General features: G+C 40.3%; 49 protein-coding genes, 1 tRNA gene, 1 other RNA gene, 2 pseudogenes and 1 riboswitch (2 of these 54 running past the window's edge). Of the genes and pseudogenes, 11 read left to right on the top strand and 42 right to left on the bottom strand.

Annotated elements, in window-relative coordinates; genetic code table 11:
• The 3 genes in view from DVB69_RS17040 to DVB69_RS17030 are tightly spaced (at most 36 nt apart) and all read right to left on the bottom strand, a layout consistent with a single transcriptional unit that may run on beyond the window.
• Window positions 1-1,706, bottom strand: the 5' portion of a protein-coding gene (locus DVB69_RS17040; RefSeq protein ID WP_116020302.1) for an acyl-CoA dehydrogenase family protein. The gene continues 82 nt to the left of window position 1, outside the view; only the first 1,706 of its 1,788 coding nucleotides appear in the window; the start codon lies at window positions 1,704-1,706; its stop codon lies off the left edge, out of view.
• A 36-nt stretch (window positions 1,707-1,742) separates the two neighbouring features.
• A complete protein-coding gene (locus DVB69_RS17035; RefSeq protein ID WP_116020301.1) occupies window positions 1,743-2,918 on the bottom strand; it encodes an acetyl-CoA C-acetyltransferase in 1,176 nt (391 codons plus the stop codon).
• Window positions 2,919-2,948: 30 nt separating this feature from the next.
• Window positions 2,949-5,333: a 3-hydroxyacyl-CoA dehydrogenase/enoyl-CoA hydratase family protein gene (locus DVB69_RS17030; protein WP_116020300.1), complete on the bottom strand. Its 2,385-nt coding sequence runs from the start codon at window positions 5,331-5,333 to the stop codon at window positions 2,949-2,951.
• Between the two features lie 212 nt (window positions 5,334-5,545).
• Here DVB69_RS17030 and DVB69_RS17025 point away from each other — a divergent pair, with 212 nt between their 5' ends.
• From DVB69_RS17025 to DVB69_RS17015, 3 genes are all read left to right on the top strand, one after another.
• Complete coding sequence (locus DVB69_RS17025; RefSeq protein WP_116020299.1) at window positions 5,546-5,866, top strand: thioredoxin family protein; 321 nt, start codon at window positions 5,546-5,548, stop codon at window positions 5,864-5,866.
• Between the two features lie 108 nt (window positions 5,867-5,974).
• Entirely contained in the window at window positions 5,975-6,433 is a 459-nt protein-coding gene (locus tag DVB69_RS17020; RefSeq protein WP_116020298.1) for an STAS domain-containing protein, read from the top strand.
• Between the two features lie 20 nt (window positions 6,434-6,453).
• Window positions 6,454-6,981 carry a C39 family peptidase gene (locus tag DVB69_RS17015; protein WP_233505449.1) on the top strand — a complete coding sequence of 176 codons (528 nt, stop codon included), beginning with the start codon at window positions 6,454-6,456 and terminating at the stop codon, window positions 6,979-6,981.
• A 20-nt stretch (window positions 6,982-7,001) separates the two neighbouring features.
• Here the strand turns inward: DVB69_RS17015 and DVB69_RS17010 are convergent, their stop codons facing one another.
• Together DVB69_RS17010 and DVB69_RS17005 are read right to left on the bottom strand one after the other, a co-directional pair.
• A complete protein-coding gene (locus DVB69_RS17010) occupies window positions 7,002-7,817 on the bottom strand; it encodes an STAS domain-containing protein (protein WP_116020297.1) in 816 nt (271 codons plus the stop codon).
• Window position 7,818: 1 nt separating this feature from the next.
• Window positions 7,819-8,724 (bottom strand): 5'-3' exonuclease, encoded by a 906-nt coding sequence (locus DVB69_RS17005; protein ID WP_116020296.1) that lies wholly within the window; start codon window positions 8,722-8,724, stop codon window positions 7,819-7,821.
• Between the two features lie 184 nt (window positions 8,725-8,908).
• On the opposite strand from DVB69_RS17005, the gene DVB69_RS17000 reads away from it, so the two are divergent.
• Complete coding sequence (locus tag DVB69_RS17000) at window positions 8,909-9,535, top strand: hypothetical protein (RefSeq protein ID WP_233505448.1); 627 nt, start codon at window positions 8,909-8,911, stop codon at window positions 9,533-9,535.
• Window positions 9,536-10,161: 626 nt separating this feature from the next.
• On the opposite strand, the gene DVB69_RS16995 is transcribed toward DVB69_RS17000, so the two are convergent.
• The gene (locus DVB69_RS16995; RefSeq protein ID WP_116020295.1) at window positions 10,162-15,999 is read right to left on the bottom strand and encodes an NPCBM/NEW2 domain-containing protein; all 5,838 of its coding nucleotides are present in this window, start codon (window positions 15,997-15,999) and stop codon (window positions 10,162-10,164) included.
• A gap of 138 nt (window positions 16,000-16,137) precedes the next feature.
• Window positions 16,138-16,221, bottom strand: a riboswitch (cyclic di-GMP riboswitch).
• 135 nt (window positions 16,222-16,356) lie between these two features.
• Between DVB69_RS16995 and DVB69_RS16990 the strand changes: the two genes are divergently transcribed.
• Complete coding sequence (locus DVB69_RS16990; RefSeq protein ID WP_116020294.1) at window positions 16,357-16,794, top strand: YflT domain-containing protein; 438 nt, start codon at window positions 16,357-16,359, stop codon at window positions 16,792-16,794.
• 409 nt (window positions 16,795-17,203) lie between these two features.
• Complete coding sequence (locus tag DVB69_RS16985) at window positions 17,204-17,977, top strand: SDR family NAD(P)-dependent oxidoreductase (protein ID WP_116020293.1); 774 nt, start codon at window positions 17,204-17,206, stop codon at window positions 17,975-17,977.
• A gap of 163 nt (window positions 17,978-18,140) precedes the next feature.
• Here the strand turns inward: DVB69_RS16985 and DVB69_RS16980 are convergent, their stop codons facing one another.
• The 10 genes from DVB69_RS16980 to DVB69_RS16935 all read right to left on the bottom strand — a co-directional run bounded on the left by DVB69_RS16980 (window position 18,141) and on the right by DVB69_RS16935 (window position 28,521).
• Entirely contained in the window at window positions 18,141-18,332 is a 192-nt protein-coding gene (locus DVB69_RS16980) for a gamma-type small acid-soluble spore protein (protein WP_199562893.1), read from the bottom strand.
• 123 nt (window positions 18,333-18,455) lie between these two features.
• Window positions 18,456-19,034: a hypothetical protein gene (locus tag DVB69_RS16975; RefSeq protein ID WP_116020291.1), complete on the bottom strand. Its 579-nt coding sequence runs from the start codon at window positions 19,032-19,034 to the stop codon at window positions 18,456-18,458.
• 573 nt (window positions 19,035-19,607) lie between these two features.
• The gene (ltaS, locus tag DVB69_RS16970) at window positions 19,608-21,560 is read right to left on the bottom strand and encodes a lipoteichoic acid synthase (RefSeq protein WP_116020290.1); all 1,953 of its coding nucleotides are present in this window, start codon (window positions 21,558-21,560) and stop codon (window positions 19,608-19,610) included.
• Between the two features lie 747 nt (window positions 21,561-22,307).
• On the bottom strand, window positions 22,308-24,392 hold the full coding sequence (locus DVB69_RS16965) for a methyl-accepting chemotaxis protein (RefSeq protein WP_116020289.1): 2,085 nt from the start codon (window positions 24,390-24,392) through the stop codon (window positions 22,308-22,310).
• Window positions 24,393-24,608: 216 nt separating this feature from the next.
• Window positions 24,609-25,115: a DUF2165 family protein gene (locus DVB69_RS16960; RefSeq protein ID WP_116020288.1), complete on the bottom strand. Its 507-nt coding sequence runs from the start codon at window positions 25,113-25,115 to the stop codon at window positions 24,609-24,611.
• Entirely contained in the window at window positions 25,112-25,321 is a 210-nt protein-coding gene (locus DVB69_RS16955; protein WP_147300786.1) for a DUF4177 domain-containing protein, read from the bottom strand. Before DVB69_RS16955 ends, DVB69_RS16960 begins: the two co-directional genes overlap by 4 nt.
• 399 nt (window positions 25,322-25,720) lie before the next feature.
• On the bottom strand, window positions 25,721-26,164 hold the full coding sequence (locus DVB69_RS16950; RefSeq protein WP_116020286.1) for a disulfide oxidoreductase: 444 nt from the start codon (window positions 26,162-26,164) through the stop codon (window positions 25,721-25,723).
• A complete protein-coding gene (locus tag DVB69_RS16945; protein WP_116020285.1) occupies window positions 26,164-26,838 on the bottom strand; it encodes a DsbA family protein in 675 nt (224 codons plus the stop codon). Before DVB69_RS16945 ends, DVB69_RS16950 begins: the two co-directional genes overlap by 1 nt.
• A gap of 33 nt (window positions 26,839-26,871) precedes the next feature.
• The gene (locus DVB69_RS16940; protein WP_116020284.1) at window positions 26,872-27,966 is read right to left on the bottom strand and encodes a copper resistance D family protein; all 1,095 of its coding nucleotides are present in this window, start codon (window positions 27,964-27,966) and stop codon (window positions 26,872-26,874) included.
• Window positions 27,967-28,521 (bottom strand): copper resistance CopC family protein, encoded by a 555-nt coding sequence (locus DVB69_RS16935; protein ID WP_116020283.1) that lies wholly within the window; start codon window positions 28,519-28,521, stop codon window positions 27,967-27,969.
• Between the two features lie 211 nt (window positions 28,522-28,732).
• On the opposite strand from DVB69_RS16935, the gene DVB69_RS16930 reads away from it, so the two are divergent.
• Together DVB69_RS16930 and DVB69_RS16925 are read left to right on the top strand one after the other, a co-directional pair.
• Window positions 28,733-29,053, top strand: a complete 321-nt coding sequence (locus DVB69_RS16930; RefSeq protein ID WP_116020282.1) for an ArsR/SmtB family transcription factor — start codon at window positions 28,733-28,735, stop codon at window positions 29,051-29,053.
• Window positions 29,054-29,066: 13 nt separating this feature from the next.
• A complete protein-coding gene (locus DVB69_RS16925; RefSeq protein ID WP_116020281.1) occupies window positions 29,067-31,688 on the top strand; it encodes a heavy metal translocating P-type ATPase in 2,622 nt (873 codons plus the stop codon).
• A 99-nt stretch (window positions 31,689-31,787) separates the two neighbouring features.
• Here DVB69_RS16925 and DVB69_RS16920 read toward each other — a convergent pair whose 3' ends face one another.
• Both DVB69_RS16920 and DVB69_RS16915 read right to left on the bottom strand, forming a co-directional pair.
• Window positions 31,788-32,111 (bottom strand): DUF4956 domain-containing protein, encoded by a 324-nt coding sequence (locus tag DVB69_RS16920; RefSeq protein ID WP_233505447.1) that lies wholly within the window; start codon window positions 32,109-32,111, stop codon window positions 31,788-31,790.
• A gap of 316 nt (window positions 32,112-32,427) precedes the next feature.
• Complete coding sequence (locus tag DVB69_RS16915) at window positions 32,428-33,351, bottom strand: S66 peptidase family protein (RefSeq protein ID WP_116020280.1); 924 nt, start codon at window positions 33,349-33,351, stop codon at window positions 32,428-32,430.
• Between the two features lie 347 nt (window positions 33,352-33,698).
• Between DVB69_RS16915 and DVB69_RS16910 the strand changes: the two are divergent.
• Window positions 33,699-34,052: pseudogene (locus DVB69_RS16910) on the top strand (IS5/IS1182 family transposase); the annotation flags it as partial.
• Between the two features lie 89 nt (window positions 34,053-34,141).
• Here the strand turns inward: DVB69_RS16910 and DVB69_RS16905 are convergent.
• Together DVB69_RS16905 and DVB69_RS16900 are read right to left on the bottom strand one after the other, a co-directional pair.
• Entirely contained in the window at window positions 34,142-35,212 is a 1,071-nt protein-coding gene (locus DVB69_RS16905) for a HigA family addiction module antitoxin (protein WP_116020279.1), read from the bottom strand.
• 15 nt (window positions 35,213-35,227) lie between these two features.
• On the bottom strand, window positions 35,228-35,542 hold the full coding sequence (locus tag DVB69_RS16900; protein ID WP_116020278.1) for a type II toxin-antitoxin system RelE/ParE family toxin: 315 nt from the start codon (window positions 35,540-35,542) through the stop codon (window positions 35,228-35,230).
• 121 nt (window positions 35,543-35,663) lie between these two features.
• Between DVB69_RS16900 and DVB69_RS16895 the strand changes: the two genes are divergently transcribed.
• Complete coding sequence (locus DVB69_RS16895) at window positions 35,664-36,470, top strand: sce7726 family protein (protein ID WP_116020277.1); 807 nt, start codon at window positions 35,664-35,666, stop codon at window positions 36,468-36,470.
• Window positions 36,471-36,477: 7 nt separating this feature from the next.
• On the opposite strand, the gene DVB69_RS16890 is transcribed toward DVB69_RS16895, so the two are convergent.
• The 20 genes and pseudogenes from DVB69_RS16890 to DVB69_RS16790 form a co-directional block, all read right to left on the bottom strand.
• Window positions 36,478-37,572 (bottom strand): hypothetical protein, encoded by a 1,095-nt coding sequence (locus DVB69_RS16890; protein ID WP_116020276.1) that lies wholly within the window; start codon window positions 37,570-37,572, stop codon window positions 36,478-36,480.
• Between the two features lie 387 nt (window positions 37,573-37,959).
• Window positions 37,960-39,237: an IS110 family RNA-guided transposase gene (locus DVB69_RS16885; protein ID WP_116020275.1), complete on the bottom strand. Its 1,278-nt coding sequence runs from the start codon at window positions 39,235-39,237 to the stop codon at window positions 37,960-37,962.
• 328 nt (window positions 39,238-39,565) lie between these two features.
• On the bottom strand, window positions 39,566-39,916 hold the full coding sequence (locus tag DVB69_RS16880; RefSeq protein ID WP_116020274.1) for a hypothetical protein: 351 nt from the start codon (window positions 39,914-39,916) through the stop codon (window positions 39,566-39,568).
• A gap of 796 nt (window positions 39,917-40,712) precedes the next feature.
• Window positions 40,713-41,798: pseudogene (locus DVB69_RS17865) on the bottom strand (DUF2075 domain-containing protein).
• A 282-nt stretch (window positions 41,799-42,080) separates the two neighbouring features.
• Window positions 42,081-42,356 (bottom strand): GIY-YIG nuclease family protein, encoded by a 276-nt coding sequence (locus DVB69_RS16865; protein ID WP_116020271.1) that lies wholly within the window; start codon window positions 42,354-42,356, stop codon window positions 42,081-42,083.
• 388 nt (window positions 42,357-42,744) lie between these two features.
• Window positions 42,745-43,103, bottom strand: a transfer-messenger RNA (tmRNA) gene (ssrA, locus tag DVB69_RS16860).
• A gap of 109 nt (window positions 43,104-43,212) precedes the next feature.
• Window positions 43,213-43,680, bottom strand: a complete 468-nt coding sequence (smpB, locus tag DVB69_RS16855; RefSeq protein ID WP_039042535.1) for an SsrA-binding protein SmpB — start codon at window positions 43,678-43,680, stop codon at window positions 43,213-43,215.
• A gap of 47 nt (window positions 43,681-43,727) precedes the next feature.
• A complete protein-coding gene (rnr, locus tag DVB69_RS16850) occupies window positions 43,728-46,085 on the bottom strand; it encodes a ribonuclease R (protein WP_116020270.1) in 2,358 nt (785 codons plus the stop codon).
• 46 nt (window positions 46,086-46,131) lie between these two features.
• Window positions 46,132-46,878, bottom strand: coding sequence for an alpha/beta hydrolase (locus DVB69_RS16845; RefSeq protein WP_116020269.1), 747 nt, complete (start codon window positions 46,876-46,878; stop codon window positions 46,132-46,134).
• Window positions 46,879-46,962: 84 nt separating this feature from the next.
• On the bottom strand, window positions 46,963-47,190 hold the full coding sequence (gene secG, locus DVB69_RS16840) for a preprotein translocase subunit SecG (protein ID WP_116020268.1): 228 nt from the start codon (window positions 47,188-47,190) through the stop codon (window positions 46,963-46,965).
• Window positions 47,191-47,297: 107 nt separating this feature from the next.
• Window positions 47,298-48,590, bottom strand: a complete 1,293-nt coding sequence (eno, locus tag DVB69_RS16835) for a phosphopyruvate hydratase (protein WP_116020267.1) — start codon at window positions 48,588-48,590, stop codon at window positions 47,298-47,300.
• Window positions 48,591-48,608: 18 nt separating this feature from the next.
• On the bottom strand, window positions 48,609-50,129 hold the full coding sequence (gpmI, locus tag DVB69_RS16830) for a 2,3-bisphosphoglycerate-independent phosphoglycerate mutase (protein WP_116020266.1): 1,521 nt from the start codon (window positions 50,127-50,129) through the stop codon (window positions 48,609-48,611).
• Window positions 50,122-50,883, bottom strand: a complete 762-nt coding sequence (tpiA, locus tag DVB69_RS16825; protein WP_116020265.1) for a triose-phosphate isomerase — start codon at window positions 50,881-50,883, stop codon at window positions 50,122-50,124. Before tpiA ends, gpmI begins: the two co-directional genes overlap by 8 nt.
• Before the next feature lie 14 nt (window positions 50,884-50,897).
• Window positions 50,898-52,085: a phosphoglycerate kinase gene (locus DVB69_RS16820; RefSeq protein WP_116020264.1), complete on the bottom strand. Its 1,188-nt coding sequence runs from the start codon at window positions 52,083-52,085 to the stop codon at window positions 50,898-50,900.
• Window positions 52,086-52,232: 147 nt separating this feature from the next.
• Window positions 52,233-53,240, bottom strand: a complete 1,008-nt coding sequence (gap, locus tag DVB69_RS16815) for a type I glyceraldehyde-3-phosphate dehydrogenase (RefSeq protein WP_116020263.1) — start codon at window positions 53,238-53,240, stop codon at window positions 52,233-52,235.
• An 85-nt stretch (window positions 53,241-53,325) separates the two neighbouring features.
• Entirely contained in the window at window positions 53,326-54,381 is a 1,056-nt protein-coding gene (locus DVB69_RS16810; protein WP_116020262.1) for a sugar-binding transcriptional regulator, read from the bottom strand.
• Between the two features lie 106 nt (window positions 54,382-54,487).
• The gene (locus tag DVB69_RS16805) at window positions 54,488-54,727 is read right to left on the bottom strand and encodes a glutaredoxin family protein (RefSeq protein WP_116020261.1); all 240 of its coding nucleotides are present in this window, start codon (window positions 54,725-54,727) and stop codon (window positions 54,488-54,490) included.
• Between the two features lie 80 nt (window positions 54,728-54,807).
• A complete protein-coding gene (locus DVB69_RS16800) occupies window positions 54,808-55,620 on the bottom strand; it encodes a TPM domain-containing protein (RefSeq protein WP_116020260.1) in 813 nt (270 codons plus the stop codon).
• Window positions 55,620-56,195: a LemA family protein gene (locus tag DVB69_RS16795; RefSeq protein WP_116020259.1), complete on the bottom strand. Its 576-nt coding sequence runs from the start codon at window positions 56,193-56,195 to the stop codon at window positions 55,620-55,622. Before DVB69_RS16795 ends, DVB69_RS16800 begins: the two co-directional genes overlap by 1 nt.
• A 189-nt stretch (window positions 56,196-56,384) precedes the next feature.
• Window positions 56,385-56,456 (bottom strand) — tRNA-Arg (locus DVB69_RS16790).
• Window positions 56,457-56,642: 186 nt separating this feature from the next.
• Between DVB69_RS16790 and clpP the strand changes: the two genes are divergently transcribed.
• Complete coding sequence (gene clpP / locus DVB69_RS16785) at window positions 56,643-57,248, top strand: ATP-dependent Clp endopeptidase proteolytic subunit ClpP (RefSeq protein WP_116020258.1); 606 nt, start codon at window positions 56,643-56,645, stop codon at window positions 57,246-57,248.
• A 48-nt stretch (window positions 57,249-57,296) separates the two neighbouring features.
• On the opposite strand, the gene DVB69_RS16780 is transcribed toward clpP, so the two are convergent.
• Together DVB69_RS16780 and whiA are read right to left on the bottom strand one after the other, a co-directional pair.
• Window positions 57,297-57,554, bottom strand: coding sequence for an HPr family phosphocarrier protein (locus DVB69_RS16780; RefSeq protein ID WP_116020257.1), 258 nt, complete (start codon window positions 57,552-57,554; stop codon window positions 57,297-57,299).
• Window positions 57,555-57,570: 16 nt separating this feature from the next.
• Window positions 57,571-57,671, bottom strand: the end of a protein-coding gene (whiA, locus tag DVB69_RS16775) for a DNA-binding protein WhiA (protein WP_116020256.1). It continues 844 nt past the right edge of the window; the window shows 101 of its 945 coding nt (coding positions 845-945); the start codon falls outside the window, past its right edge; its stop codon occupies window positions 57,571-57,573.

Here is a 57,671-nt window from a genome sequence, read left to right as displayed (position 1 = left end):
GTCAATTTACGCAATGCAGAAACCATCATACGCTGGTTGTCTCCATCCACTGCTGCGTAAAGTGTTTCTTTCGCATCACGTTCGATTGCAGCAAATGCTTCTTGACAGAAGATTTCTGTGTAAAGAATCTTTTGTTGCTCTTTTTCCGCTCCGTTTTTCGCCACTGCTTTTTCAGTACGAAGAAGCGCAGACTCCATTGCAAAGATATTGTTCGCAATGTCCGCAATGTTGACAAGAACTTCTTGCTCCTGTTCAAGTTTCGTACCATAGCGTTGTGCAGCTAATCCAGCAGCGAGCAAACCGATTTTCTTCGCGTTTTTCACGATAACTTTTTCTTGGTCAAGTGGTGCGTCCCCAATTTCTTCAGGCATCATCATAAGTAATTCTTCTTGAAGAGCTTGAGCTTGTTGCAACAACGGCAACTCGCCTTTCAATGCTTTCTTCATGAATGTACCTGGTACGATCAAGCGGTTGATTTCGTTTGTTCCTTCGAAGATTCGGTTGATACGAGAATCGCGGTATGCGCGCTCTACTTCGTATTCAGCCATGAAGCCATATCCACCGTGCAATTGAACTGCTTCGTCAACGATATAGTCCAACGTCTCAGAACCGACAACTTTGTTGATAGAACATTCAATTGCGTATTCGGCAATTGCTGCTGCAATCGCTTTTCCGTCTTTTTGCTGTTCAGCAGTCATCTGGCTTTGACGTTGCTCGAAGTACCCGACAGTGCGGTAAATCAAGCTTTCCGTCGCATATAGCTGCGATGCCATCGTTGCAATCTTTTCTTTCGTCAAGTTGAACGAAGAAATCGGTGTATTGAACTGCTTACGCTCGTTTGAATACGAGATTGCAAGTTCAAGCGCACGTTTCGATCCACCTACTGTACCGACTCCAAGCTTGTATCGACCAATGTTTAAAATGTTGAAAGCGATAATGTGACCACGGCCAACTTCACCAAGCAAGTTCTCTACTGGAACTTCAGCGTCAGACAAGATCAGTGTACGTGTAGACGAAGACTTGATCCCCATCTTTTTCTCTTCCGCTCCAACAGAAACGCCAGGGAATTCGCGTTCTACGATGAATGCAGAGAACTTATCGCCATCGATTTTTGCATAAACAACGAATACATCAGCAAATCCAGCGTTCGTGATCCACTGCTTTTCGCCATTCAATACGTAGTGAGTGCCCGCTGCATTCATTTTAGCTGTCGTTTTCGCTCCAAGAGCATCTGAACCTGAACCCGGCTCAGTTAACGCGTATGCAGAAATTTTGTCACCTGCTACAGAGTTCGGTAGGTACTTCTTCTTTTGCTCCTCGTTACCGAACAAAACGATTGGAAGTGTACCGATTCCAACGTGCGCACCGTGCGTGATGGAGAATCCACCTGCAACTGCAAGTTTTTCTGAAATCAATGCAGATGAGATTTTATCCAACCCAAGTCCGTCATATTCTTCAGGAACGTCCGCACCTAGAAGTCCGAGGTCCCCAGCAGATTTCAGAAGGCGTACAGAGTGCTCGAACTCGTGGTTCTCCAACTTATCCACAACTGGAAGGACTTCGTTTTTCACGTAGTCTTCCGCAGTTTTCGCGATCATCTTTTGCTCGTCAGAAAAGTCTTCGGGAGTGAACACGCGGTCCGGTGTAATGTCTTCAGTTAGAAACGCTCCACCTTTAATTAGCTCATTTGTCGTTGTCTCAGTCATTTCTAGTTCCTCCTTTAGGTTACGTTCATAGTTTGCTTACAGTAATTCAAACACGCCAGCTGCGCCCATTCCGCCGCCGATACACATCGTAACGACTCCGAATTGCTTGCCTTGACGCTTCAGTTCACTCATCATACGAACGGTCAAAATCGTACCGGTAGCACCAAGCGGGTGACCGAGTGCAATAGCCCCGCCATTGACGTTCACTTTGCTTGTGTCCAGTTTCAATTCACGGATGACTTGTAGGGATTGCGATGCGAATGCTTCGTTCAATTCCCATACGTCAATATCGTCAATCGATAGTCCGGCGATTTTCAACGCTTTCGGAATGGCAGCGATTGGTCCGATACCCATGATTTCAGGTGGCACGCCTGCTACTGCAAACGAACGGAACTTCGCGATTGGCGTTAGCCCTTCCGCTACAGCTTTTTCGCGATCCATGACCAGTACAGATGCTGCTCCGTCAGACGTTTGTGAAGCGTTACCCGCAGTAACTGTACCTGTAACAGAAAATGCAGGACGTAATTTCGCTAGGATTTCAGTAGTCGTACCACGACGTACGCCTTCATCCATTGAAAACGTCTCTTTTTTCTCTGCGAATTTCCCATTGCTGTCGACATATCCTTTTGTAAATTCGACTGGGACAATTTCGTCATCGAACTTTCCAGCGTCAATCGCTGCTGCTGCACGACGATGTGATTCAACCGCAAACGCATCTTGGTCTTCACGGCTGATTCCATATTTTACGGCAACTTGCTCTGCAGTATGCCCCATTCCCATATAATAAGCAGGTGCTTCTTCAGCAAGCTTTGCATTCGGGCGAACGGTATTTCCCATCATTGGAACCATACTCATAGATTCAGCACCACCTGCTAGGATGGCTTCTGAAGCCCCGAGCATAATGCGTTCAGCTGCATAGGCAATGGACTGAAGTCCTGATGAACAAAAACGATTGATCGTAATCGCTGGTGTCGTATCCGGTAATCCTGCTAGCGCACCGATATTACGCGCCATATTCATGCCTTGTTCAGCTTCCGGCATTGCGCAGCCGATGATCAGGTCTTCAATCGGACCGTCATAACCACCTGCGCGTTTTAACGTTTCTTTTATAGTAAGGGCTCCTAAATCATCTGGTCGGACGGTCGCAAGCGATCCTCTGCCTGCTTTAGCGACCGGTGTGCGGGAACCCGCTACGATTACTGCTTCACGCATTGTATTTCCTCCTCTAAAAGTTCTGATTCATCAGTTACGCAATGGTTTGCCTTTGACAAGCATGTGCTGCATACGAGCCTGTGACTTCGGCTCTGCTACAAGGCTTAAGAACGCTTCCCGCTCTAAGTCCAGCAAGTACTGCTCATCAACGAGTGTGCCGTATGGCAGTTTGCCTCCAGCCAATACGTATGCGAGTTTCTTCGCAATCTTCATATCATGATCGCTGATGAACCCTGACAAACGCATGCCTTCTGCACCGAGTAATAACGTTGCATAGCCAGTTTCACCAACCACTGGGAATCTCTCATGCTTCGGTGCTTGATAGCCATTGTCATAAAGTGATAGTGCTGCTTGTTTTGCATCATATAATAGATGATCCGCGTTGACGCTAATACCGTCTGCGAAATCGAGGAAGTTGTTTTCACGCGCCTCATCAGCGGAAGTAGACACTTTTGCCATCGCAATCGATTCGAATACGTTGTTTGCGATGTTTTGGTAGTCCACTTGTACCCCATTCGGTAATCCTTTTAAGTGTTTCAAGTACAGACCGACGTTTCCGCCGCCACCAGGAATCAGTCCTACACCCGCTTCAACAAGGCCGATATACGTTTCCATGGAAGCTTGGATATGAGCCGCTGGCAAGCAGACTTCTGCTCCGCCGCCCAGCGTCATTTGGAATGGTGCAGCAACGACTGGCTTCGTGGAATACTTGATTTTCATCATTGCATTCTGGAACGTACGCACAACAAAATCGAGCTCGAAGATGTTATCATCTTGCGCTTCCATCAAAATCATTCCGAGGTTTGCACCGACACAGAAGTTCTTTCCTTGGTTACCGATGACGAGACCTTTGTAGTTCTTCTCGACTTCATCTACCGCAAAGTTAATCATCTGCATAATGTCGAGGCCAATCGCATTAGACTGTGAATGGAACTCAAGAAGTGCAATTCCGTCACCCATGTCGATCAAACTTGCGCCAGAGTTTTTCTTAATAACGCCATGCTTTTTCTTATAGCGTTTCAAGTCGATAACTTTCTCATTTACCGGAACTTTTGAATACCCTTCCCCATCAAAGTAGAAGAGCTCGTTTTCTTCCTCTTTATAGAACGTATCGAATCCTTTATCGAGCAAAGATTGAGCAAATTCAGGAATCGTTTCTCCTTGTTCCTTCATCCGTTCCACTGATTTGCTCACACCGATTGCATCCCATACTTCAAACGGCCCCTGTTGCCATCCGAAGCCCCACTTCATAGCATTATCGATGGATACGATTGTATCTGCGATTTTTCCATGCATGTCAGCTGAGTAAAGAAGTGTCGGTGCTAAGATGCTCCAGAGAAGCTCACCTGTGCGATCATCACTGTACACCAATGACTTCACACGATTCCCAAGTCCTTTTTGTTGCTTCGCGATTTCAATTGAAGGCGTTTTCATTTTCTTGACGGGGCTGTATTCAAGCGTTGACGAATCGATCTCGAAGATATCTTTGCCTTTTTTAACAAAGAATCCTTGCTTCGCTTTTGCACCAATCCAGCCGTTGTCGATCATTTTCTTCATGAATTCAGGAAGTTCGAATACCGCCTGTTCTTCCCCTTCAGTCTTGTCGTAGACGTTTTTCGCAACGTGCATGAATGTATCGAGACCGACAACATCCAGCGTACGGAATGTCGCAGATTTCGGACGGCCAATCAGTGTTCCTGTAACAGAATCCACTTCACCGACTGTGTAGCCGCGTTTTTCCATTTCACGAAGTGTTACAAGAAGACCGTAAGTTCCGATTCGATTGGCGATGAAGTTCGGTGTGTCTTTAGCTAGTACGACACCTTTACCAAGACGATCTTCACCGAATGACGTCATGAACTCGATAACTCCTGATGAAGTCGTTTTTGCTGGAATTACTTCAAGCAATTTCAAGTACCGCGGCGGATTGAAGAAATGCGTCCCAAGGAAATGTTTTTGGAAGTCTTCAGAACGTCCTTCCGCCATTGCATCGATACTAATTCCTGATGTATTTGAAGTGACGATTGTTCCTGGTTTACGAACAGCGTCGATTTTTTCATATAATCCCTTTTTAACATCCAAGTTTTCAACGATAACTTCGATGATCCAGTCTACGTCTTTCAACTTTTCCAAGTCGTCTTCCAAATTCCCCGCTTCAATTAAAGCTAGGTTTTTCTTAGAAGTTAGTGGTGCTGGTTTTTGTTTTAATAGTTTCTGAATGGATCCGGATACAACTCGATTGCGAACTGCCTGATGCTCCAGTGTAAGTCCTTTTTTCTCTTCGTCTTCTGTCAATTTGTTCGGAACAATGTCCAGAAGAAGAACAGGAATCCCAATATTGGCGAGGTGTGCAGCGATTCCAGACCCCATCACGCCCGATCCGATTACAGCTGCTTTCTTAATTTGATAAGCCACGTGAAAATCCTCCCTTTGCTTTCGAATGAATGATCATTCATTTTTTGGGTAAAAAAAATAGAAACCTTTTCTATGAATCTAAGTGTAGACCATTCCCATTGTTTTCGCAATATTTAAATCTAAAAATCTCCAGTTTTCTACGGTCTAAACAAGTTGTTATGCTGATATCGTATTTCATTGTACACTGATGGTATGAAAGGAGTCGAAAACTCATGCAATCAATCACAACCGCAAAACAATTCGATGACATTATTAACGAACCATCACGCTCAGTTATTAAATTTCAAGCAGGCTGGTGCCCGGACTGTCGGGCGATGGACATGTTCATCGAACCTATTACTGAAGATTACGACCAGTACGAGTGGTATGATGTGGACCGCGACGTACTTCCTGAAATCGCAGAAAAATATGAGGTAATGGGAATTCCGAGCTTACTCATTTTTGAGAATGGCGAGAAAAAAGCGCACCTTCATAGTGCCAACGCAAAATCTCCCGATCAAGTGACAAGCTTCCTTGAAGGCCTTACCATCTAAACGTACCTTGCATTTTTTCCGACTGCCTATGCAGTCGGTTATTTTTATGCATTTTTTAGAAATTCAGTTATACTTATGGGAGAGTATAGAAAAAATAAGAGGTGTAGAATGAATCAAATAAAGGAAATTGAACAGTTGAAAGCTACTATTGCCAAGTATGAAGAAATAATCAGCGAGACCTCCGTTCCAATTATCACCTCAATTATTGATAATACAATCCTACTCCCTATTGTCGGATATATAGATAAAGAAAGAATGGAACGTATTCGCACGAAAGTTCTTGAGTACGCGGGAGAACATAGAAATACGGAAGCAGCAGTGTTCGACTTTTCGAGTATCCGCTTGTCTGATGAGGAAGGGTTGGAAATGCTCACTCTTGAATTACAGCTCATGCAATCCGAATTGCAGTTGATGGGCATTCGTCCGATTATGGTCGGCTTCACTCCTCCTTTTGTTCGTCAAATGGTAAGTAGCGGAGTTTCTTCCGAAGTGGAATCGTATGCGAACTTCAAAGCAGCACTGCAGACACTTATGGGAGAAAAAGGACTTTCCTTTTCAAAGGACTAAGCAAGGAGGGCTGAGAAGTCGTGCTGTTCTTAAAACAACTTCAGGGTAAATCTCAATATGATGCTTCCATAGAAGCAAAGCTAAGACCTTCCGCCTGTGGACCCGTAACAGCTGCCGTGATTTTACACTATTTGAATGCCCCGATTTCCAGGGTTCCTGTCAATAAGCTCTACAAGCTATTAGGATCGACTCGGATCGGATTATTTACATGGCGATTTGTTCATAGGCTCAAGAAGCTGCTAGGTGACGAATGGGAAATTCGGAAGTGTTCATTATCCGAGGCGTTACAGGAACTAGAGAACGGCCGTCCCGTTGCAGCAAAGTTTGATAAATGGTTTTCTTTCAAGTGGAATGGACAGTATGAGTTCGACTACCACTGGGTACCTGTTATTGGATATGACAAAAATGCGAGTGATGTGATTCTTGCAATTCATGACAACGGTAGCCCATCTTCTGATAGCCACGTGCGTCTAGTCTCTTACCGAAAGAACCAAGAGATTTTATCATTTGTTAAAATTGCTCCTGTTTCCAAACAAAAAGGACACTGATTGGCTCAGTGTCCTTTTTGTTATGCTACATATTCGATCGCTTGTTTTAGCATTGCAAAGCTCTTGATGGAGCCGAAGTCCAGTCCAAGTCCTACCAACGTTTGTGCAATAGCAGGTGTAACCCCACTAACCACTGGCACAGTGCCTACCAAAGAAAGCGATTCAAAGAGAATGAATAATTGTTGTGCGACAAATGTATCCGTTGTCAGAAGTCCTGATAAATCGATGATCAAATGCTCAAGGTTAAGACGGACTGCTTCTTTAAGCACCTTTTCCTGCAACACGGATCCTCTATTGAAATCCATAATACCGATTAATGGAAGAATAGCCGTCGTGTCGTTAATGGAAGCGATCGGTACGGATAGTTCAGCAATCGCAGCTTGTGAAATCTTTAGCATTTCTTTTTCGTGATACACAAAAGGAAGGCTGAAGTAGTAGACGACATCATTCACAATCGTATCGAGAGCAGTCGTCAGTTCATACATGTCTTCTGAACTGATGGCGCTTTTTATCCCTTCATGCTTTAAAACGGTACCAATATACGAACGGTATTCCGGAACCTCACGCAGCATCATGTCTAAAGAGATACTTTCTTTCTTCGCAAAGTGAGTCCCCGCTTCTTGTCCCCATTTACGCAAATGCTCAATTCGTTCTGTCTCCTCCAACTTCAAGGCATTCGCGTATAATTTTACTAATTCAACGCGAGCTGGATAGAGTTCATATTCTAAACGCTTCATAATCGGATAGCGTTCGTTCTGTTGTGTGGTAATTAACATCGCAAGTTGCTCTGCGTTCCCAATAACTTTATCACTTAAACGGGTCAATAACTCTTTCATCTCAATTCCCCCTTTTTTCAGCTACTAGTTGTGCTGTTGCCATTTGTTTAAGGACTGCATTCAAACCATGATTCCTTAGATGATTTACTGTTCGGTCATCATAATCCGGAATTTCAAGTGACTCTAGTGTGTTGCCTAAATCTACTTCACAATGGATGGTTGCCAGTTCTTTTGATAGATGTAACATCGCCAAGTTATCTTGAATTTTGTTTTTCTCCGAGCCCGTCAGCTTGTCCAACGAATTGACGACTTCTTCAGCAGTCCCATATGTTTGAATGAGTTTCAATGCTGTCTTCGGTCCAATGCCTTTGACTCCTGGATAGCCATCACTCGTGTCACCAATGAACGCTTTATAGTCAATGAATTGAGTTGGGGTCATCCCGTAATCTTCTATAAAACGAGCCTCTGTATATTCGTCATATATTGAATGCCCTTTTTTCGTCAAGGCAATTTTGACTGAAGGTGCTAATAACTGAAGTAAATCCTTATCTCCGGAAACAATCGTTAAATCCGCGTCTTCTTTCCACGTTTTGACGAGAGAACCGATCAGGTCATCCGCTTCCATTCCTTCAACTCCGTAGTTTCTCCATCCCATAGCTTCGGAAGCCTGACGTGCCATATCAAATTGAGGAAGAAGTTCTGGTGCTGGCGCAGGTCGATTGGCTTTATAGCCTTCGTATAAGTCGTTCCGGAACGTGACGGCTCCCATGTCCCAGCAAACAGCAAGATGGGTCGGTTGAAAAAGAGTTGCTGCAGTAAGCGTGTGTCTTAGAAATCCTTGAACTCCGTTCGTAGGGATTCCATCTTCATTATATTGGAACTGTTTCCGTACAGCTGTTGCAAAAAACGAGCGGAATAACAAAGCCATTCCATCAATAATCAGTATGTGTGGACGTTCAGTACTCACTTGCTCACTCTCCTAAGTAGGTCTTAAGCTTATGTACAAATTTCTTATCTTCATCATACCATGTCTTGTAAGTTTAGCACGTTCATTTGAGTAATGAAGCCACTCATATGGGCACTCGTCTAATGCAATCTGAGCGTTTGACATAGGATGAGGAGCAGAGTGAAATTCTGAAAGGGGTAAGATTATGAATCCAAACGAAAACGTCGAGGAACAATGGTTCCCTGAGCTTCCAGAAGGATATGTTCAGCAACCTAGCAGTCAGGATGATTGGAATGCGACCGCAATGAATGTAAATCCTCAACAAACGGCAGTGAACAACTGGAACCAACCGCCTCAGCAAGGTTGGAACCAGTGGCAAAATCCATCACATCAGCACCAACAGCATCAACAGCAAGGATGGCCGGGATGGCAGAATCAGCCACAACAACCAGGGTGGCCAGGTTTTCCACAACAACCTAATGCGCCATGGCAAGGTGGATGGAATCCAAATCAGCCCGCGTATCCAGGTTCTGGTGGAAACAATATAGGTGGCGGAGGTGGCGGAAATCAGCAAGGTGCACCTACATCTGCACCACCTTCACAAGCTCCCGCGTATCCTGATCAGCAAATGTTGCGAGTGGATCCAGGTGGAATTCGTGGATGTATGTTCCGCTATACGTACGTCTGGACATCTCGAACTAGAGGATTCTGGTTCTATCCAACTTTCGTTGGCAGAACATCGGTTGCAGGCTTTCAATGGAATAGTCAGTGGCGACGCTGGGTCTATACTGGAATTGACTTAGATCGGATCGATGCATTTACTTGCATTTAATGGGATGAATTGAATGGAAGATTGAGGGAAGATCAGCTGCGGCTGATCTTTTTTTTCTGGAAGGTGCATTTCGGGAAATTGAGGTTGGGGTTGTTGATTATATTTTGTGTGTTATGAGCGGTTTTGCTGGGTTATGATCACTTTTCGCGATTTATGAGCGCTTTCCTTGGGTTATGATCACTTCTTGCGATTTATGAGCGGTTTTCCTGGGTTATGATCACTTTCTGCGATTTATGAGCGCTTTTGGTGGCTTATGATCACTTTCTCCGATTTATGAGCGCTTTCCATGGCTTATGATCACTTTCTCCGATTTATGAGCGCTTTCCTTGGGTTATGATCACTTTCTCAGATTTATGAGCGCTTTCCATGGCTTATGATCACTTTCTCAGATTTATGAGCGCTTTTCCTGGCTTATGATCACTTTCTAAGATTTATGAGTGCTTTCCATGGCTTATGATCACTTTCTCCGATTTATGAGCGCTTTCCATGGCTTATGATCACTTTCTCAGATTTATGAGCGCTTTCCATGGCTTATGATCACCTTTTGCGATTTATGAGTCAACAAACGCAAAAGGCTATCCCGGAAAGTCAGTTTTATGACCTTCCGGGATAGCCCTTATTTGTTATTAGTGATGATCCACGTAATACGTTAGTTGAATAATTGTATCTTCATTTAACTTATACGCCAAAACTAACGCATACCATCCCTTATCTTCTTTTGAAAGATCTATTGTAAACTGTTCTGCATGAGACTCAAATTGATCCACACCTACTTGAATTTCATGATTAGTTTGTGTATGTCTTAGCCCAACTTGATAAGGATTTAGATATTGACCCTTTAAGCCTTTCACAACATTTTCAAAAGTTACTTTTGATCCTTTTAAGCTCGTCACATCAACCAATTGAGGATGTGCCATTATCGTCTTTAATTTCGAAAGATTTTTCAGTGGTGAAAAATCATTAATTTCATTTCCTGATACATCTAGCGAAACTAAGTTTCTTGCGTACTGCAAACCTTCCAGACTTTTGATTCTCGCATTGTGGGCAGTTAGACTTGTGAGTGCATGCAGATCACCTAGTGTGAGATCCCCCGTAATGCCTAGCTTTTTCTGAATCTGATTTCTGAGGAATTTATCAGGTACTGCAATGACTTGAGTTAAGTCTAGTTCCACTAATTCAGATTTCGCTTGTAAGAGCTCCTGAAGAGCATGATCGATTTCTAATTGGGTCACTTGAGTCTTGGCAAGAACCTCTTCTGCTTTTGCAATACTCTTCTGGAGTGCACTCATGCTCTCAGTTGAAAACTTATCCGCATTAATGGATTTCGCCTCTTCAACTGCGGCTACTAAATCTTGTGAGTACACTCTTTCAGAGTTCGCGAAATGGAGTTTAGCGTCTCCCCATGTCGCATGATCTGAACCGTTTCCATTTCCACCATCAGTTACTACTAATTTAAGTTCTTTTGCCCCTGCTATTTTTACTTCAATGAACTTCTGAGCATCTGTAGAATGCATCATTCCGCTGTCGAATTGTTTTTCTCCATCTACAAAAACTTGGAATGTGACTGATCCGATTGAGCCGTGCATTTGTCGGTCAACTCCAACATATGAAGTGAAATAATCAGCACCTTTATCCGTTAAGTCATAAATGATTGTGGAATTGGAATGTGCACCAATCCCCTTTTCATAGGTTTTCACACTTCCATCCTCACCAGTTAATCGCAACGTATGGTTACTAATAGATAGATCTTTTAACGGCGCTGCATAGCTGTTTTGCGTCGACTTCCATTCGAAATCAGAAAGGTAGTTGAAGTCTTCCATGTTGACGACAGATATGATCCGTTTTTTCGTCAACTCATTACCATCACTATCTGTAACAGAATACACAATTTCATAGTTACCCGCTCTATTAAAGTTCACCTGGTCTAACCCAGTCACCTTTACATGCGCCGTTAAATCACCGTCTTCAGCATCGATTGCGGAATAATCTTCACGAATGTCTATCGGTGTGCCTACTTTTGTTGCTGCTGAATTAGGAATTGTGAGCTGCGGCAGACCATTCGAAATATAAAATTTTGCATCTGCAAAGTTTGCGTGATCAGATGCATTTCCATTACTAGAATCATTGGCAATGAGCGTTAATTCCTTCACACCCTTTAACGGAACCCTCACTAATTTTGCTTCTGTGTTATATTTCATAACCCCGCTATTATAGACTTCTTGACCATCTGCCAGGACTTTGAACGTAACACTCGAGTTGCTATTTTCGACGATGTTTCGATCAATGCCAACGAATGTCTCAAAGTAATCATAGTTTTCCCCTGCTAGATCATACACAATTGTTGAATTTGCATGCGTACCAATTCCTTTAGTAAATTCCTTCGTTGCACCATTCACAACTACTTTAATCGGACCGCCGGAAGAGGCATGATCCTTATTCACTGTACTCCATGCAGTTTGAGCAGATTTCCAATTGGTATCACTTACGAAAGCAAAATCACTATATACATACACTTCTCTCGTTTTCGTAACCGTGTTCCCATCACTATCTGTAACTGCATAGTCCACATGGTACGTACCAGTTTTAGAAACTGTGAAGTTGTTCGCCGTTACCTTGATTTGATTGGTCAAGTTTCCATCTTCTTTATCAATCGCCTCTACACCATCTAAAATGTTGAAATCCTTGCTGTTTAATTTAATGAATGTGAGGTCTTCAGATACTTTTAATGTCGGTTCACTAGAGTCTTTCGTAAACTTTGCATCCGCCCAAACGGTATGGTCTGAGGAAATCCCATTGTCTTTCGCATCTGTTGTAATGAGCTTTACCTCTTTTGCCCCCGTAACTGGAACCTTCACAAATTCATGCTCTGTATTTGCTTTGAATACACGACTATCCAATTTCTTTTCGCCATCTACCCACACTTCAAACGTTGCGGAAGAACCTTGGCCTCGGACAGCTTGGTCTATTCCAATATAACTTTCAAAGAAGTTGAACCCTTTATCTGCAATATCATACACAACTTCAGAATTGGCATGAATGGCAATTCCTTTAGAATACGTCGCATCACTACCTTGTCTTCGCAACGTGATAAGCCCTCCAGAAATGGCCTTATCTTTTTGCAATGAACTCCAATCCGTCTTCGCGGTTTTAGCATTCATGTCAGAAATATAAGCATAGTCACTTGTTACAGCAACTTTTGTCGTCTTATTTTCAGTTAAATTTGCATTCTTCACTTCGTAAACAATTTCATAAGATCCTTTTTTTGTTACATCTACCGTATTTGATTTGATCACTACATCTTTTGTAATGGTTTGACCAGAAAACGAGGTTGCTTTTACATAATCCATTGGATCATAGGCTTGATGTAGTTTTAACGTCACGTGTTCTTCAACAGATAAGTTCGGTTGCTGAGAGTGAACCTCCGCAGGTTTTAAGGGAGTTAACTTTCTGTCGTAAGCAACAAGTTCATACCTATATGGAACACTCGTATCCACGTTTTTATCAATGAATGAAGTGCTTGTTGTATATCCTACTACCTTGCCATTTCGAAGGATTTCGTACCCCATTGCAGCAACCTTATTGGCTGCATCGATATCATAGGACAAGTTAATTTCTTTTTTATCGGGATTGGCAGTTATCGATTGAATCGCGACTTTCGCCTCTTTTGAGAACCCAGTACCTTCGTAATTTCGTCCTAAACTATGCATGTACTCTAACTTTACATCGGGTTTTGATAAGTGTGCAACTTTCTCTTTCATCTTAGGTGTAGCTGTTACGTATCCCCATTCCTCAAAGAAATCGGTTAGATCGGTTTCAGTTGCTAGAGATAATCCAACAACTAAACGTTGCAAATTACTTCCTAATCCATTCATGACACCGTCTGGGTTTGTCCGAGCAATTCGAGACGCCTTTCCATAACTGTCTTCACCATAGCAATATTGAACTTGTTCAAGAACCCCTAAATATGTCCAGAAACCATGCTGAACCGTTTCATCTGAAAATCTCTTGTACAATGAATTCCAATCTACACGATCTTCCGTGCTATTATTAAATTTCTCTCTCATAATTACCGAGTAAAGATTATTCGTTACCTCGACATGCTCCATCGTGGAGTTATTGATGTTGTGACCCCATTCATGGAAATAGGCCCACCCGTCATTACCTGGAACACTGAATGGTTTCACAATTTGTTTAAAGAATCCATCGTCTCTTCTTGGCGAATTCCCGCCGTTAAATCCTGTATAACCCCAATCCGACCAACCATAAGGTCCTTTTGTGAATACTCTTGACGTAAACTTTGCATTAAAGAATTGGTTTCTTGGATCTGGATCATCCGCCACAGCACCACTAATTCTTTGATACTCCAACCACATCTGTTCCCACTCGTTCATGGTATCCGATACAGTCTTCCCTGTTCCTTTTAATTCTTTGATTCCCTTTAGTGCACCCGCTGCACTAGTAGAGATTGTATTGTTTTCGGAGACTAATTCTGAAACATTATAGACAACGTCTTCTGGTTTTCCATTTGCAAAGTCGTTATCGTTCACACTGATCTTAGATACGTATTTTTCTAACTCTTTTTCATACGCTGCGGGATCTGTTTTTCCGTGAACGTAAACGGGGAAGGCTGTTCCTCCGACTAGTCTCACTTTAGGAGCGAATGCTTGCTCAGTTGGCAGCGCATTGTTTTCCACATACGCAACCGCAGGATTCATGGTATCGAACGCAGGTGCAGTAATCGTATTTAGCCCTCGTTTCAACGCAAACTTTCGAACCCAGCCGTTTTTGTCATCAGCGATCTGACCTAGAACTAAGGTTGGCATAACGCCTTTTTCATCCGCTTCAACTGTTACTTGAATCGTTTCACCTGGAACGACATATCTACCCAATGTATCTAATGAAAATGAGGTTCTGGCAATCTGATGCTTACTTGCTTCTGTATTTGCGTTTCCACGCTGGGAAGCAATGACGATCGATTCGTTAGACGCATTCACGTTATTAAGTACGTCTTTCGCCATAGTTACATATGGTTGTAACTGTTCTTTTAATGGATGCTTCGCAACTTCATTCTCCAACTGCTGAATTGCATTCATTGACGCAAACTCAGGTTTTAATTTGTTCATTAATCCATCTGTGAATAGGTTGTCGACTTGCTCTTCTATTCGGTCTTCACTGTAGAAAGCTAGTTCCGATAACGTAGCCCAGTTTTGGTTGGATTTCTTAAATTTAAATTTAATACGTTTAAATTCGGTTGGCGCAAATTTAACTTCAACTAATCCGGCGACCACATTGTGCTGTCCTGTAGCTACAAGCTGATACGTTTCCCCTTTAGAAGTTTGTGAAGCATAGATTTCGACTTCCTCAGCGAACCCTTTCCGATCAGAAGGTCTTGCGCCGTACATTAGTCGATTTATCGTTTCGATTTCTTTAAATTCGACTTCAACTTCGTTTGAAAAGTCATTTGTGTTACTTCTATTCGTTTCCCGGTATGTGTTGAGGTTGCCGTCAATTGCGTTTTCTATAACGGCACTTCCATAATGACCTCCGTTGTTACGAATACTTTTGATGTTACGAGAATCTAACTTAAATAACTTGGAATAAGCGTCATTCGCATAATGAGGAAATGGTTTTGTTGCCGCTGTTGTCGCATCAATTCCCACTTTATTTATGAGGATCTTTGCATTTTCAATATCTTCTTTAAATTGTGGATAAAATGGGTGATCTTTCGCCTCAGCGTCCAATCGAGTTAGGGCATCCAGTGTATTAAACTGTTTACTTACCGAACTTAGCGAGGCATCTGTAAAGAGATTCTCCATTTTCTCAGATACCCGATCTTCTTTATAAAATTGAAATTCTGATGCGCTTGCCCAGTCCTGATTGGCTTTTGTAAATACAAATTTTACTCGCTTAAATTCTGTGGGAGCAAACTGAATTTCGACAATGTCTCCTGTTGAGCCGTTGTAGCTTCCTGAAGATACACGTGAGAAGTCCTCACCTTCAGATGTTTGGGAACCATAGATTTCAAACTCTTGTGCAAAGCCTTTCCCTTTTACAGTAGATTGGCGCGCAGCATAGACAATTCTATTGAGTGTAGTCGGTTCGTTAAAGTTCACGACAACTTCATTGGTAAAAGATGAACTATTAGGTTTCCCTGTTTCCCAGTGTGTGTTCATATTTCCATCAATCGCTTGTTTAATAGGAGAGCCTGAATAATTTCCCCCATTGTTTGTAATCGATTTAATATTCGTATTCGGCATTTTGAATATGTCATCGTATGCAGGCAAATTCGCATTCCCATACAGGTCAAATTTACGTACCACTGCTACACCGGAATTTTGGTTACTTTCTACCGTATTAGTCACGACAAGTCCTACTTTCGGGTTTTCATTTGCTAAGACAGAAATTGGACTGCAGACTACGTTAAGAGCCAATACAGTTGCTGTTGCGACCGTGATGATCTTCATATGTATTTCCTCCCCATGAATATATTTCCTACCGAGCGCACAAAAAAGCTACTCAAAAAGAGTAGCTTCGGATTAAATAAAGTCAAAAAAACAAGTAGCAGTTCGTCAACTTTACTAAACAAAAAGTAGTGTGTACTCTTCGGCAACTGGCAGACATAGTGATACACCTTAGTCCCTATAGCTTTGCGTCCCTAAATTTCTTTAGGTTTGCCTATTCAGTTATTTTATAATTTAAATACTATCATACCTTTGGTTCTTCACCATGAACAGATAGCACTAGATTCAATTTTCTTGTTTTTAGTTGAAGGCGGAACGGGTATAGAATGCATGGTTAAAGCAAACTGGAGGTAATTTTCAATGAAAAATCATGTGATTGACGTATATGAGAACGAACAACAAGTAGTTGAAATTATTGAGCGATTAAAAGAGCAAGGCTACACGACCGATGAAATTTCAGTGATTGCTAAAAAGACAAAAAATCTGCCTGAGATCACACAAACAGTAACACCTTCTACTAAGGACGGAGCGATTGCTGGTGCTGTAACTGGTGGAACAATTGGTATAGCGGGCGTGATCGCAGGGATATCCGCAGTAGTAGTTCCTGGTCTCGGTGCCTTGTTAGCTGCAGGTCCTATTCTTTCAACAATTGGAGGAGCCGTAGTAGGGGCCAGATCTGGTGCTGGTGGATTGAAGCATGCGCTGATGGAAAACGGACTCCCTGATAAGGAAGCCGAACGCTATTCTGAAGACGTTCAAGAAGGTAAAATTCTTGTGTTTGTTCATCCTAAAAAGTGAGAATGGATTCAATTTCTTGTCTATCTACCGCTTTTAAAAAGAAGGCAGCCATATTTAACCATTGGCTCCCTTTTCAACTTCTCAATTGATTGTTTCTGAAGTAACTTGATGATGATCCGTGAGTGACACAGCGACCTTTCAGATTATTCATTTTCGCCCTCTAGGTTCTCATGTGTTCGGATATAGGTAATCGAAATAATTGCAATAACCGTAACGGGCAGTGGATGAAAGTTATGGTGTTTCGACTTTTCGTTATTGAAATTATGATGTGCAATAAGTTCGTTATTTAGGACACGTATAAACAAATAATACTGATGATTTTTTTATTTCATGAGTGAGTTAGTTTAATTGTGAAATACTAATTTAAGTGTAAACTAATAAGTGTATCTACAAAAAAGGAGTGGTTTTTATGGTAGGAATTATGGAAGGTAAAGCAGGTTTAGTCACAGCATCGGGGTCAGGTATCGGTAGAGCATCAGCAGTTGCATTAGCAAAAGCAGGCGCAAAGGTAATGGTTTCTGACGTAAATGTAGAAGCGGGACAAGAAACTGTCCAAATCATCAAAGACAACGGCGGCGAAGCAGTATTTTTAAAATGTGATGTAAGTGATGAAGAACAAGTAATCGCACTTGTTAATAAAACCGTTGAAACGTTTGGCAAGCTTGACTTTGCGCATAACAACGCAGGTATTAACAAAGGTCTTGTGCCAATTGGAGAATTGGATTCTACGGATTGGGATATCACACTAAAAGTAAATCTTTATGGTACTTTTTATTGCATTAAGCACCAAATCAACGCAATGCTGAAAACTGGCGGCGGTGCGATTGTCAATACGGCATCAAGTGCTGGTATTGAAGGTTCACCAAACATGGCTCCATATACAGCATCTAAACACGCAATTGCTGGTATAACCAAATCAGTTGCGCTTGAATATGGTCAAAAAGGCATTACCATTAATTCTATTGCACCAGGGGCTACCATTACACCTGCAATTGAATATTGGTCAAAAACATCACCAGAACAGTACCAAGGTGTACTCAATTCTCTTCCAGCTGGTAAAATGACAACAGCCGAAGATCAAGCAAATGCTGTTGTATTCCTATGCTCAGACCTTGCTAGCTCAATTAGCGGTGTAACACTTGCAGTTGATGGCGGGTATACTGCTGGTAAAATGCAACAGTAATTCCGCAAAATTCAATACGCTTATATAAAAAATGGATCAGGCATCATGCCTGATCCATTTTTATTTCATTTGGTGTGGTGCATATGCATCATTCAAAGGTGAAAGTTACTCGTATGCGAACGAAACCTGTCTGTTAAAAAATCGGGAAAGGTTCTTACACCTTCTACTCCACTCCTCCCTGAATCTCTTTTTTTACTTGCACAGGATCTGTGTCGCTATACTGTGCCGATCCCTTACCGCCCGTTTTGGCAATCAGCGCGTTAAGTTCATTGTACGTGAGTCCAGAATTGGCGTTCTGTCGCTTCACTTCGTCAATATCGGTACCAGCTACCGTGTACTTTTTATCGGTTTGCAAATTATTTCGCCTCCTCTCAAACAGTATTTACTTATTTTCTGTTTTTATGAAAAGAGTTTTATACCTATGAGAGGAATTAAAATTTGATGCACTTGCGCCCCGAACCCCACCCAGATGTAAGTTTTACACTTCTTCCTTCCATTGGTTCAGCTTGTCCATTACTAGATCATACGTTTTTTGTGAAATTTCCGGTAGCTTACCTCCAAGTGCTTTCTTCGCTTCATTAAATCCTTCTTCAATTGCATTCTTTAGCAGGTCGAATTTACTTTTGTCTCCTCCAGAAATGGCGTTAGCAAACTCCACAATGCGGTCACTTACCTTTTCAGCGCTTAAATCTCCGCCTTCTCCAATTGCCGCTTGAGCTTCCAAACGTACTTGCTCATCTACAACGACTTCTTTTTTCCCACTTACTGCATCTTCCATACTAATCCCTTGTTTTTGCAGGAGCTGTCGAACTAAGTTCATCAGGTTTTCATGAGCCTTCTCACTTTCTGCTTTTAGGCGCTCAATCGTGGGTATATCCGCTTTGGTCGTTGGCTTCTCATATGCAACACTTTTTTCCTGTTGCGACGGTATATACTGATCGACTTGTTTGTTTGCATTTGAGTCACTTTTCTTCACAGTATCCTCTTTTTCTTTGTCAGGCTTTTGCATTTGCGTTTGATGATTTTTAAAAGCAGCTGGATTCGGTGTGATTTTCATTTAACTTCCTCCTCTTTTTGTATCGAACTATTCAAATATTACATCGGTCAATAACAGTTATTTTGCAATGGATAATGAACAAATTCAATTTGATCCAAAGATTCGTTTCTTGTCTCTAAAATGTTTTTGCGTAAGCAATCAGCTGCAATGTATTACTATGGAAACTCCGACGATTGAGTGAGAGGCAATTGATATGCAGCTTTCAGCAAGTCCCTTATTCAATAACTATTCATGCATTTTACTCATTCAAAGTAGAGACATACACAAGTTTTAAAAAATCTTTTAAGGTTTCTCAACTAGTTCATGAAAAGCGACCCTGACTGATTAACTTTCTTTTACAGTAATTAATGTATACCCTTTTTCTCCGTCAAAACTCATAAAAACCCTATAATTAAATAAACGGTATTGCGCAAGAGTCTCCTCTTGTACAATACCGTTTAACTTCTTGCTATAGAAAGGCCGAATCCAAGTTCTAAAACTCTACTACTTAACCTTCCACATTGTGTTTTTAAATAATTGACCGAATTGCTGGTCGTTGTTTCTGACACAGGTAAACCAAAATAACTTCAACCATTACTTAGCTTTTCCATCCTCATCTTTCGTGTAATTGTACTGAGTAGGATCCACTGGAGTAAAACCTTTTGGTGTATAGAATCTTAATAAGTCACCATTCACGACTTTATCCGAAAGCTGCAATTTAAGGTTCACTTCTTTTTTAATCTTCTTCGCGTCCTCTAATTGACTATCATCGAGTGGTAAACCTGTTTTATTATCATAATATTTTTCATTAATTGAATCGATGTCAGGGCTAACAAAATCACCATTTCTAAATGGAACAATTTCATTATGTTCATCTGATAACAAATCTGAACCGAATTGAACATATTCCTTGGTATCAATTCCTAATAGATGCAACAAGGTCGGAAGAAGGTCTGTTTGGCCACCATAAGTATGGCTGACTCCCCCCTTCATCCCTGGAACATGAATGAATAAAGGAACGCGTTGTAAATTGGCACCTTCATATGGTGTGATTTCTTCTCCCATAACTTTTGCCATCGCTTTATTATGATTATGCGAAATACCATAATGGTCACCATAAAGAACAATCATCGAATTATCATATAAGCCTTGTTCTTTTAATTGATCGAAAGCCTGTTTGATGGCTTCATCTGTATAACGCGCTGTTTGGAAATAGTCGTCAACACTTGAATCTCCAGTTTCAGCTTTATTAATGGTAACTAGATCTTGATTCATCGCATATGGAAAGTGGTTTCCGACTGTAATAAATTTCGTATAAAAAGGTTGTGGTAACGAGCTCAAGAGACTTTTAGATTGGTCATAGAATGGTTTATCTAACAAACCGTATTCAGCCATGTCTTCTGGAGAACTCGTGTCATAATAACTCGCATCATAGAAATGATCGAATCCAAATGATTTGTAAACTTCATTTCGATTCCAGAAGCTACCTTTATTACCGTGGAAGACAGCTGATGAATATCCATAATCTTTCAAAATGCTTGGAGCTGCTTGGTACGTATTTTGCGCTTTTGTAATAAATGCAGATCCTTGTGGTAATCCAAAAATAGAATTTTCCAGCATAAATTCCGCATCAGATGTTTTACCTTGCCCTGTTTGATGGAAGAAGTTATCAAAGTATGCTGTATTCTTATCTTTTGTTAATGAATTTAAAAATGGTGTAACTTCTTCACCGTTTAATTTGTAGTCAATCAGGAAGTTTTGGAATGATTCTAAATGTAAATAGATGACATTCATTCCTTTTGCTTTACCAAAGTATTTTGCATTTGGTTCCGCGTAGTTAGATTGAGTATAGTTAAGAACTTCTGAAATATCACTACTATCTGCTAAAGCTCTTTGTGAGGATGCCTTCATCGATTCTACTGAGTCATAAATCGAATAGTTATACATTCCAAGATATTTCACAATGTAGTTTCTGTCAAAACCACGTGTTAATAGTTGCGGACGACTCGCTTCAGCAAGCCCTAAATTTATGATTGACACGACTAATGCAACAGCAATAATTGCTATTGGTTTTTTATATCCAATACGATTTGTTTGTTTTTGTACTTTTCTTGAGAATCGTAAGTAAAACATTACAAATACATCCACAAAGAACAAAATATCAAAAGGCTTTAGTAACGTAAGGATACTTCCACCTAAATCTCCGAAGTTCTGAGTTTGGTAAATAGTAGGTAATGTAATGAAATCACTAAAGAATCGGTAGTACACAACGTTGGCATATAAAAGAATAGACATAAGCGTGTACACTACGAGTAGTGATGTGTATTTTTTCTTTCCTCTAAATAAAAACGAAATTCCTAGAAATAGTAATGCTGAACCTAGTGGATTGAGTAGTAAAAGGAATTGTTGTAGAGGTCCTTCTGCCCCTAATTCAAATTGTGATGTTTGAGTGATATATGTTTTAATCCATAACATTAAAACCGCTACTAAATATATCCCTAAAAAGCTGTTCAAAAGATTCCCTTTTTTATTGATCAGACTTTTCATTTTCGCACCAACCTTTCAACTATTTTAATGTGAATCTATAAGAGCTCTGAATATTAGGTTTAAAATCAGAAAAATGTTAATTTTTAATAGCCTTTTTTGTGGCTGCTAATGAATTTTACTCCCGATTGACACAGCTGTCAATCTTTATACTCTAATACAACTGGTGGATCCTAAGACACCAAAAGCGTGTTGTATCAATGTTTTAACGTTTAATTTTAGGTGCTTGTGATTATGAATGCACTGCTATTAGGCAATCGTCTTTCCTTTTCTGATCTATACTCATTTTAAATGTATTTTCGTAGTGAATTAACTGAATAATAGTACATGCAGGTATTTGACATTCTTGACGTAAACGAAAAATGAAACAAAAGTAATTGAAGTCCTGGAACGCTTAAAACAGCAACGCTATACGACTTAGGAACTTTTGTGAGTGCTAAAAACAAAACATATTCATTAACCCACAGGATGTAACATCTTCTATTAGAGTTGTAACTATTGCTGGAGCCCTAATTGATGGATTAAATTATGCTCTTATGGAAATTGGAATCCCAGATGAGGTAGCGGAAGCTATTTGTAATATTTTCTGGCGGGTAAGATTGTGGTATCTCTTCATCCAGAAGAGTGAGGATATGCGCAACATCTTGCTTAAACAACAATTTTAAAAAGAAGGCAGCCAACTGAATGATTGGCTGCCTTCTTAACATTTCAATTGAAAGTTTCTAAAATAACTTGATAGGTACCAACAAGTTACACCGTGAACTTTCCGATTTCACCTTTTAAATCTTCCGCTATGTCGGATAGGTTCTTGGCAGCGGCAGCGACTTCTTCAACTGTAGCAGTTTGTTCTTCTGTCGTTGCTGCAATTTCTCCAGAATGGCTAGCCAATTTTTCGTACAGCGCTGAAATCTGCTCAATCGATTTCAGCAAATTCACCATTACGTTTTCAACTTCTGTTGAAATCGTTGTCGCTTCAGTCGTCTGTTCAGAGACAGACTGGACTGCTAGTAAAATACTTCTGAATGCTTCTCCTGCTTCATTCACTAGAGCAGAACCATTTTTTACAGCTTCATAACCATCTGTCATGCTGTCAACAGTTTGTGAAATATCCTGTTTGATTTCACTGATGAGTTGACGGATGTGGTTTGCAGCACTACTCGATTCTACCGCAAGTTTCCGGACTTCATCGGCAACGACTGCAAATCCTTTTCCTGCTTCTCCTGCACGTGCAGATTCAATCGCCGCATTCAATGCCAAGAGATTGGTTTGAGCAGCAATGGATGTTATGAAGTCTGAGAAATTTTCAATCTTCGAAGACTTTTCGTGAAGTTCAATGACGGTTTCTTTCGACTGTCTTGTATAGGAATTAATTTGCTCCATACTTTTTTCAGTTTCTTGCACACGAGCATTCCCGGTTGTTGAGATGGACACGGTATGTTGTACAAGTTCGTTCACATTACTAATTTTCTCAGAAAGTCGATCTACTTCTTGAGTAATGGTTCCAATATCCGAAACAGCGTGCTGTACCGTTTGTGTTTGGTTCTCCGTTTCGTACGCCATTTCTTGGACAGACTCCGAAATTTGAACAGACGCAATTTTCGTTTCATCTGCACTGGCTGTAAACTCACTTGACATAGCTAGGAGCTGATCTGATGAGTCAATGACTTTTTCAAAAGCACCCCGAACCGATACGAGCATTTCTTCATATTGTTCAGCTAATACGCCAAAGTCATCTTTCCGCGTAAGCAAATTATCTACATGCTCATTTTTAGTGAAATTCAATTTGGCTGTCTGATCAATCACTTGACTGAACTCATGGATTGGTCTGGACACGCGCCGTCCAATGACGATGGATAATAAGACAGAAACGATGATTGAACCAATCACCATCACGATTGAAGTAATGTTATTGGCTTGCAATCTCTTGTTGTAATAATTTCCATCATACGATAATACGAGCAATCGGGATTGTCGATATGTGTTGTCCTCATTCGAATCTAAATCGATTTGAGGAATTAACTTATATACCGTTCCTGACTCACCCTTACTATCTTTAACTATGCCTACTTTATTCTCTTGAATTGCTTTTTTTCCTTTACTCATCAATGAATCCGGTAGAAGTGCTGCCTCCCCTTTGTCATCCTTTTTATTCATAGAATAAGAGGGTACACCATCGATATCGATCGTATAGATTCCGATGTCTTTCACATACTTATGCTTTTCTTTTAAATCAGTCGTTACATTCTCCAAATCCATCGATTGAATCAATTCTGAAAACTGATCCGCCGTAGCTCCAATCTGAATCATGTATTTCTTATCTGGTGTTGGAGTATAGCTAAACTTATTTGTCTCTTTTGTGGCTCCACTAATTTCTAACCGATCCGTAACAAAAACCCCTGCATCCATTCGTTGTTGCAAAAGATCTTTTAAACCAAACTCTTTTAAGTCAAGGCCCATGTCAGCTTCTCTCGTTGCATATTTAACAACAAATTGGTCATTAATTAGAAATATATCAAACCCATCAAAACGCTTTTTGAACGCTTCTAGATCCCATGATTCAACGTTCGGGTTTTTTTCATATTCTTCTTGAAGAATCTTCGTAAATGCTTCCATTTTACCTTCAAGTGATTGTTCGATTATTGAATAGGACACATCCGAACTTTCAATAACGCTCAGTAAATTTTCCTCAATTAACTTTTCTGTTTGCTCTTTTTCAACCTCTAGATTCTCTTGTGTTCGAATATAGTTAATCCAAACAATTGCAATGACAAGAACAGAGATTGAGATAACTAAAGTTAAAATCAAATTACGCTGAAAAACTCCCATTTTCTTCATAGTTCTTTTCACCTCTTCGTATATTAGTCCAAATGTATTATCGGCATTTTTCTTTAGATGTTTAATCACCCTTTTCGTATTTGTTTCAAATCGTCCCTTAGGGCTTAGGGTTATCTCTTTTCACACAAAAAGCCTTCGATGGATCGCTCGATCGAAGGCTTTCACTGTATTCTAGTATTAGCACTCAGAACTTCGTGATTCTCTGAATCACACTGATCATGCTTCTAAATCTTCATCCTTCAGTGCTAGTAAAATAGCGAAACCGATCCAAACGGAAGTAATGTCCATTGCAGTCTCTTTACCATTCCAGATTTGTGATTGCCACATTGCGAACCATTCGCTCCCGATAACAACGAAGCCAAAGAACCAAATTGCAAAGCCAAGAATAAATGCATAATAGCCAAATGTCTTTGACTGATTGAATTTCCGTCCTGGTGCCTTAATATTTTTCAACATATGATAAACACCGATGAAAGCAAGCAAACTAAAGATTGCTTCCGCGATAATTAATCCCCAGTAAGCAATTGTGTGTACGGTCGTACTTTCAAATGCACGCCACATAAGTGCGTTTCCTTCGAATGTTGTGTCCATCGAAAGTACGTGGTGAACAAATTCATAGTTCGAATTATAGTCCATCAAGTTTCCTGCAAATACAAAGAATCCAAAAAGTCCGGCTAGCAATAATGTAACAATCTTTAGTAAACGTAATGCAAGTGTATTCATTTCTTGTCACTTCCTCCTCTAATTTCTCTTTCAAATATTAAATCAATTCTTCGTTGAATTTGTGAAAGTCCGGAGAGATTCACCAACTGTACAAATCTCCAGCCTTCGCTCGCATTTTTGGCGATCACTGGTGCGTACTCCTCAGCAAGTAAGATTCCGTCACGGCCATGATGCACGTCAATTTTCTCTATTTTATATTCATGCATGATGTGGATCTCGCCTCCAATATGAAAAATTGACAACTATTAAATTAAACTCCTAAACATGACTTAAGTCAATAGCATTTAGAAATTTAATTAGGTACTTATACACCAACTGTCACGCCAATCTACTCTTAAAGCCTCGCATTACACCGGATATATAAAGGATATTTAGAAGCGTTTCTCTAGAGAGTGAAGTTTAGTAGGTAATAAGTAGAACTCTACTAGTGAAGAAACCGATCATTTACGTTTTCATAAATTCTGATAAGTTCAAGCGGTTAGACAGATAGAGGAACCACCGTTTTCCGATGACATTTATATTTTCACGCATAATAAAAACACCATCCACAAGGAATGGTGTTTCACTCATTCAGTGAAAGGTACCTGTGCGCAGATACTTGACTCTCACTTAACAGTTTTCTTCGATTTGATAAAAAGCATACAGCAAGCAATCATCACAAAAGCCACTAATGCCAAAAATGGTATCGTAATAAACCCAAACCAATTTATATATTGGGAATTACAAGGTACACCACTCACGCATGGCTTGATGCCTCCGAAGCCCGGTATCTTCTGTTCTAAATAATGCATGAGCGATATGCCCCCGCCAATAAGTGCTAACGGAAGCACGAACTTCTTAACTGAACTGTCATTTTGGAAAGTTCCAATCCCTAATATCAAAGTTAGTGGGTACATGAGAATCCGCTGATACCAACATAATTCACATGGAATAAACCCCTTAATTTCACTGAAGTACAAACTTCCAAACGTTGCAACTAATGAGACTACCCATGCACCATATAATAAAATCCCGTGCGGTTTAGAATCATTTTTTGTAGTCCCCGCCATCAGTTTTTATCCTTTATTTCTTGTTCTATTGCTGACTTAATGGCGTCATAGTCAAAGGGATCCTCCATCATTTTTCCGTTAATCGCAATGGACGGAGTCATTGAAACTCCCACTTCTTTCACTAAATCTTCATCGATTTTAACGCTCTCCATCGTAGCTTCCTGTTCCATGTCTGTTTTCAACAATGATTGATCAATCTCAGGATAACTACTTGCAATTTGCAGAATTTTTTCAGGTGTTACCCATTGTCCGTCATGATTTTCATCAGGCTGTGCAGCAAATAATGCCTGATGGAATGCCCAATACGAATCGGGGTTCCGCTCAAAAACGGATTCAGCGGCAATCGACGCTAATGTCGATTCTTCACCGTGGAATAATACGTTCACGAATGAAAATTTAACTTGACCCGTTTCGATATAATCTTTCACTAACTCTGGATAAATCCGTTCGCCCCATGTTTTACATGATGGACATTTAAAATCACCAAATTCCACTATCGTTACAGGAGCATCTTTCTCTCCAAGTGTCGGCTGCCCAGTGACATCAATTTGCTTTGTTTCTGTAGGCAATGATTCTTCTTTATTGCTAAATACAGCGACTGCAGCCAATATAACTACTACCAAAAGCGTTAATATAACTATAAATTTCATATTTGAATTCTTATTCTGTCTCATCAAATACCTCTTCTCTATTATTTTTCTACTGAATTATTGAATACTTGCAATGAATCCTAAGTATAGCGCAAGAGTACAGCACATCCCAGAGAAAAAGGAAACAACCGCTGGCGCCTTTTTTTTGAAGCTGTAGAAAATCAGCCACATGAAGATGATCGCCACTATGAAATACAGTATATTAATTGTATTTAACTCGAATTGCACATGCATCGAAGGAATAATGTTCCCTGAATAAAAATAATCGAAGACTGCCGAAGGACCACTCCCACTAAGAGTCGTCTCGATACTGTGAGGTGGTTCTTGTTGGCCCAAGACCGCTGTCGACACAAAAGTAAAGAAAAGCAAGATGCTTTCGAACTTTAACCACGGTATTGGATTGATTTGCTCTTGTCGCTTCAATTTTCGCCTAATCCAAAATCCATTAATAAAAGCAAAAAACAAAATAGGGATGATAGTCAAATGCTTCACTAATAAGGCTTGTCCATATGATAACATCCAAGCGTCCCCATACTCGTTTACATCGATGACCAATGTCATAAGAAATAATCCAGTTCCCATGATTGTGAGAAAACAACCAATTGCTAAAGGTGTAAACCATTTTAAATAAGAAAGCCAATTCTCTTGATTTTTTGAATACCATCCAACGATTAGGAGGATACCTACCCAAATTGTAACTGCTAAAAAGTGTAACGAGTGGACAACGAATCCACTCCATTCAGTGAGGGATGCTGCGTGACTTGCCCATCCTAACGCCAAGAGAAGAATTAAAGTAAAAGCAAGAGATATACCAGCCAGTACTTTGCTTTTTAATACTGGGAACAACGAAACAAACAGGTAAAAGAATAGTGCAAGTATAACTGTGACATTCCAAGCCTTCCCTACTTCAAAACCACTAAGTACATTTTGCATCGTTAACACTAGCCCAATATCTTCATAAAGAAACAAGATAATCCGAATTACAGGTGCAACGGAAAAGAGAATAATACCTAATACAGAAAGTTGGATCAAGCGTTTAGGGATGCTTATTGCTGGTTTCATGCGTTCCGGGATAAATTGAAGGATAAATGATCCCATTAATAGCGAAAAACAGAGATACAAAAGACTTTCAGAAATATAAATCCAACCCATTTACTTTTGCCTTCTTCCTATGATCCAGCCAAAAATCCCCCCGGCTACCGTAAATAAAATAACAAGGATTACAACAAGAACATCATTCGATGCTATTTTTGATGAATCTTCCATTGACTGTTCTACAGGTTCTTCTATTGTTTTTTCCTTTGGCACAACAGCCGGTTCTTGTTTTTCTTCAGTACCTACTGGCTCCTCTAATTCAACTTGACTTACTATGAATGAATAGGTTCCTTGTATAGGGTGTCCATCCTTGCCGATAATCTTCCATTCCACTGTATATGTGCCATTATCCAGCGGCGACAAGAACCCCCCTGTCATCACATTTTCACTCACTTGAGTACTACTGATGGTGATTTCCTTTTTACTCTTGTCAAAGACCTTCACTGTACTTGTCGATTCGATTTCCGAATTAAATTCCAGTACAATTTCATGGACATCTTCGGTTATGTCTTCCCCTTCAGCCGGTAAGGAACTCGTTAAACCGGTATGTGCAGAAACAGTGGTTGTACATGCGAACAACAAAATTACTGTCGCACAAATAATCCTCTTCATTGCTTCTCTTCCTTTCAATAGCCGCAAAAATAGCGTTGAATCAAAGTTTATTGCATAAAAAAAGCCACACACTAAAACGTTCCATTCGAAAAAAAAGGAATTGTTCACGGTACCCACAGATAAAAACATAAGATTGACACACATATTAGTTATAGCTAATATGATAATAACAAAACATATTAGAGCTGTCTAATATATAAGGGGCGATATTATGATTCAAATAGATTTAGATCTTAAAGTGAAATTTTTACGTGCATTCGGAGATAAAACAAGGGTTCAAATATTAGAGTGCATCAAATATGAAGAAAAGACTGTATCACAAATTGTTGATAGTTTAGACGGGAATCAGTCAAATATTTCGCAGCACTTAGCCTGTCTCAGAGGATGTGGAATCATTGAGGGAAGACAAGAGGGAAAATACGTCTACTACGGATTGAGAAATCAGCAAATAAAAGAGTTGTTAGGCACATTTGATCATGTACTTAGTCAAATTCAAGATGATGTTGCTTGTTGTGAAAATCATATAAGTTAAGGAAGTGCGAAAAATGGACAAAAAATGCTGTTCGACCAATACAGAACCCCAAAAAGTAGAGGAACAAACAAATTGCTGCAGTAGCACCCAAGATACTCAAATCGAAAAAAAGCAAGGTGTTACGACAAATTGTTGTAGCAGTAACACGATAGATACAGGAGCCGAAGATGAATGTTGTAACAAAGATTCAATGATTATAAAGGAAGATAGTAAAGGAACGACTTGCTGCAACAGTAAAGAACTAGAAAAGGCCACGATAGGTGCAGACGATTGTTGCGCTCAACCAAAAGAACTTCTAAATCCGGTTAATGGAAATCTTGATGAAGGAGTGAAAGAGGAATTTCGAGTTAATGGAATGGATTGCCCAGCTTGTGCGGTGACAATTGAAAAAAGTTTAAGAACTCAACCAAATATCATAGGAGTTCACGTAAACTATAGTACCGGAAAAATGCAGGTTAGTTCGACGAAAGAACTCGAATTTGAATCCATCCAAAAACAAATGAAGAAGCTTGGGTTTGAAGTTGAACCGATTAAAGTGAATAACAACTTAAAGAATTACTTTATTGAAGGCATGGATTGTGGTTCTTGCGCCTTAACCATTGAAAACCACTTGAACCATCTTCCTACTGTCAAATACGTTCAGGTGAATTTTGCAACAGGAAAAATGAAAATTGAACACGTAAATAGCCCTGAAGAAATAATTAATGAAGTAGCTAAAGCTGGATTTATAGCCTCACTCATCACTAACAATAATCAGACACCTTCCCCCACGCGTTCTATTAATCAGAATGGAGCTGTCATTTTTTCAGGTATATTAATTGCTCTAGGATTTATCGGTTCTCACACCGGAGTTTCTCCTTATCTAACGATAACCATGTATGCAGTTGCACTGGTCATAAGCGGATATAAGCCTGTGAAGAGTGCTTATTATGCGATTAGAAGCCGTTCGTTAGACATGAACGTTCTCATGTCAGCAGCTGCAATCGGGGCAGCCTTTCTAGGCGAATGGCTGGAAGGAGCCACCGTTGTTTGGCTGTTTGCGTTAGGGCTTAACTTACAGAATCGGGCAATCGAAAAAACACGCAAATCGATTCGTGGTCTAATGGAGTTAACCCCGCCAGAAGCTTGGGTTCAAGTGGGCAATGAATTAATTAGAAAGCCTGTTGAAGAAATCTCCATTCATGACGTAATTGTCGTGAAGCCTGGGGATAGAATCCCATTAGACGGAGATGTGATAGAAGGCGAATCTAGTGTCAATCAAGCTGCGATAACAGGGGAATCCATCCCTGTCGATAAAGAAAAAGGGAGTTTCGTGTATGCGGGTTCTTTAAATGAGCACGGATCACTGAGCGTTAGAGTTACGAAACTAATAGAGGATACAACGATCGCTAAAATCATTCATTTAGTTGAAGAAGCTCAAGAGCAAAAGGCGCCTACAGAAGCGTTTATTGATAAATTCGCACGTATTTATACACCTGTTGTATTCATCCTTGCTCTTTTAGTGATGCTCGTTCCCCCATTATTCGGATTTGGTACGTGGGATGAATGGATATATAAAGGGCTAACGCTGTTAGTGATTGCATGTCCTTGCGCACTCGTTATATCGACCCCAGTTGCCATTGTTTCAGCTCTTGGAAATGCTGCTAAAAATGGCGTTCTTATTAAAGGTGGAACTTTCTTAGAAAATGCAGGAACTATTAATGCCATCGCCTTTGACAAAACTGGAACACTCACTGAAGGAAAACCAAAAGTTACTGATGTCGTCGTCTTTAATGATTCAGAAGAAACCCTGTTATCAATTGCTCGAACGTTGGAGGAATACTCTACACATCCCATCGCTAAAACAATTGTGGATTACGCGAAAGGAAAAGGGATTCAAGCAAAGAGTGGTTCAGAGTTTAAGAACCTTGCAGGAAAAGGGATCCAAGCAACAATCGATCATGTGCCCTACTTTGCAGGAAACAAAAAATTGTTTAAAGAGGTCAACACCCCTATTGATAACCATCTTGAAGAAATTTCAAGACTGCAAGACGAAGGGAAAACCATTATCATTATAGGGACGGCCGAAAAGATTTTAGGGATCATGTGTGTTTCAGATACAATCCGAAAAGCAACTAAAGTAGCGATTGCAAACCTAGAAAAAATAGGCGTTGAACAAGTTGTCATGCTGACAGGTGATAACGAAGGGACTGCAAAAGCAATCGCTTTAGAAGCCGGTGTGAATCGCTATTTCTCTGAATTATTACCAGAAGAAAAAGTAGATGCCATAAAAAAATTGCAAGAAGAAGGCTATCGTGTAGCCATGGTTGGGGATGGGATAAACGATGCCCCTGCACTAGCTACTGCAAACCTTGGGATCGCGATGGGTGGTGCTGGCACAGATACTGCAATGGAGACCGCAGATATCGTTTTAATGGCTGACAACTTAGAGAAACTCCCACATACAATTAAGCTAAGCCGAAAAGCATTGTCTATTATCAAACAAAATATTTGGTTTTCGATTTTAATAAAAGTTGTAGCGTTACTCTTAATTCTTCCCGGCTTGTTAACGTTATGGGTTGCCGTATTAAGTGACACCGGCGCTGCACTGATCGTTATATTAAATGCACTTCGACTTTTAAAGGTCAAAGGTTAAAATTTCCATAATTCTTGAAGAAATTGATGTTGCGTAATCCTTTGCTAGTTGAATTTGCAGTGTTAGCTGTGATTAGATGACTCCGGTATTGAGCTGGAGTCATCTTTTTTTAGTTTCATGTAAAAAGTACCTATCCATTAAAAAGGTACCTATTATTATGAAATAGATTGAGTAAGGAGCTATTTGAATCTTTAATGCGATATCCTTAGCGTTCGTTACATCACTTCTGAAACGAATGAGGGAGAATACGGCAAACACATCAAATGCGACGCCGGCATTTCCGCTCACTACATTCATAACGAGTGATACGACAACACTCATCATAATGATCGTATGGACGAAAGCTTGGGCATAGCGCTCTCCTGTAAATGTAACTTGGTACACTTTGTTGATGACTAAACTTAAGATAGCCGCCAGTACCATCGCCGCAATTTCTTTGTATGCCGGTGAGCGATTAAGTACTTTTGCTCTTTCAGACTAAAGATTTCAATTGCCATGAGTATCTGCTCCTTTTTCCTGTCACCTTATGAGTTCCATACTAAAAGACGAACGTTAAAAATCATTAATCCACACAAAAAAGAGATCACGGAGATGTGATCTCTTAATTCGGTGTAACAGCATTGATTATTTAACTTGGAAAGGAATTAGCCGATTACGTATGAGTACGTAATCGGCTAATTCTGTTCTTCGGTAAATTGTAACCTTTGCTGATGCTAATCTCTACTGTCCCCATTTTCTACTACACCTTAACAACCGGCTCCATCACCTTCAACGTTCGCTTCACCGTATCCATATTAACACTTGCTCCAATAGGAACTGTGGCTTTATAGTAGCTATGTGCGGTGGATAAATTGGTCAATAAAGGCTTTCCAAACGGAACTAAAAATTCGTTGATCAAATCTGCGTAACTTTTCCCATAAGAGGGTTCACAGTTCGTACATTGTCCCATAATGATGCCTGCGCAATCTTCAAATTTCCCGGCCATCGCTAAGTGACTTAAGTATCGATACACCGTATTGATCGGTTCATGTGTTTCTTCCAAAAGAAGAATTCTATCCTCCGTATTGATTTCAAAGGATGTGCCCAAGGTGTCTACGAATGACGTGAGATTACCACCTACAATCGGTCCTGTCACATTTCCGGGCACCACTCCGATAAGTGGCACTTCAGGCGGATTAATAATTGACCAAGGCGCAGTTACAGTCGATGTCGCCGCAAAGAATTGATTGAAATTATAGGGCGGGGTTTCTGGATTAAAGTCTAACAATAACAAACTTTGAAAACTGATAAGGTTCGCATATTCAAACAACACATTTAATAAAATTGTGATATCGCTGTATCCCGATACAATTTTAGGATTTTGCTTGATGACGTTAAAATCCAGGAATGGTAAAATACCCGCCACTCCGACTCCACCGCGAGAAGGTAAAATCCATTTCACTTCTGGATTTTTAAACATCTTCATTAAATCCGAAGCTCGTTGTTGAGGAGTCGCCGCAAGAAAACCATTGGCGGAATACACATAATCTCCCACTACGACCTTAAGCCCCATCGTTTGCAACATCCGAATCCCTTCATTAATGCGATTAGCTGCCAGTGGACTTCCAAGCGTAACGATTCCTACAGTGTCGCCTCTTTGCAATTGCCGCGGTTTCGTAGCCAATACCCAATAGCTCCTCTTCACGTGTAAGGTACACGCACAATTCCCCCTCGTGTTTTAGCATATGTCTGCGAATTTATTTGGAGAACAATATGGATTTCCGTACATCCAGTCACCAAAAGGGAAGCCTTTTCCCATCTATTCTTTAATGAATAGATGAAGCATAGGAATTGTACAAGGATATGTGAATTTGCAATTTGATGGACGATCACTTCTACCATTTTTATGAGCGGTCGTCTGCTCAACGCAAGCAAGCAAACTCACCCTCTCACGTCACAAATTCCGGCTAAAAGTGAAAGGTACCTGCGTGGGAAACAATCATGATTGTTTGATGCACAGGTACTTGAATCTATGACCCAAAATACGAAACCCTTAAATACACTCAGCCTCTGGAATGTAAAGTATGCCCGCTCTAAAATTTAGGGCAATGCCAAAAGGTGTACAAAGTTAGAATCACAACGGATCTTTGTAAATATACGGTACCAGACCGAGGATCAAAAGCATGGAAGAAAGTCTTCAAGCGAAAAACCGCAGTCGAGCGCGTGAATGCCTATCTGAAAGAATTTTATCAGTTAAATAACGTACGATTTCGAACCGGAAAACGAGCAAAAGTCCATTTCGATATGATTGTATTGATTTATAACGCATCAAAACTAGCAGCATATCGTATTAACCTCTCACTGCAAGATCAAAAACCCTCATGATTCCTGTTTTTTGAAATACAAATTCACCTTTGGGTATGTCTTTGTAATTTTTAAAAGAATAATTATGAGATTGATTCACTTATTAATAATTACCGATTTTTCAAATGGTTTAATTTATCAAAGCTAATAATTCCATCATGTTGTAACCTAGCTACAACTATTCCGGCAAGGACACCCTGAGTTTTAGCAAAATCATGAATATTAATTTCATTAAAATCCCCTCTATAAACAAATTCTTTGTACATAGATTTATTAATGAAAAAATCCCTAGCAAATTCATTTGCTTCTTCCTCTTTTGTGTCATTGTCGGGTTTTAATTTCAATTCATTCTCAAGCGTTACAATGGGTTCATTAGGTATATAATGTTTAATAAGATGTCCTATCTCATGCATCAAAGCAAACCAGACATGATCATGTGTTTTAAATCTTCCAGTAAGATAAATTGCTGGATTATTCTTATATGTTGTAAGGGCACCCCTAACTTTGCTGTTTTCTAATGCATTATAAAACACTAAATAAATTCCAAAACGATTTAATAATTTTCTTGCGCTTCGTAATGAATTTTCGTAGTCATTATTTAAGGAAAGCAATTTAAATTTACCCAATGACTCAGTTAGTTTTTCTTTACTATAACTTATATTTGACAAGTCTTTATTTTGAATTTCAACTTCTTCACTGGCTAAACTTAACCAAATAGCTATTGCTTCAGTTTCTCCGCCATCTTCCATAAAATCAACATTAAGGTTCGAATATACTTCATCAAATTGTTCGAATTGACTAATCCTTAAAAGTTTTAACATTTCATTAGCCTGTTTAGCTAAATCCCAGTCTAATCCATTAAATATTGTGTTGAACTTAAATCTCTTCGAGAAATTTATTAATTGCTCCACACTATAATTTTTAGAATACATCTCTTCTCTTTTCAAGTGTTCCCTATACTTACTTTCGTAGTTCAACCAATAAGAAGCCGGTATATCATGAACTATATTTTCTAACTTTATAGCTACCTCTTCAGTTAATCTGCTTTTTCCGTTCAACAAATTAGAAATATGTTTTTCGCTAACTCCTAATCGTTTAGCACATTCTTTTTGACTCATTCCTAGTTCTTCTAAATATTCTTTTATAATAGATCCTGTATGGACTACAAATTCATTCCCCATAAAAATACCTCCTTTCTAGTGATAGTCTTCAATTGTTAAAATTAGTATTTCATTAATTGATTTCAAGTCAGATTCGTCCCAATCACCAATTGGCCTTACTACAATACGATAGTTTTTAGAGACATCAATTCCCCAACAATCGTTAAAATCTCCTTCTAGTTTATGTCGACGAGGTGGAGGTACGTGAGGGATTTCATCCAAATTGTTCGCAGCCCTTATCTCTGATATTCTATTAATAACTTTTTTATAAAATCCTGTATATTCCTTTTTTATCATACGTTCATTGGTTAATATCTTTTCCAATTTCTTAGTAGCATAAGAAATTTTCATTTGTATCCCCCTTATTCATCAAAATAAATTTAACACAAATTAACCTATAAGGTCAATCCAACTTAAGTGGACTAACATCAACTTTATGTACTATAATTGGATTAGAATAGGAGTGCAGAATATGCAAGAGAAAAGAAACTTTGAATACGCAAAATTATTATCAAGTCAATATTCTACATTTTTAAGTAATAATACTATCAAGAATAAAGTCTTAAAAGCATTTGATGGTCAATTATCTGTTGATAAATTTAAAAATACATTATCCCCCAGAGAATTCGTTAATCAGTTTCTGTTAGATTATTATCCTAATGAAACTACAATTAAATCTACTTTTATTAACAATGTCCTCTTTAAAACAAATAACCATGTCTCTATTTTTGAATTGAATGTAGGAAAAAGTAGGTTAGATTTATGCAAAATAAATAGTATAAGTACAGCTTTCGAGATAAAAACTGAATTAGATACTCCAAAGCGGTTAAATCAGCAAATGAAAGACTATTTCCAAGTGTTCGATATGGTATATTTAATATGTTCAGTGCAGGATCTTAAGAGTATGACCTCTCACATTCCAAGTGAGTGTGGAATTTACACTTATTACAGCACTAAAACAGGTAAATATGTTTTTAAAAAAGCTCGAGGTGCTGTTAAATCAAGTTCTATTTCAGCTTTTTCTCAACTGTCAGTCTTAACGAAAAAGGATTTGAATGTCTTTTTTGAATGTCCAACCCTTGAATCCAAAGACACTATGATTGATTTAATTATTAGTAAAAAAACTGAAAAAGAGATCAACAAAATCTTCAAACTATGTTTAAGAAGAAAATTCCAATACAAGTGGAATTTTCTAGTAGAAAACAGCTCCGATATTCTAGAAATAGATTATCAATGGTTTTTTAAAAATACATTATCTCCAAGAATAGTATACCTTTAAAGGTATACTATTTTTTTGCTTGCTGATGTATATACCTAGTTAACGTCAGATTACTCCAGGTGGCCCAATTGCCAAACTTTTCTTCCATACTTTCAATTCTTTTAACAGCTATACAATCATTTTCACTATCAATAAGAGCTAATCTATTTAGTACTTCACTTCTAACATACTTAAACCCTCGCACACCCAGATTTGTATCAGAGTTTACTATTGAAAAAAAGGAATTTTTTTCTTTTGAATATATCAACCCTAATGCTGACCCTGTTCCGTTACCCCCACCTTCTGACGGTAAATCATCTTTTAGCCCACCAAAGTCCCCAAACCCGTCAAATTCATAATCCTTATATTTTATTGCAACTCCATTATCGATTTTTTTAGTGAATTCCAGGTTTTCATAGTCTCCATTTTTATATTCTCTCGATCTAGGGGAATTAAGTAGAGTTTTATTTGCATCCGTTTCTAACTCTTGAAATTCTTCTAGTTCCATGAACTTAGAATCAACATGTTGATTTCTTATATCCAACATGATAAAATCTATTTCTGTTAAATGCTCCTCCAGGAATTCCAAATAGTCATCTAAATAAATGTCCGTAATTCTAATCGCTATGGAGGAGTTATCCCTTCTTAATTCGTTTACTAATTTTAGTAAGTCATGCTCACTTATTTTAAAACCCTTTTTAATAGAAATTACAGGATATAAATTACTGAACCTTCCTATTTGTAACATTCTTTTTTTGTAGTATTTATAATCTCGACTCAACGTGAATGATAATTCAATTCCTTTGAAGTCTTTATTATCGTATTCTTCTTCACTAAATCTAAAGAAATCAATAAATCCTTTTTTTCCATTTAGTCTTTCTTGAATCTTTTCCAAAGTAATTATATCATCTTCTGTTGGCGGTAATTTTATTTTGTTTCTCCTTCTTTTACCGGGTTTTTTCTCATAAATATATTCACCTGTATTTTCATCAATTTTATATTTGATATTATACTCATCTCTAATTATTTCAATTATGGGAATTATAGATTCACCCAAAAAATGATTCATATTACTAATAACTTTTAATTCCTCATTCCGATTTTTCATAATAGGCAAATACATAGTTATCCTCCCTCTATAAACATTGATGTATCAACGGTTTGAGCCGTTGTAAGGGTGCCAAAAAAATATTTTTGACACGATGATTAACAATAATAATTAGATATTTGAATCTTCAAACGTCCTTGGGCACGCTACGCGGTCATCGCTGGATAATACTGGTTGCGATGCTGATACAATATACGATGCACTATGGATCTCCGCATGGCTTATGATGACGTACCCTCCCATGTCTCTTGGCGTCTAAAGCGCCTACATTCCTTCGTTCGGTCTAGTCATAAGGCGGAGGCTGGCGAAGCTCCTCAAGGGACTCATTGGTCGTATGGATAATATAATGCCGGCTTCTCCGTGTCATCCAATTTTCTAGTCATTTACTACGAATGTAAAACCTTAGGCAGCTCTTTCGAGCGTGGGAATGTCCCTCATCATTTGCTCAGCGTCAAACACCATATGCTTCGTACAGATTGCGTGCAGTACCTTCAATAGTTTTCCACAGAGAACTACAATGGACTGTTTCTTACGTAATGGATTCACTTGCCTGGTTGTGTAATACTCGTGCAGGCTTTTAAATGCCTGGTTGTGCCGAATCATCGGCATCATGACACGGAAGAGCAGTGCACGCAGCTGGCTTCTTCCTCTTTTGGAAATTCGTTTCTGTCCCTTGTGCTGTCCGGAAGAATTCTCCCTTAATGTCAATCCCGCAAGTTTCAATAATTGGCGTGGATGATTGTAATGAGTAAAACTTCCGATTTCAGATAGTAAGTCAATGATGGTTGCGTCTCCAAGCCCTGGGACTGTTTGGAGATATTCGTACTCAACAGTAGCTTGAATAAACCCTGTCAGCTGTTCTTGAAGCGATGCCAGCTCCTTCTCAAGTTGGCGATAACGCTGGACAAGTGTGGCAATTTCAATACGGGCCATCTGTTGTCCTTCTGTTACGCCTATAGAGGTACGCGCACTTACAATGAGCTTTTTCGTCTTTGGCAGCTGGGGAGATTTCATCCCCTCTACCATCCGGTAGGTTGCCAGTAGTTCTGACGGTTCCTGATTCGCTATCTCAGATGGGAATGGGGTACATTCCAAAACGGCAAGCGCCATTTTCCCAAACGATGGAAACACTGCTTGGAACTCAGGAAAATACCGATCAGTCCAGCGGATCATCTTGTTTTTAATTGCGTTCAATTCTTCAGTGAGATTGCCTTTCAGTGTCGAACCGACACGCAATTCAGCCTCTGTCTCTCTTAATATCCGTGGATAGCTATATCGACCGTCTTTCACTAAACGGGCGATGACAAGGGCATCCTTTGCGTCGTTCTTTGTCTGAAGGTTGTCGTCAAGTTCCTTGGATTTCTTTACATGCATTGGATTACATATGACGAGCGGGATGCCACGATCGTCGAGAAAGTAGGCCAAGTTGAGCCAATAGTGGCCGGTAGGCTCAATACCAATGATGACTTCACTTTTACCAAATTGTTTCTTGGCGCTTAGAATGCATTCATAGAAGTATTCGAACACTTGGCTTGATTGATGGACAGGGAACGATTTCTTAAGGAGCAGGCCACGTTCATCGACCATGCAGGCGTAATGTGTGCGCTTGGCGATGTCCATTCCTATGACCAGCGTTTTATCGGTAACTTGATTAATTTTAACGTTTTGCGTAAAATTCATGATGAGTCCTCCTTGGTATGCAAATTAGGGGTCAATTCGTGCAGATTTGACACCCCGCATCATACCAAGAGGGCTTTTTATGTTCAAGTCCCCGAAAAAGCTTTTAACAGGAATGCTCCTTACTGAATTGATCAAATTTTTTAAACCTAGGACAGACATATTCTCATTAAAACCGCTATAGAGAGATGCGCTATCTTCCCTCACTTATTGAATTGAAGTTACCTTCTTACTCACATAGCCTGTCTGTCTGTCCGTCAGCTAGCCAAATCTTCAGCGCGGTAACTCAATCGTTATCAAGTTGTTCTACATTTAAAAACACGTAGGTTTATTAGCATAGCCTGTCGCTATTATAGAACCTTGTAGCAATGCGAATATTAACCGTAGGCTCAGTAATCCTCTCTTGCATCGCCTCTGGGGTAGCCACCGTCGGCTCTACCTCATCCTTTGCGAAAGTAGCTGTCCACTTCTCACTAATAAATACTTTAGAGGATTGCAATTTCTCGAATATGATATTAGAGAATGCAAGTATAACCGTCAATAATATCGATGCAACCCCTAATCGCCAAGCCGACTTTAAAAACGGTGCACGCTTTGTCTTTTGCCGTTGGAGATAATGTGTTTCTAAATAGGTTGCTAACGCAACGGGTTGTTTAATGGCTGCATCTATTTCTACTAACATGTTAATATCTTCCTTGGTTAATAATAATAAGTCCTGTTTGTATCCCTTCAGTCTGCACTACCTGAACGATAAATTTGTTCATGGACTACGTAAAAGTGCTCTGCTACAAAAAAATGCAAGTGTATTTTTAACATAGTCTACAGCACATTCGCCATCCAATAAGTAAGATGAGGCATGACGATGTTCAATATATCTCTCCTCATCTTCCAGCCAAGATAACCGTCCATTATTCTCTTTCATCTATTGTTTTATATAATGGAAGATAAATTGAACTGGTGGTGAAACAAATGATGGAAAATCCTTTGCTAAAGGATATAAAATAAGCGTATTTAAAAACTTTTGCCCATTTGTTAATAGTGAAAGGTACCTGTATGCGAAACAATCATGACTGTTTAAACAAACATGAACTCTTAAACAATTGGTACCCGAATCTAATTCCTCTCCATCTATCCACATCTTACCAGAAATCCTAATTTGCCACAATACTTGATAAATCGACATTAATCATTAATGCTTGTTACTATTTCGTGTGAATCAGAAAATCCAGATCAGTTATACTCCTAACAACCCTGGGTTTGCTATATTTTTTCTTGTTGTACACAGGAATCTTATCTCCCTTTACATAGGGTTTGTTATACTCGTTTTCGTTCACTATGGTCTTTAAAAAAGTACTGCTTATTGTATTCCTCTTCACAAATCATTAAAGATAATATGGGATTTACCTTGTCTGGCAAATGTGACGAGTCCGGCGATGTATAGTGTACTCTGGTTGCAGCAGTGGAAAAAGAAACTTCTTTCAGGTTATACTATTTTGGTTTCTAAAGAGTCTATTTCTCAATGCCTCATCACTCGCATATAAAAACAATCCCTTAATCCCGCGCTTCATTAAAATATTGACGGAATTTAATATTATTCTTTCTTTAACAGCCTCAACATTTTCAATTCCTTCTGTGCCTGAATATGCACCGATATCCTTATAGACATTGATTTTAATAACTAGTTCATCCAATTGTTCATCGTAAGTAATAGAAGGGCCTAAAATTACACCGACATAATTCAAATCAAATCCTTGTATTGTGTAAATAGAACCTGCTTCATTAACTGTTGAAGCATTCTCAGCTCAAGTAAATTTACTATCTGTTATATTCCATGGAATTTGGTACTCCCCCCTATCCTCTGTAATGTAATAAACTCCTCCATCTTTCTTATGTAAATAATCAAATGTTGAAACTACACGACTTAATCCATACTCCTTATTTCTTTCTTTTATCTCATCATGCATTTCTTTTAAAGCACCGAACACTTTAAATTCATATGCTTCGTCATGTGGTAAAGGAAGTATGCGTTTTTGTTTAAATTGATTAATCCATTCGATTACATCATCATTTGCTTCCATTCGGAATTGATTGGTTAGCTGATAGTTTTGTGAATGTGTACTTTTTCCCATTAAATTTTCTAGAGTTAGCTCTTGCCACAAACTTTTTAACTTTAAAACTTGATCACTGTCATATACAATTACCACAACTTTTGCCAGCTTCATTAACTCTTCTAATTGATTTTCTGCATAGAAATTTTTATATGTATCTTGTCTAGTCAATAATAAATGTGCTTCATCTACTAATAATATATCCGCTTTTTTATCAGGTTTATTTAACCGATTGATCAAAAGAGTTGGCTTGGCAAAGTTTTTAGCTTTTAAATGCTTTAATTGAGAAGCAATTCCTTTATAGGTTTTATACATTTCCTCATGATTCACAACTAAATATTTTTCCGTATTAAAGAAGGGCGATGAAGCTTCCGAATTATGTTCCTGTATCGTATTAAAAGTTGAGCTTAACACAACACTTTTTCCAACACAGGCTTCTACTTTAATGACGAACAAGCCCCCATATTCATTATGTTGTAATTGGACTTGTTCTTTACAATAGTTAATTACCTTTTCTTTCAAATCTAACTGATCCAACGAAAGCTCTTTAAATGCCGATAATTTAAATATGTCTTTATTCTCGATAACATGTTGTGAATTTGCTACAATACCTTTCTCATACAGTCCATTCCATAATTCATTAAAAACGCTTTGATCAAAAAATGGGTTTTCATAATAATTGTGAGTAAAATCATTTGATGTTTTACTCTTATTTTGAAGTTTATATTTTTCATCACCTCAAAAATAATTAATAAGCTTTGTTTCCAGATGAAAAGTAGCAGAACGATTGAATTTCTCATGCTTAATCAGATGCATATATTGCAAGTTCTTTCTATCTTTGTTTTTCACATGTGATTTCATCCGCTTTTTAAAATAGACTGTCTCACCTATGTAAGCTTCTTTGGAACCATTTAATATGTAAATTACAGGATAGTTTAAAAACAACTCATTATTGCTAATTTTGTTTAAAATTTTATCCTGGAATGGCCATGTTACTATCTCTAATTTGTCCATGCTTCTGACCTGCACATTCTTTACAATACTTATATTATCTTAAACACTAAAGTTGGAATGACAGATTGTAAATATTGGACAGTACTGGAATATTTAAGATTTCACTCAAATTCTGTAGATTTTTAGTATTACCGTTTTAGTTATGAGCGCTTTCCGTGTTTTATGAGCGCTATTATACTTTTATGATCACTTTTTGAGAGTTATGAGCGTTTTTTCTTTCTTATGAGCGAATTTCACGGTCTATGATCATATTCGGCGATTTATGATCACATTTCTCGATTTATGAGCGTTCACCTAACCAACGCAGCAAAACCCGATCTCCCACATCACATTTCCCTCCCACAACAAAAACACCATCCACAAGGGATGGTGTTCTGACCATATTTCACTATGGAGACGGTGGGAGTCGAACCCACGTCCAGAGGCTCTAATACGCAAACGTCTACGCGTGTAGTTTTCCTATTTGAGTTCGCGCTACATTATGCCGGAAGACAGGGCCTCCTGAGCTCTATTTCGGAAATCTCTTCTGGGGAGCCTCGAAAAGCAGCATCCAGCGTATCCCACTTTAGGTTAGCCCTACAACGCCACATGGGCGATGGTATTGCAAGGCAGATTCAACAGCTTACGCTGCGAATGCTAGGTTGTTGTTAGTTTTGCCTGTTATTATTAAGGTCCGTTTCTGACGGAGACGAGCCTCCGACGCGCAGCTCACGCTTAGACCACCCCTGTCGAATCCGTAACGTCCCCGTTAAAGGGATGTCCGGGAATCGTCTGGAGTCATCAGCAGCCTCCTGCTGATGCTAAGACTATCGGAACTGTATTACTAAGATTAGTATACCTCATCGAACGCCAACTATCAATATTGTTGTTTGTCTTTGAAAGCCCGTTGCATCTCACGTTTTGCTTCTTTTTCTTTCAAGTCGTGTCGTTTGTCATACAACTTCTTACCTTTACCGACACCAACAAGTACTTTTGCGAAACCGTCTTTGATGTACATTTTCAAAGGAACAATTGCAGTCCCTTTTTCCTTCGTCTGCCCGATCAATGTACTAATCTGTTTCTTGTGCATCAGTAGTTTACGAGAGCGAACAGGATCATGGTTAAACTGATTCCCTTGCTCATAGGGACTGATGTGCATGTTGGAGATCCAGGCTTCATTGTTACGGATGAGAACGAACGCATCTCTCAACTGTACTTTCCCGTTTCGGATCGATTTGATTTCTGTGCCTTGCAGAACAATACCTGCTTCAATTGTTTCTTCAATTGCGAAGTCGTAATTGGCTTTCTTATTGACTGCAAGGACTTTCCCTTTGCCTTTTGCCATCGTCATTCACCCTCCCGTGAAACCGAATGGCCAGTTGGCAATCCGGTTCACTTTCTTTTTCTAGGTTTTTGTTTCTTCTTCTTCGCAACACCATCGTAAAATCTCTTCTTTTCGCTTCCACCAGACTTTTTGGCAGCTGGCTTTCCAGAATGAGTCGGTTTACCGGAATCACTTTTCTTAGATCCTTTATCCTTTGCATCGCCAGAAGGTCTATTTTTCGCATGGATCACTTTAGGTGTTGTTTTACGTGTTCTATGGAATGTTTTCTTCATATCTGCAATTTCAAAGTCGATTGAAGATTCTTCAGGTTTCACAGCGGTCACACGTACAGTGACTTCATCCCCAATACGGAACTGCTTGCCAGTGTGCTCGCCGATCATCATCAATTGACGGTCGTCAAAACGATAATAGTCGTCTGTCATATAACTAACGTGAACGAGTCCTTCGATTTTGTTTTCAAGCTCCACGAACAAACCGAAATTCGTTACAGATGAAATGACACCATCGAACTCTTCCCCGATTTTATCCAACATGAATTGTGCTTTCTTCAATGCATCCGTATCGCGCTCTGCATCTACTGCACGGCGTTCCATATCAGAAGTATGCTGCGCAATCTCAGGTAGCTCTGCATCCCAATGAGCTATTGTTTTCCCTGAAACGTCTTTTTCAAACAAGTACGTACGAATGAGACGATGTACGATCAAGTCTGGGTAGCGACGGATTGGAGATGTGAAGTGCGTATAAAAGTCTGCGGATAACCCGAAGTGACCGAGACTTTCTTGATAATACTTCGCCTGTTGCATCGAACGTAAGAGCATCGTTGAAATAACAGTTTCCTCAGGAAGACCTGAAATGGACTCTGTAATTTCTTGCAATGCACGTGGATGTACTTTGTTGCCCGCACCTTTTACGACAATACCGAAATTCGTCAAGAACTCAAACAATCGTTGAAGTTTCTCTGGTTTCGGATCTTCGTGAATTCGATACATGAACGGCACTTGCATCCAGTGGAAGTGTTCAGCGACCGTTTCGTTTGCAGCAAGCATGAATTCTTCAATCATACGTTCAGCAACGGTACGTTCAATGATCTTAATCTCTGTTGGCCAGCCTTCTTCATCCACTAATACTTTCGATTCTTTGAAATCGAAATCGATTGCACCGCGATCGCCACGCTTTTGACGTAGGGTTTTTGCAAGCTCTGCCATATCGGTCAACATTGGAACGATTTCCGAGTACTTCGTACGTAGTTCTTCGTCCAACTGGTCAACAATTTGGTAGACATCCTGATACGTCATCCGATAATCGGAATTAATAATACTCGGATAAATTTCGTGGTGTGTCACTTTACCTGTATCATCGATCGTCATTTCACACGTGAGTGTTAACCGATCCACATCAGGATGTAACGAACAGATTCCGTTCGATAACTTATGTGGAAGCATTGGTATCACGCGGTCTGTTAAATAGACACTAGTTCCGCGATCATACGCTTCAGCGTCTAGCGGTGAATTTTCAGTGACATAATAGCTGACGTCTGAAATGTGGACGGATAAGGTATGCGTTCCATCTCCATTGTTGACTAGAGATATCGCGTCATCAAGGTCTTTCGCGTCTGCACCATCAATCGTGATCGTTAGCATATTTCGCAAGTCTCTTCGGTTTAACAGATCTGATTCCTGAATTTCTGCAGGGATTTTGTCTGTCTGCTGAAGGACTTCTGGAGGGAACTCGATTGCAATTCCGTGCTTGTGGATGATCGATAGGATATCGACGCCCGGATCATTTTTGTGACCGAGTATTTGAACAACCATTCCTGTTGCAGATTTCATATCACTTGGGAATTCAGTAATTTCAGCAACCACTTTATGCCCATCGATAGCGCCTAAGTTATTCCCTTTAGCAATGAATAAGTCCATAGGCAGCTTTTTATCATCCGGAATGACAAATCCGAACCCTTTGTTATCCTGATACGTACCGACAACTTTTGTTGTTTTACGTTCAGCGATTCGACTGATTGAGCCTTCTCTTCGATCTCCGAATGAGCTACTAGAAACGCGTACTAACACGATGTCTCCATTCATGGCACCATTAACTTCGTTCGGCGGTATGAAAATATCATCCATGCCTTCCGTTTCAGGTGTGACAAATCCAAAACCTTTCGCATGTCCGATAAACTTTCCACGTACAAGATTCATACGCTCTGGAGTACCATAACGGTTTGTACGGGAACGAATGATGAGTCCTTTTTGTTCTAAATGGACAAGCATTTTTACAAGTTCTTTAAATTCAGCGGCTTGTTCCATTCCAAGTAACTCCTGGATTTCCTGTACAGTCAATGGCTTGTATGAATCGTCTTTCATTGTTGAAAGGATTTTTTGTTGCAATTCTTTTTCAAAATTATCCAATTCTCATCCCTCCTTATATTGTTAGTATTACCTGAAATCGCTAGGATTACTCTTCCCAATCTAGCGACTCCAGAAACTCAAAAATCTCATCATGTAACTCGTTTTTTTCTGGTCCTAGTGTAATCACATGCTTCGATTTCTCATAGTGTGAAATCTTTTTGTCTGTAGATTCTGCATTATCATAGATGATTTGTCCAGAATTCGGATCAATCACTTCATCATGAGTGGACTGAACGACTAACAGCGGTGCGTAGATGGTATCCACTTCCGCTCTCACGTTCTCGATCAGTTTCTGGAGATCGACAAGCGTTGGCATCGACTTTTGACGCAAAGCTGTTACCTCTGCTTCGATTGTGTCTTCATCTTTTCCTTCAAGCTTTTTATATTCACGGGCGTAGTGGAGAACCCCTTCATACATATGATCCAAAGAACGCATCGACATCGGCGCATTCATTGTTACAATACCCATCACTGGACGTTCTGCTCCTAATTTCAAGGAAAATACGCCACCTAATGATAAACCTGCTACCGCAATTTGGTCATATCCCGCTTCCTTTAGTTGGTCATATGCTTGAATGACATCAGGCCACCAGTCTTCAGGACCTGTTTGAATGAGTTCTTCTGCAGGGCCACCATGTCCTTTATAATGAGGCGCAAGGGACGTAATCCCTTTTTTCTCCAAGAACCTGCCGATCATTCGTACGTCTGCAGATGTCCCTGTAAATCCATGCAGTAAAAGTACTGCTCGCTTTCCATGTTCAAAAAAGAAAGGCTTTGCATGAGAAACTTTCATGCGACCTAACCTCCAATCATTACTCAACCAGTTTTGAATAAAAAAGCCTGGCCGTACAGATGGCCAGGCGGAAATTGCTTCTTTTTATATTTTCACGATCGCAATCGCCAGTACAAAGAACAGCACGGCAAGTACAATTGTAACGCGCTGCAAGACTAAGTCTAGACCGCGTGCCTTTTGTTTACCAAATAACTGTTCGGCACCACCGGAGATGGCTCCTGATAGGCCCGCACTTTTCCCCGATTGTAGCAAGACAACGACAATTAGTGAAAGTGAGACAATCACGAGCAATGTCATTAATAACGCGTGCATAATGTTCCACCTCCTGAAACAAAACTCAACTACCATACCAGTTTACCAAACTATAGCAATAGAGACAACCGCTGATTACAGCAGTTGTCTCTAAGTTCTGCTTATTGTTACTTCAAGTTATAAAATGTTTGTTTGCCAAGGTACTGTGCTGTTTCATCGAGTTGGTCATCGATACGCAACAATTGGTTATACTTCGCAACACGATCGGTACGTGAAGGAGCACCTGTTTTGATTTGACCAGCATTTGTTGCGACTGCAAGATCAGCGATTGTTGTATCTTCTGTTTCACCTGAACGGTGAGAGATAACCGCTGTGTAGCCAGCGCGTTTCGCCATTTCAATTGCATCGAATGTCTCAGTAAGTGTTCCGATTTGGTTCACTTTGACAAGAATTGAGTTGCCGACGCCTTCTTTAATACCACGTGAGAGTTTTTCTGTGTTTGTTACAAACAAGTCGTCTCCAACAATTTGAATACGTTTGCCTAAGCGATCTGTAAGTAGCTTTGTACCAGCCCAGTCGTTTTCATCCAAACCGTCTTCGATAGAGATAATTGGGTATTTATCGACAAGCTGTTCGTACCAATCCACCATCTCTTCAGATGATTTGACAATCCCTTCGCCTGAAAGGTGATACTTTCCATCTTCCTTATTGAAGAATTCAGATGCTGCAGCGTCCATAGCAAGCATAATGTCTTCGCCTGGCTTGTAGCCTGCTTTTTCAATTGCTTCAACAATTGTCGATAATGCATCCTCATTAGAAGAAAGGTTCGGTGCGAATCCGCCCTCATCACCAACTGATGTGTTCAAGCCTTTTTCTTTTAAAACTGATTTTAGGGTATGGAAGATTTCAGCTCCCATACGAAGCGCGTGACGGAATGATTCAGCGCCTACAGGCATGATCATGAATTCCTGAATGTCGACGTTGTTATCCGCGTGCTCTCCACCATTGACGATGTTCATCATCGGAACAGGAAGTTGCTTCGCATTAACGCCGCCAAGATATTGATACAAAGGAATATCTAAATAGTCAGCTGCAGCATGAGCTACGGCCATAGATACACCAAGAATTGCGTTTGCTCCAAGTTTGCCTTTGTTTTCCGTTCCATCCAGTTCGATCAGAGCGTGGTCAATGACGACTTGGTCGAGAACTGAATAGTTTTCTTCCAATGCATCTGCAATGACTTCGTTGACATGTGCAACCGCTTTTAGCACGCCTTTTCCAAGGTATCGATCTTTGTCGCCATCGCGAAGTTCAACAGCTTCGTATTCACCTGTTGATGCGCCAGATGGTACAATTGCTCGTCCAAATGCTCCACTTTCTGTGAACACTTCGACTTCAACTGTGGGGTTCCCTCGTGAGTCGAGTACTTCTCTAGCTTGAACAAGTGTAATGATTGGCATGCAAATCTCTCCCTTTAGTTAAAATAATGGCGTTCCTGTCATCTCTTCTGGCTGTTTGATACTTAGTAATTTTAACATGGTTGGCGCAAGATCAGCGAGAATACCGCCTTCTCTTAGTGTAACGCCATCTTTTGTTACAATCACTGGCACGGGATTTGTCGTATGGGCAGTCATTGGTGAACCTTCGATTGTCATCACTTCGTCTGCATTTCCGTGGTCCGCAGTTATAATCGCAGCTCCACCTTTAGCAAGTAACACGTCCAAAATACGTCCAACACATTCATCCGTTGTCTCAACCGCTTTCACAGTTGGTTCTAGCATCCCACTATGACCGACCATATCAGGATTAGCAAGATTAAGAATGAACGCATCGATTTGGTCCTCTTGTATTTCTTTGATCAGAGCATCGGTTACTTCATATGCACTCATTTCAGGTTTCAAATCGTACGTGGCAACTTTAGGTGAAGGGATTAGAATTCTCTTCTCGCCTTCAAATTCTTCCTCTCGTCCACCACTCATGAAGAACGTTACGTGAGGATACTTTTCAGTTTCCGCGATACGCAACTGACGAATATTGTTCTGAGAAAGAACTTCACCAATTGTGTTTTTCAAATCTTGTCTGGCGAATACAACTTGGGAAGCAACTTCAGCACTGTAATCCGTAAATGTAACGAATTTCAAATTCGTAAATTGTTTTGCTGCAAATCCATCAAATCCATTTTGAGTGAACGCGCGGGATAACTGAATCGCGCGGTCAGGTCGGAAATTGAAAAATATAGCGGCGTCTCCTTCAGCAATTTGGATTGGAGCCTGCCCCTCTTTTTGAACGATGAATGGTACAACAAACTCGTCTGTCACACCTGCATCGTAGGAAGCCTGAACCCCTTGTTCTGCTGATGCATAAACAGGTCCTTCGCCATTCACCATGACATCATACGTCAACTTGATACGTTCCCAGCGATTATCCCGATCCATCGCATAATAGCGACCGGATATTGACGCAAGCTGACCAACTCCAAGTGACTTCATCATGTTTTCTGTTTCTTTAATGTACGTTATTGAAGTTTTAGGACCAACGTCTCTTCCATCTAAAAACGCATGAACATACACATTTTCAACGCCATGCATTTCAGCAAGGCGAAGCAATGCAAACAAATGCTCATAATGACTGTGAACACCACCATCTGATAGAAGCCCCATAAGATGAAGTGCACCGCCATTCGCTTTTGCTTGCTGGACAGCAGCAAGTAACGCTTCGTTTTGGAAGAAGTCGTTTTCTCGAATCGATTTGTTGACCCGTGTCAGGCTCTGGTAGACGATCCTTCCAGCTCCAATATTCAAGTGACCAACTTCAGAGTTACCCATTTGACCTTCAGGCAACCCCACCGCTTCCCCACACGCCGTTAACGTAGAGTGGGGATATGCGTTCCATAATCGCTCATAGTTTGGTTTTTTCGCATGCGCAACAGCATTTCCGGAAGTTTCTGAGCGCAGTCCAAAACCGTCCATAATAATGAGGCCAACAGGTCCTTTAGACATTTACTCCAGCCTCCGCGAGTGCGGTGAACGATTCCGGATCGAGACTTGCTCCACCGACTAATGCTCCATCGATATCACTCATCGATAAGAGTTCTTTAATGTTGCCAGGCTTTACACTACCGCCGTATTGAATACGGATAGCTTGTGCCACTGAGTCAGAATAGAGGTCTGTAAGGACTGCACGAATTTGTGCACAGACTTCATTCGCATCTTCAGCAGTTGCAGTACGTCCAGTACCAATCGCCCAAATCGGCTCATAGGCAACGATTGCTGTAGCCGCATCTTTCTCGCTAATTTCCGAAAAAGCCTTCTTCACTTGATCCGAAACGATATCTGCTGTCGCGTTGCCTTCACGTTGTTCCAGTGACTCGCCTACGCATACAATCGGTGTGAGCTTATGCTCAAAAGCCGACTTCACTTTCCGGTTAACAGATTCGTCTGTCTCGTTATAGTATTGTCTACGCTCAGAGTGCCCAAGCACAACAAATTCGACACCTATACTTGAAAGCATGGTTGGACTGATTTCACCCGTGAATGCCCCTTCAACTTCTTCATGCATCGTTTGTGCACCAATACGAACAGGTAATCCTTTAGACTTTTCCACAAGTGTTGCAAGGTAAGGTGCTGGTGGACATATAACAATATCGGCCTTGTCAGTTTCCTTCAGCTTTCCAGCAAGTGCATCGATAAAAGCAACAGCTTCATCCAGCGTTTTGTACATCTTCCAGTTTCCTGCGATAATTGGTTTTCTCATGAGTAGTTTCCTCCTTATGAACGATCTTTTAATGCAGCAACGCCAGGCAGTTCTTTACCTTCCATGAACTCCAATGACGCACCGCCACCTGTTGAGATGTGGTCCATTTTCTCAGCTACTTCAAACTTTTCAACCGCAGCAGCAGAATCGCCACCGCCTATAATTGTAAATGCATCTGTTTCAGCCATTGCTTGAGCAACCCGCTTTGTACCTTCAGCAAACGTGGCCATTTCAAATACACCCATCGGTCCATTCCAAATAACAAGTTTTGAATCTCGGATGACACTGTCGTAAAGTTCAGCAGTTTTAGGACCAATATCGAGTCCCATCCACCCTTTTTCAATGCCGCTAACCGCAACAACTTTTGTTTCTGCTGTTTCTGAGAACGAATCCGCCACTCTTGTATCGATTGGCAAGTATAAGTTGACGCCTTTTTCTTTCGCTTTTTCAATGAATGATTTGGCTAGTTCAACCTTATCTTCCTCGAGGAGAGAATCTCCTATTTCGTGCCCTTGTGCACGTATAAATGTATACGATAATCCTCCGCCAATTAACAGGTTATCCACTTTATCCAATAAGTGATCAATGACACCAATCTTATCTTTCACTTTTGCTCCACCAATAATTGCAGTGAATGGACGTTCTGGATTGGATAATGCTTTTCCAAGGACATCAAGTTCTTTTTCAAGTAAGAATCCTTGGACACTTGGGAGATACTCTGCAATTCCTGCGGTTGTTGCATGTGCTCGGTGTGCTGCTCCAAATGCATCATTAACGAAAACGTCTGCGAGTGAAGCAAATTGTTTAGCTAGTTCAGCGTCGTTCTTTTCCTCACCTGCATGGAATCGAACATTTTCAAGCAACAGAATTTCTCCGTCCGCTAACTCAGAAACTTGTTTCTCAACTGCGGGTCCAGTAGACTCGTCCAATTTCAAAACAGGTTTACCTAGCAATTCAGCTAATCGCTTTCCCGCTTCCGTTAGTCGTGAATCTTCTTTCACTTCACCCTTCGGACGGCCAAGGTGACTCGCAAGAATCACTTTTGCACCTTGTTCAGAAAGATACTCGATTGTCGGGATTGCAGCTCGAATTCTAGTATCATCTGAAACTTTCCCGTCTTCCATAGGTACGTTAAAATCCACTCTGCAGAAAACTCGTTTCCCTTTTAGATCCAAGTCTTTCATCGTCATTTTGGCATTCATGCGAACAAACACTCCTTCACAACAAAAGTTTATGATAAAAAAAGGAGGAACCGGGCAATGCCGTTCCTCCTGCCCTCTATTAAGTATAATCGGTCACAATCTGATAAGCCAGATTTTGTGTGCCCGATATATGTTTAGGATTGAATCTTATAGCCCTTTTTTGTTCATGAACAACGCAAGGTCGACACATCGTGCAGCATATCCTTGTTCGTTGTCATACCAGCTAATTACTTTTACCATGTTATCTCCGAGAACCATTGTTGACAGACCATCCACTGTAGAAGAAGCATGGTTGCCATTATAGTCTTTCGAAACGAGTGGAAGGTCGTTGTAGAACAAGTAACCTTTTAGTTCGTTTTCAGCCGCATCTTTTAACGCACTGTTTACATCTTCAACTGTAACGTCTTTTTTCAACTCAGCTACAAAGTCAACGAGTGAAACGTTTGGTGTTGGAACACGTACAGCCATTCCATCCAATTTCCCTTTCAATTCAGGAATTACCTTTGTTACAGCAGATGCTGCTCCTGTAGTTGTTGGAATCATAGATTCTGCTGCCGCACGAGCACGACGATAGTCTTCGTGTGGAAGGTCAAGAATTTGCTGATCGTTTGTGTATGAGTGAATTGTTGTCATCATCCCACGCTCAACACCGAATTTTTCGTTCAATACTTTAACGACTGGTGCTAAACAGTTTGTAGTACATGAAGCATTGGATACATAGTGGTCCGTTGCTGCATCATATTCTTGTTCGTTCACACCCATAACAAGTGTTTTTACATCGCCTTTAGCAGGTGAAGAAAGAATTACTTTCTTAGCCCCAGCATCGATGTGTTTTTGTAGGCCTGCAGCGTCGCGGAATACTCCAGTACTTTCAACAATGATGTCGACTCCAAGGTCTTTCCATGGAAGGTTAGCTGGATCTTTTTCAGCATAGACACGAATTTTTTTACCGTTAATAATTATATGGTTTTCATCCGAAGTGATGTCTGCATCCAGAATTCCGTGAACTGAATCATACTTCAACAAGTGAGCAAGCATTGGTGCATCCGTTAAGTCGTTTACTGCTACAACTTCAAGTTCCTCGTGCTCTAGTGTGTCTCTCATTACAATACGTCCAATACGTCCAAATCCATTAATCGCCATTTTTACAGTCATGTAAAATCCCTCCAAGTTTTGTTGTTATATTTAGATGGCATACTTCGGAACCTTTCCAAAGCAAGCCATTTGTAAACAAGTTGTGTTAGTCGTTCGCTAGCAAATTCACAATTTCCCTTGCAGCGCCTTCATCCGTAATAAGAACAGTTTGCTTTGTAGCTCCGCGTAAATACGAAAGAATCGCTTCCGCTTTTGCCGAGCCTCCCGCCACTGCTAATACCAATGGAATACGTTTCAAGTGATCGGTTTGAATTCCAACCGTTCGTAGGTGATGAACAATTTCCCCAGCGTCATTAAAGTAATACCCGAAAGCTTCACCTTTTGCACATCTGGAATCCAGTAACTGTTGTTCTTCTTCATTGGAATCTCGCATTGCCGCCATTTTTTTTGCATCGCCAATTCCATGCATCAAGCAATCCGTAGTCTCATACAGTTGAAGCATTTTTTGTGCGGTTGGTTCTCTGAGGAATATGGCATGTGCTTCTTCACTCAGGGACTCAGGATAATACAAGGACTTATACGACGCATTACACGTATGTGCAAATGTAGCCGCAATGACATTGGCTTGTTGCCCTATATTATTTCCAACCCCACCTCTAGCAGGGATGAAGACCGTATCCTCCGCACCTGGGTAACAACTCAAGTGTTTCGGAATTGCTGCCATTGTACTTCCGCCTGTAACGGCCACGATACGTCCATTTCCAATGCGACTTGCAAAAACAGATGCAGCTTCAGTTCCAAGTAATTCATTGGAACCCCCTGGTTCTGAACTGTCCCCTTTTACAATGTGTACATCTTGTATGGAAAAATAACTTTTAATACGCTTAGCAAGAACATTCTTGCCATATTGGAGCTCAATTAACGGTCCAAGTTGCTCCAATACACTTTCGCCCTCCGCAGTGACAGTCGCTCCCTCTTTTGCAACACGTATGAGTTGCTGATCTCTTAGAGCTTCCATTACCGAGCGCGTTTCGCGTTCAGATAATCCCGCAGTGTCTGCAAGAGGTCGTCTTCCGATTGGTCCGGATGATTTTATGAGTTTAAGCACAAGATAACGTTGTTGCAGAGTCGCCATCATTTCCGGTACCAACTTTTCCTGTGCTTCAACAATAGACAGTTTCAGAGAGACTCCCCCTTTCAACTTAGGACATCTTTTGACCACGTTGGATAAAATACGTCCCACAGAAATCAAAAAAATATATTAACTTATAATGCAACTATACATACTATTCCCGATAATTTCAAATTTAAACTCCAGATTTAAAAAGTAATGCAAGATCGACATAACTAATTACACCTGAACACAGAACCTCATCATCTTTTTCCACGACAGGAATCATAAACACGTATTGCTCATGTTTCACATCATCCTCTTCAATGTTAACAGCAGTCCACGTTAAAGGATAGTCTTCCTGGATGAGCTGCATCATCTGTTCAGCTTCGTCACACAACGGACAGCCTGGTTTCGTATAAAATAATACATGCATGAGAATCCCTCCCTATAACTTCAGTGTAAAATGAAAAAACGATCTACGCAACACGAAGTGTTGTGTAGATCGTTTTGGGATTACCAGCTTCGGCCTGCGCCTCCGCCACCAGTGGAACCACCACCACCGCCGCCAAAGCCTCCGAAACCGCCTCCGCCACCTGAACCTCCAGAACCACCTCCGAATGAGCCAGGGAAGAAGACCATGCCGCCACCACGACGTCGGCCGCCGGGTCCTCCTGAACCTCCAGAACCTCCGCCTCTTCCAGAGTTAAAGAAAATCTGAATAAGGATAAAACCGATTACGATGATTGGGACAATAGGGAACCCACCGTCATCGTCATCGTAGTTTCCCCCATCATAGGTAGCAACGGGTAATTCTGAACCTTCCAGGTCATATTCTTTAGCAATTTCGTTATAAAAAGCTTTGTATGCTTCCATAACGGCTAGGTCTGGTTGCTCTGCTTTTAAATAAGGTGTAGAAACTTGGTCTGTAATCCGTCCAATTTTCCCGTCAGGAAGAGCCCCTTCTAATCCATATCCAACAATTAAACGAAAGTCGCGGGAGCCTTTTGGACCACCAGTTTTGACGAATAATAAAGCTCCGTTTTCTTCTTTGGCATCGCCTAACTTAAGCTCACGAAACTTCTCTACCGCATAGTCCTGGAAGTCCTCACCATTCGTATCCGGTACAATCAACACAGCAAATTGAGCACCGGTTGCTTGTTCTAACCGTGTTCCATAATCGATCAGTTCCTTTATTTGACTATCAGACAAAATACCTGATTCATCTTGCACTATATCCACTTTTGCGTGAACTACAGGTTGAACAATCGATAACATAACTAGAAGCATGCCAAGCAGGGCAATTGCTCGAACAGCTATCTTCTTCATTACTCATCTGCTCCAAAGTCGACTTCAGGTGCTTTTTCAGCACCGGCATCCGATTTGAAGTATTCCTTTTCGTCAAATCCAAAAACCGACGCAACGAGTTTGCCCGGGAAACGCTTCACTTGTTTGTTATACGAAGCGACCTCGTCATTGTAATCTTTCCGTGCTACAGCAAGTCGGTTCTCAGTCCCTGCTAACTCATCAGAAAGTTGCTTAAAGTTTTCATTACTCTTCAGTTCAGGATAATTCTCTACAACGACCAACAATCGACTAAGCGCTCCTGAAAGCTCAGTGTCCGCCGCAGCTTGCTCCTGAGGTCCATTTGCGCCAGCTAGTTTCGAACGAGCCTCTGTTACTTGACCAATTACATCTTTCTCCTGTTTTGCGAACCCTTTTACGGTATGCACCAAGTTAGGAATAAGATCCACTCTTCTTTGCAGTTGCGTTTCGATTTGAGAATACGCTTGGTCTACGTTCTCGTCTGATGTAACGAATTTGTTGTAGCTAGGTACTAAAATTAGCGCCAATACTATAATTATCCCTACTATGACCCCTATGGGCCCCAATAACTTCTTCAAAAAATCCCCGCCTCCTCAATAATCTCTTCATTTTTACACTTTCAGAAGTTTACCCTGAAACCTAGATCCTCAAAACTTGTTCGTAACTCTATATACGAACTACGCTAGAAAAAGTTTCTTTCTAAACAAAAATACTCACCCGATTGTATGATTTCCATACAAACGGGTGAGTATCTTAAAGCACCTATATGCCCTCGGCGGGAGTCGAACCCACATTTCAAGCTTCGGAGGCTTGCGTGCTATCCATTGCACCACGAGGGCTAGACAGTAACTAAGTTTGCAGCGGACAAGTTATAGTATACTTGTTGGTGGATTCAAAAGCAACAAATACTTGTAAAGCGTTATATTTGACCTTAGTTGACCATACTATGTATGATAAAGTCATGGTTAGGCGGGAAACCGCATTAACATACGACAGATTCAACTATTAAAAGGGAGGAACTAAAAATGAACTTAATTCCTACAGTTATTGAAACAACGAATCGCGGAGAGCGAGCGTATGACATATACTCCCGCTTGCTAAAAGACCGCATCATCATGCTTGGAAGCGCAATTGACGACAACGTAGCAAACTCGATCGTTGCTCAATTACTATTCCTTGAATCAGAAGATCCAGACAAAGACATCTCGATTTATATTAACAGCCCAGGGGGCAGTATCACAGCTGGTATGGCAATCTATGATACGATGCAATATATTAAGCCGAACATCCAAACAATTTGTATCGGTATGGCCGCTTCAATGGGATCATTCTTACTTTCAGCTGGTACAAAAGGAAAACGCTATGCGCTTCCTAACGCTGAAGTCATGATTCACCAACCACTTGGCGGTGCTCAAGGTCAGGCAACTGAAATTGAAATTGCTGCGAAACACATTCTCTTCATCCGTGGGAAACTTAACCAGATTCTTTCTGAGCGTACAGGTCAACCGATCGAAGTGATTGAGAAAGATACAGACCGCGATAACTTCATGACCGCAGAACGCGCAAAAGAATATGGATTAATCGACCACATCATTACACGTAGCGATATGAAAGATTCTGAAGGTAAATAATAGCAAGTTCCACTAAGGCGTCCCGTTACTAACGGGGCGTCTTTTTTGTTAACTTAGCCCTTGTACAAATGCACTCAACGCTTCTGCAGCTTGTTCTTCATCGCCCCCAGAAGCAATCAATGTAACTGTACTTCCTTGTGCTATCGCTAAACTCATAACGCCCATAATACTCTTCGCATTTACTTGGCGCTCATCTCGTTTGACATATACATCGGAAGTGTAACGATTCGCTTCTTGCACAAATAACGCTGCCTGCCTTGCTTGCAAACCTGGCTTAATTTTCACTTCAGCGGTTTTCTCTATCATTTCTTTTAGCCCCTTCCTATTTTTTAATTCCGCCGACTCGAACTTTTTCGGCAATCTCATCGATTTTGCGTAAACGGTGATTGACACCTGATTTACTTACAGTTCCCCCTGATACCA

It is taken from the genome of Sporosarcina sp. BI001-red (assembly GCF_003384035.1).
Lineage (GTDB): Bacteria > Bacillota > Bacilli > Bacillales_A > Planococcaceae > Sporosarcina.
Note: the sequence above shows the minus strand (reverse complement) of the source record. Positions and strands in the feature narration are given on the sequence as shown.

Coding starts and splice junctions, on each gene's coding strand:
- DVB69_RS16950 (WP_116020286.1), bottom strand. CDS start 26,164: ATGGCGGGGACTACAAAAAATGATTCTAAACCGCACGGGATTTTATTA.
- ltaS (WP_116020290.1), bottom strand. CDS start 21,560: ATGAAAAGTCTGATCAATAAAAAAGGGAATCTTTTGAACAGCTTTTTA.
- clpP (WP_116020258.1), top strand. CDS start 56,643: ATGAACTTAATTCCTACAGTTATTGAAACAACGAATCGCGGAGAGCGA.
- DVB69_RS16865 (WP_116020271.1), bottom strand. CDS start 42,356: ATGGACAAATTAGAGATAGTAACATGGCCATTCCAGGATAAAATTTTA.
- DVB69_RS16955 (WP_147300786.1), bottom strand. CDS start 25,321: ATGCATGAATATAAAATAGAGAAAATTGACGTGCATCATGGCCGTGAC.
- DVB69_RS16930 (WP_116020282.1), top strand. CDS start 28,733: ATGATTCAAATAGATTTAGATCTTAAAGTGAAATTTTTACGTGCATTC.
- DVB69_RS16935 (WP_116020283.1), bottom strand. CDS start 28,521: ATGAAGAGGATTATTTGTGCGACAGTAATTTTGTTGTTCGCATGTACA.
- gap (WP_116020263.1), bottom strand. CDS start 53,240: ATGACTGTAAAAATGGCGATTAATGGATTTGGACGTATTGGACGTATT.
- DVB69_RS16995 (WP_116020295.1), bottom strand. CDS start 15,999: ATGAAGATCATCACGGTCGCAACAGCAACTGTATTGGCTCTTAACGTA.
- DVB69_RS16780 (WP_116020257.1), bottom strand. CDS start 57,554: ATGATAGAGAAAACCGCTGAAGTGAAAATTAAGCCAGGTTTGCAAGCA.
- DVB69_RS16800 (WP_116020260.1), bottom strand. CDS start 55,620: ATGAAGAAGATAGCTGTTCGAGCAATTGCCCTGCTTGGCATGCTTCTA.
- DVB69_RS16965 (WP_116020289.1), bottom strand. CDS start 24,392: ATGAAGAAAATGGGAGTTTTTCAGCGTAATTTGATTTTAACTTTAGTT.
- DVB69_RS17035 (WP_116020301.1), bottom strand. CDS start 2,918: ATGCGTGAAGCAGTAATCGTAGCGGGTTCCCGCACACCGGTCGCTAAA.
- smpB (WP_039042535.1), bottom strand. CDS start 43,680: ATGGCAAAAGGCAAAGGGAAAGTCCTTGCAGTCAATAAGAAAGCCAAT.
- eno (WP_116020267.1), bottom strand. CDS start 48,590: ATGCCAATCATTACACTTGTTCAAGCTAGAGAAGTACTCGACTCACGA.
- DVB69_RS16845 (WP_116020269.1), bottom strand. CDS start 46,878: ATGAAAGTTTCTCATGCAAAGCCTTTCTTTTTTGAACATGGAAAGCGA.
- DVB69_RS16890 (WP_116020276.1), bottom strand. CDS start 37,572: ATGTATTTGCCTATTATGAAAAATCGGAATGAGGAATTAAAAGTTATT.
- DVB69_RS16925 (WP_116020281.1), top strand. CDS start 29,067: ATGGACAAAAAATGCTGTTCGACCAATACAGAACCCCAAAAAGTAGAG.
- DVB69_RS16885 (WP_116020275.1), bottom strand. CDS start 39,237: ATGAATTTTACGCAAAACGTTAAAATTAATCAAGTTACCGATAAAACG.
- DVB69_RS17010 (WP_116020297.1), bottom strand. CDS start 7,817: ATGAAAGAGTTATTGACCCGTTTAAGTGATAAAGTTATTGGGAACGCA.
- DVB69_RS16905 (WP_116020279.1), bottom strand. CDS start 35,212: ATGGGGAATGAATTTGTAGTCCATACAGGATCTATTATAAAAGAATAT.
- DVB69_RS16960 (WP_116020288.1), bottom strand. CDS start 25,115: ATGAATACACTTGCATTACGTTTACTAAAGATTGTTACATTATTGCTA.
- tpiA (WP_116020265.1), bottom strand. CDS start 50,883: ATGAGAAAACCAATTATCGCAGGAAACTGGAAGATGTACAAAACGCTG.
- DVB69_RS17000 (WP_233505448.1), top strand. CDS start 8,909: ATGAATCCAAACGAAAACGTCGAGGAACAATGGTTCCCTGAGCTTCCA.
- DVB69_RS16820 (WP_116020264.1), bottom strand. CDS start 52,085: ATGAATGCCAAAATGACGATGAAAGACTTGGATCTAAAAGGGAAACGA.
- DVB69_RS16900 (WP_116020278.1), bottom strand. CDS start 35,542: ATGAAAATTTCTTATGCTACTAAGAAATTGGAAAAGATATTAACCAAT.
- DVB69_RS16985 (WP_116020293.1), top strand. CDS start 17,204: ATGGTAGGAATTATGGAAGGTAAAGCAGGTTTAGTCACAGCATCGGGG.
- DVB69_RS17025 (WP_116020299.1), top strand. CDS start 5,546: ATGCAATCAATCACAACCGCAAAACAATTCGATGACATTATTAACGAA.
- DVB69_RS16805 (WP_116020261.1), bottom strand. CDS start 54,727: ATGCATGTATTATTTTATACGAAACCAGGCTGTCCGTTGTGTGACGAA.
- DVB69_RS17020 (WP_116020298.1), top strand. CDS start 5,975: ATGAATCAAATAAAGGAAATTGAACAGTTGAAAGCTACTATTGCCAAG.
- secG (WP_116020268.1), bottom strand. CDS start 47,190: ATGCACGCGTTATTAATGACATTGCTCGTGATTGTCTCACTTTCACTA.
- DVB69_RS16940 (WP_116020284.1), bottom strand. CDS start 27,966: ATGGGTTGGATTTATATTTCTGAAAGTCTTTTGTATCTCTGTTTTTCG.
- DVB69_RS16975 (WP_116020291.1), bottom strand. CDS start 19,034: ATGAAAATCACACCGAATCCAGCTGCTTTTAAAAATCATCAAACGCAA.
- DVB69_RS16920 (WP_233505447.1), bottom strand. CDS start 32,111: ATGGTACTGGCGGCTATCTTAAGTTTAGTCATCAACAAAGTGTACCAA.
- DVB69_RS16945 (WP_116020285.1), bottom strand. CDS start 26,838: ATGAGACAGAATAAGAATTCAAATATGAAATTTATAGTTATATTAACG.
- DVB69_RS16895 (WP_116020277.1), top strand. CDS start 35,664: ATGCAAGAGAAAAGAAACTTTGAATACGCAAAATTATTATCAAGTCAA.
- DVB69_RS16990 (WP_116020294.1), top strand. CDS start 16,357: ATGAAAAATCATGTGATTGACGTATATGAGAACGAACAACAAGTAGTT.
- gpmI (WP_116020266.1), bottom strand. CDS start 50,129: ATGTCTAAAGGACCTGTTGGCCTCATTATTATGGACGGTTTTGGACTG.
- DVB69_RS16880 (WP_116020274.1), bottom strand. CDS start 39,916: ATGTTAGTAGAAATAGATGCAGCCATTAAACAACCCGTTGCGTTAGCA.